At 72.5% G+C, this 56,878-nt stretch carries 51 protein-coding genes, 2 pseudogenes and 1 riboswitch (1 of these 54 only partly in view); of the genes and pseudogenes, 14 read left to right on the forward strand and 39 right to left on the reverse strand.

Features of this window, described 5'->3' with window-relative positions; all coding sequences use genetic code 11:
• Positions 1-106, reverse strand: a pseudogene (locus EES42_RS46655) (transposase); the annotation flags it as partial.
• Between the two features lie 370 nt (positions 107-476).
• On the opposite strand from EES42_RS46655, the gene dhaK reads away from it, so the two are divergent.
• The 3 genes from dhaK to EES42_RS34010 are packed head-to-tail and all read left to right on the forward strand — an operon-like array spanning position 477 to position 2,537.
• Entirely contained in the window at positions 477-1,469 is a 993-nt protein-coding gene (gene dhaK / locus EES42_RS34000; RefSeq protein WP_124722047.1) for a dihydroxyacetone kinase subunit DhaK, read from the forward strand.
• A gap of 46 nt (positions 1,470-1,515) precedes the next feature.
• Positions 1,516-2,130: a dihydroxyacetone kinase subunit DhaL gene (gene dhaL, locus EES42_RS34005; protein ID WP_124722048.1), complete on the forward strand. Its 615-nt coding sequence runs from the start codon at positions 1,516-1,518 to the stop codon at positions 2,128-2,130.
• A complete protein-coding gene (locus EES42_RS34010; protein ID WP_124722049.1) occupies positions 2,127-2,537 on the forward strand; it encodes a PTS-dependent dihydroxyacetone kinase phosphotransferase subunit DhaM in 411 nt (136 codons plus the stop codon). Before dhaL ends, EES42_RS34010 begins: the two co-directional genes overlap by 4 nt.
• A 59-nt stretch (positions 2,538-2,596) precedes the next feature.
• Here the strand turns inward: EES42_RS34010 and EES42_RS34015 are convergent, their stop codons facing one another.
• A complete protein-coding gene (locus EES42_RS34015) occupies positions 2,597-6,046 on the reverse strand; it encodes a phosphodiester glycosidase family protein (protein WP_241196782.1) in 3,450 nt (1,149 codons plus the stop codon).
• 292 nt (positions 6,047-6,338) lie between these two features.
• On the opposite strand from EES42_RS34015, the gene EES42_RS34020 reads away from it, so the two are divergent.
• Positions 6,339-6,839, forward strand: coding sequence for an NUDIX domain-containing protein (locus tag EES42_RS34020; protein WP_124722051.1), 501 nt, complete (start codon positions 6,339-6,341; stop codon positions 6,837-6,839).
• A gap of 54 nt (positions 6,840-6,893) precedes the next feature.
• Here the strand turns inward: EES42_RS34020 and EES42_RS34025 are convergent, their stop codons facing one another.
• Both EES42_RS34025 and EES42_RS34030 read right to left on the reverse strand, forming a co-directional pair.
• A complete protein-coding gene (locus tag EES42_RS34025; protein WP_206433730.1) occupies positions 6,894-7,838 on the reverse strand; it encodes a M56 family metallopeptidase in 945 nt (314 codons plus the stop codon).
• A gap of 112 nt (positions 7,839-7,950) precedes the next feature.
• Positions 7,951-8,283: a BlaI/MecI/CopY family transcriptional regulator gene (locus EES42_RS34030; RefSeq protein WP_241196783.1), complete on the reverse strand. Its 333-nt coding sequence runs from the start codon at positions 8,281-8,283 to the stop codon at positions 7,951-7,953.
• A 255-nt stretch (positions 8,284-8,538) separates the two neighbouring features.
• On the opposite strand from EES42_RS34030, the gene EES42_RS34035 reads away from it, so the two are divergent.
• A complete protein-coding gene (locus EES42_RS34035; protein ID WP_241196762.1) occupies positions 8,539-9,207 on the forward strand; it encodes a DedA family protein in 669 nt (222 codons plus the stop codon).
• Positions 9,207-9,809: a phosphatase PAP2 family protein gene (locus EES42_RS34040; protein WP_124722053.1), complete on the forward strand. Its 603-nt coding sequence runs from the start codon at positions 9,207-9,209 to the stop codon at positions 9,807-9,809. The genes EES42_RS34035 and EES42_RS34040 overlap by 1 nt, the downstream gene beginning before the upstream one ends.
• A 27-nt stretch (positions 9,810-9,836) precedes the next feature.
• Here EES42_RS34040 and EES42_RS34045 read toward each other — a convergent pair whose 3' ends face one another.
• The 8 genes from EES42_RS34045 to EES42_RS34080 all read right to left on the reverse strand — a co-directional run bounded on the left by EES42_RS34045 (position 9,837) and on the right by EES42_RS34080 (position 16,945).
• Positions 9,837-10,160, reverse strand: a complete 324-nt coding sequence (locus EES42_RS34045; RefSeq protein WP_124722054.1) for a DUF6191 domain-containing protein — start codon at positions 10,158-10,160, stop codon at positions 9,837-9,839.
• A gap of 117 nt (positions 10,161-10,277) precedes the next feature.
• Positions 10,278-11,318 (reverse strand): NAD(P)-dependent alcohol dehydrogenase, encoded by a 1,041-nt coding sequence (locus EES42_RS34050; protein WP_124722055.1) that lies wholly within the window; start codon positions 11,316-11,318, stop codon positions 10,278-10,280.
• A 58-nt stretch (positions 11,319-11,376) separates the two neighbouring features.
• On the reverse strand, positions 11,377-12,150 hold the full coding sequence (locus EES42_RS34055) for an SDR family NAD(P)-dependent oxidoreductase (RefSeq protein ID WP_124722056.1): 774 nt from the start codon (positions 12,148-12,150) through the stop codon (positions 11,377-11,379).
• Complete coding sequence (locus EES42_RS34060) at positions 12,147-12,818, reverse strand: TetR family transcriptional regulator (RefSeq protein WP_124722057.1); 672 nt, start codon at positions 12,816-12,818, stop codon at positions 12,147-12,149. The genes EES42_RS34055 and EES42_RS34060 overlap by 4 nt, the downstream gene beginning before the upstream one ends.
• 88 nt (positions 12,819-12,906) lie before the next feature.
• Positions 12,907-14,124, reverse strand: a complete 1,218-nt coding sequence (locus EES42_RS34065; RefSeq protein WP_124722058.1) for a PP2C family protein-serine/threonine phosphatase — start codon at positions 14,122-14,124, stop codon at positions 12,907-12,909.
• Positions 14,125-14,313: 189 nt separating this feature from the next.
• Positions 14,314-15,087, reverse strand: coding sequence for a GNAT family N-acetyltransferase (locus tag EES42_RS34070; protein WP_124722059.1), 774 nt, complete (start codon positions 15,085-15,087; stop codon positions 14,314-14,316).
• Positions 15,084-16,004: an NADP-dependent oxidoreductase gene (locus EES42_RS34075; protein ID WP_124722060.1), complete on the reverse strand. Its 921-nt coding sequence runs from the start codon at positions 16,002-16,004 to the stop codon at positions 15,084-15,086. The genes EES42_RS34070 and EES42_RS34075 overlap by 4 nt, the downstream gene beginning before the upstream one ends.
• 182 nt (positions 16,005-16,186) lie before the next feature.
• Positions 16,187-16,945 carry a hypothetical protein gene (locus tag EES42_RS34080; protein ID WP_124722061.1) on the reverse strand — a complete coding sequence of 253 codons (759 nt, stop codon included), beginning with the start codon at positions 16,943-16,945 and terminating at the stop codon, positions 16,187-16,189.
• 34 nt (positions 16,946-16,979) lie between these two features.
• Here EES42_RS34080 and EES42_RS34085 point away from each other — a divergent pair, with 34 nt between their 5' ends.
• From EES42_RS34085 to EES42_RS34105, 5 genes and pseudogenes are all read left to right on the forward strand, one after another.
• Positions 16,980-17,729, forward strand: a complete 750-nt coding sequence (locus EES42_RS34085; protein WP_124722062.1) for a hypothetical protein — start codon at positions 16,980-16,982, stop codon at positions 17,727-17,729.
• 364 nt (positions 17,730-18,093) lie between these two features.
• Positions 18,094-19,005 (forward strand): SigB/SigF/SigG family RNA polymerase sigma factor, encoded by a 912-nt coding sequence (locus tag EES42_RS34090; RefSeq protein ID WP_124722063.1) that lies wholly within the window; start codon positions 18,094-18,096, stop codon positions 19,003-19,005.
• 483 nt (positions 19,006-19,488) lie between these two features.
• Positions 19,489-20,473: pseudogene (locus EES42_RS34095) on the forward strand (TauD/TfdA family dioxygenase).
• A 56-nt stretch (positions 20,474-20,529) separates the two neighbouring features.
• The gene (locus tag EES42_RS34100) at positions 20,530-21,891 is read left to right on the forward strand and encodes a bifunctional o-acetylhomoserine/o-acetylserine sulfhydrylase (protein ID WP_124722064.1); all 1,362 of its coding nucleotides are present in this window, start codon (positions 20,530-20,532) and stop codon (positions 21,889-21,891) included.
• Positions 21,888-23,063, forward strand: a complete 1,176-nt coding sequence (locus tag EES42_RS34105) for a homoserine O-acetyltransferase MetX (RefSeq protein WP_124722233.1) — start codon at positions 21,888-21,890, stop codon at positions 23,061-23,063. The genes EES42_RS34100 and EES42_RS34105 overlap by 4 nt, the downstream gene beginning before the upstream one ends.
• Positions 23,064-23,136: 73 nt before the next feature.
• Here EES42_RS34105 and EES42_RS34110 read toward each other — a convergent pair whose 3' ends face one another.
• From EES42_RS34110 to EES42_RS46660, 5 genes are all read right to left on the reverse strand, one after another.
• Positions 23,137-24,057, reverse strand: coding sequence for an NAD(P)-dependent oxidoreductase (locus tag EES42_RS34110; RefSeq protein WP_124722065.1), 921 nt, complete (start codon positions 24,055-24,057; stop codon positions 23,137-23,139).
• A gap of 55 nt (positions 24,058-24,112) precedes the next feature.
• Entirely contained in the window at positions 24,113-24,697 is a 585-nt protein-coding gene (locus tag EES42_RS34115; protein WP_124722066.1) for an adenosylcobinamide amidohydrolase, read from the reverse strand.
• A gap of 209 nt (positions 24,698-24,906) precedes the next feature.
• Complete coding sequence (locus tag EES42_RS34120) at positions 24,907-26,142, reverse strand: cytochrome P450 family protein (RefSeq protein ID WP_124722234.1); 1,236 nt, start codon at positions 26,140-26,142, stop codon at positions 24,907-24,909.
• A 115-nt stretch (positions 26,143-26,257) separates the two neighbouring features.
• Entirely contained in the window at positions 26,258-26,425 is a 168-nt protein-coding gene (locus EES42_RS45160; protein ID WP_164495380.1) for a hypothetical protein, read from the reverse strand.
• A 4-nt stretch (positions 26,426-26,429) separates the two neighbouring features.
• The gene (locus EES42_RS46660; protein ID WP_241196763.1) at positions 26,430-26,588 is read right to left on the reverse strand and encodes a class I SAM-dependent methyltransferase; all 159 of its coding nucleotides are present in this window, start codon (positions 26,586-26,588) and stop codon (positions 26,430-26,432) included.
• 202 nt (positions 26,589-26,790) lie between these two features.
• On the opposite strand from EES42_RS46660, the gene EES42_RS34130 reads away from it, so the two are divergent.
• The gene (locus EES42_RS34130) at positions 26,791-27,867 is read left to right on the forward strand and encodes a PRC and DUF2382 domain-containing protein (RefSeq protein WP_124722067.1); all 1,077 of its coding nucleotides are present in this window, start codon (positions 26,791-26,793) and stop codon (positions 27,865-27,867) included.
• A 163-nt stretch (positions 27,868-28,030) separates the two neighbouring features.
• On the opposite strand, the gene EES42_RS34135 is transcribed toward EES42_RS34130, so the two are convergent.
• The 7 genes from EES42_RS34135 to EES42_RS34165 form a co-directional block, all read right to left on the reverse strand.
• Positions 28,031-28,828: an ABC transporter ATP-binding protein gene (locus EES42_RS34135; RefSeq protein ID WP_124722068.1), complete on the reverse strand. Its 798-nt coding sequence runs from the start codon at positions 28,826-28,828 to the stop codon at positions 28,031-28,033.
• Positions 28,825-29,859: a FecCD family ABC transporter permease gene (locus tag EES42_RS34140; RefSeq protein WP_241196785.1), complete on the reverse strand. Its 1,035-nt coding sequence runs from the start codon at positions 29,857-29,859 to the stop codon at positions 28,825-28,827. Before EES42_RS34140 ends, EES42_RS34135 begins: the two co-directional genes overlap by 4 nt.
• Positions 29,860-29,912: 53 nt before the next feature.
• Positions 29,913-30,953: an ABC transporter substrate-binding protein gene (locus EES42_RS34145; RefSeq protein WP_124722070.1), complete on the reverse strand. Its 1,041-nt coding sequence runs from the start codon at positions 30,951-30,953 to the stop codon at positions 29,913-29,915.
• A gap of 62 nt (positions 30,954-31,015) precedes the next feature.
• A riboswitch (cobalamin riboswitch) is annotated at positions 31,016-31,204 on the reverse strand.
• A gap of 94 nt (positions 31,205-31,298) precedes the next feature.
• Complete coding sequence (locus EES42_RS34150; protein ID WP_124722071.1) at positions 31,299-32,522, reverse strand: beta-ketoacyl-[acyl-carrier-protein] synthase family protein; 1,224 nt, start codon at positions 32,520-32,522, stop codon at positions 31,299-31,301.
• Entirely contained in the window at positions 32,519-32,797 is a 279-nt protein-coding gene (locus tag EES42_RS34155) for an acyl carrier protein (RefSeq protein ID WP_124722072.1), read from the reverse strand. The genes EES42_RS34150 and EES42_RS34155 overlap by 4 nt, the downstream gene beginning before the upstream one ends.
• Positions 32,798-33,056: 259 nt before the next feature.
• Complete coding sequence (locus EES42_RS34160) at positions 33,057-34,907, reverse strand: acyl-CoA dehydrogenase family protein (RefSeq protein WP_241196764.1); 1,851 nt, start codon at positions 34,905-34,907, stop codon at positions 33,057-33,059.
• A 14-nt stretch (positions 34,908-34,921) separates the two neighbouring features.
• The gene (locus tag EES42_RS34165) at positions 34,922-36,193 is read right to left on the reverse strand and encodes a beta-ketoacyl-[acyl-carrier-protein] synthase family protein (protein WP_124722235.1); all 1,272 of its coding nucleotides are present in this window, start codon (positions 36,191-36,193) and stop codon (positions 34,922-34,924) included.
• A gap of 203 nt (positions 36,194-36,396) precedes the next feature.
• Between EES42_RS34165 and EES42_RS34170 the strand changes: the two genes are divergently transcribed.
• Complete coding sequence (locus tag EES42_RS34170) at positions 36,397-37,689, forward strand: hypothetical protein (protein WP_124722073.1); 1,293 nt, start codon at positions 36,397-36,399, stop codon at positions 37,687-37,689.
• Between the two features lie 39 nt (positions 37,690-37,728).
• Here EES42_RS34170 and EES42_RS34175 read toward each other — a convergent pair whose 3' ends face one another.
• From EES42_RS34175 to EES42_RS34240, 13 genes are all read right to left on the reverse strand, one after another.
• Positions 37,729-38,661, reverse strand: a complete 933-nt coding sequence (locus EES42_RS34175; RefSeq protein WP_124722074.1) for a carbohydrate kinase family protein — start codon at positions 38,659-38,661, stop codon at positions 37,729-37,731.
• A 14-nt stretch (positions 38,662-38,675) separates the two neighbouring features.
• The gene (locus EES42_RS34180; protein WP_124722075.1) at positions 38,676-42,254 is read right to left on the reverse strand and encodes a GH32 C-terminal domain-containing protein; all 3,579 of its coding nucleotides are present in this window, start codon (positions 42,252-42,254) and stop codon (positions 38,676-38,678) included.
• A 38-nt stretch (positions 42,255-42,292) separates the two neighbouring features.
• Entirely contained in the window at positions 42,293-43,810 is a 1,518-nt protein-coding gene (locus EES42_RS34185; protein ID WP_124722076.1) for a glycoside hydrolase family 32 protein, read from the reverse strand.
• Between the two features lie 2 nt (positions 43,811-43,812).
• Positions 43,813-44,844, reverse strand: a complete 1,032-nt coding sequence (locus tag EES42_RS34190) for an ABC transporter ATP-binding protein (protein ID WP_241196765.1) — start codon at positions 44,842-44,844, stop codon at positions 43,813-43,815.
• Positions 44,841-45,842 carry an ABC transporter ATP-binding protein gene (locus tag EES42_RS34195; RefSeq protein WP_124722077.1) on the reverse strand — a complete coding sequence of 334 codons (1,002 nt, stop codon included), beginning with the start codon at positions 45,840-45,842 and terminating at the stop codon, positions 44,841-44,843. Before EES42_RS34195 ends, EES42_RS34190 begins: the two co-directional genes overlap by 4 nt.
• 3 nt (positions 45,843-45,845) lie before the next feature.
• Entirely contained in the window at positions 45,846-46,793 is a 948-nt protein-coding gene (locus tag EES42_RS34200) for an ABC transporter permease (RefSeq protein WP_124722078.1), read from the reverse strand.
• A gap of 23 nt (positions 46,794-46,816) precedes the next feature.
• Positions 46,817-47,794 (reverse strand): ABC transporter permease, encoded by a 978-nt coding sequence (locus EES42_RS34205; RefSeq protein ID WP_124722079.1) that lies wholly within the window; start codon positions 47,792-47,794, stop codon positions 46,817-46,819.
• Between the two features lie 87 nt (positions 47,795-47,881).
• A complete protein-coding gene (locus EES42_RS34210; RefSeq protein WP_124722080.1) occupies positions 47,882-49,564 on the reverse strand; it encodes an ABC transporter substrate-binding protein in 1,683 nt (560 codons plus the stop codon).
• 67 nt (positions 49,565-49,631) lie between these two features.
• Positions 49,632-50,621: a LacI family DNA-binding transcriptional regulator gene (locus EES42_RS34215; protein WP_164495440.1), complete on the reverse strand. Its 990-nt coding sequence runs from the start codon at positions 50,619-50,621 to the stop codon at positions 49,632-49,634.
• A 211-nt stretch (positions 50,622-50,832) separates the two neighbouring features.
• Positions 50,833-51,087: a type B 50S ribosomal protein L31 gene (locus EES42_RS34220; RefSeq protein ID WP_093540855.1), complete on the reverse strand. Its 255-nt coding sequence runs from the start codon at positions 51,085-51,087 to the stop codon at positions 50,833-50,835.
• 175 nt (positions 51,088-51,262) lie between these two features.
• Positions 51,263-52,144: an ABC transporter substrate-binding protein gene (locus EES42_RS34230; protein WP_124722082.1), complete on the reverse strand. Its 882-nt coding sequence runs from the start codon at positions 52,142-52,144 to the stop codon at positions 51,263-51,265.
• 160 nt (positions 52,145-52,304) lie between these two features.
• On the reverse strand, positions 52,305-53,339 hold the full coding sequence (locus tag EES42_RS34235; RefSeq protein WP_124722083.1) for an alpha/beta hydrolase: 1,035 nt from the start codon (positions 53,337-53,339) through the stop codon (positions 52,305-52,307).
• A gap of 99 nt (positions 53,340-53,438) precedes the next feature.
• Entirely contained in the window at positions 53,439-54,344 is a 906-nt protein-coding gene (locus tag EES42_RS34240) for a LysR family transcriptional regulator (protein WP_124722084.1), read from the reverse strand.
• A gap of 79 nt (positions 54,345-54,423) precedes the next feature.
• On the opposite strand from EES42_RS34240, the gene EES42_RS34245 reads away from it, so the two are divergent.
• The gene (locus tag EES42_RS34245) at positions 54,424-55,707 is read left to right on the forward strand and encodes an MFS transporter (RefSeq protein WP_241196766.1); all 1,284 of its coding nucleotides are present in this window, start codon (positions 54,424-54,426) and stop codon (positions 55,705-55,707) included.
• On the opposite strand, the gene EES42_RS34250 is transcribed toward EES42_RS34245, so the two are convergent.
• Together EES42_RS34250 and EES42_RS34255 are read right to left on the reverse strand one after the other, a co-directional pair.
• Entirely contained in the window at positions 55,697-56,014 is a 318-nt protein-coding gene (locus EES42_RS34250) for a cupin domain-containing protein (protein WP_124722085.1), read from the reverse strand. The genes EES42_RS34245 and EES42_RS34250 overlap by 11 nt on opposite strands.
• Positions 56,015-56,101: 87 nt before the next feature.
• Positions 56,102-56,878 carry the final stretch of a glycoside hydrolase family 13 protein gene (locus tag EES42_RS34255; protein WP_164495422.1) on the reverse strand. It continues 846 nt past the right edge of the window, so 777 of the gene's 1,623 nt are visible here — the last part of the coding sequence; its start codon lies beyond the right edge, outside the window; the stop codon is at positions 56,102-56,104.

Genomic DNA, 56,878 nt, shown 5'->3' on the forward strand with positions numbered 1-56,878 from the left:
TCGGCGAGGACAGCAGTTCTCGGTGCGACCTGCGGTCCCGGAGCTGGACCCCGGCGGAGGTGGTGCCCTTCTTGATGAACCCGGTGTCGTCGATGATGAGGACTCCGTCGAAGTGGCCTCCCCCGGTCCGAGCAGCACCGACCCGGCATCCTCGGGGGATGAACGGGCGGACCAGCGACCTCCCTGGCACACCGGTCATGCCAGAAGCGGGATCACCTGCATCCGACCGATGGCGCACTGGCGCGCGCCCGCACCCTTGCGTCGATAATTACGCCATGATGCACATTCGCAAAGGGCGCCACCCGCCGACCCCACTTGACGCTCCATCAGGAAACTCAGCAAAGAGTCGGCATCAATACCGCGCGGAACCGCTTCGAAACGCCATGAACCGCCAAGATCAATAATCCGCCCCACCCATCCTGACCTGTGAAAACCGTGCTCAACAGCTTGCCCGCCAAGCTCACCAGGAGGTACCCGTGAGGATGCTGATCAACGTCCCCGAAACCGTTGTCGCGGACGCACTGCGCGGTATGGCCGCCGCCCACCCCGAGCTGACCGTGGACGTCGAGAACCGGGTCGTCGTACGGCGTGACGCGCCCGTGGCCGGGAAGGTGGCGCTGGTCTCCGGCGGCGGCTCCGGGCACGAGCCGCTGCATGCGGGGTTCGTCGGGCCGGGGATGCTCTCCGCGGCCTGCCCCGGAGAGGTGTTCACCTCGCCCGTGCCGGACCAGATGGTGCGGGCCGCCGCCGCGGTCGACAGCGGGGCGGGGGTGCTGTTCGTCGTCAAGAACTACACGGGCGACGTGCTGAACTTCGAGATGGCCGCGGAGCTCGCCGAGGACGAGGGTGTCCGGGTCGCCCGGGTACTGGTCGATGACGACGTGGCCGTGACCGACAGTCTCTTCACGGCGGGACGCCGGGGCACGGGCGCCACCCTGTTCGTCGAGAAGATCGCCGGGGCCGCGGCCGACGAGGGCGCCCCGCTGGAACGGGTGGAGGCCGTCGCCCGGCAGGTGAACGAGGCCTCGCGGAGTTTCGGGGTGGCTCTCGGCGCCGTCACCACACCGGCCAAGGGCTCCCCCACGTTCGATCTGCCGCCGGGTGAGCTGGAGCTCGGCATCGGCATTCACGGCGAGCCGGGGCGCGAGCGCCGGCCCATGATGACCTCGCGGGAGATCGCGGACTTCGCCGTGCACGCGGTGCTGGACGACCTGCGGCCGACCGGACCGGTGATCGTGCTGGTCAACGGCATGGGCGCGACGCCGCTGCTGGAGCTGTACGGGTTCGCTGCCGAGGTCCGGCGGGTGCTGTCCGAGCGGGGCGTCGTCGCGGCTCGTACGCTCGTGGGGAACTATGTGACCTCGCTCGACATGGCGGGCTGTTCCGTGACGGTCTGCCAGGTGGACGAGGAACTGCTGCGGCTCTGGGACGCGCCGGTGGAGACTCCGGCGCTGCGCTGGGGCCGCTGATCCGCCGGTACGCCACCCCGTCATGCTGGAGCGACAAGGAGATCATGTGCTCGACACCAACTTCTTCCACCGTTGGATGACCGCGGCCGCGGCTGAGGTGAGCCGTGAGGCGGACCACCTCACCGACCTCGACTCCGCGATCGGGGACGCCGATCACGGCAGCAACATGCGGCGCGGCTTCGCGGCGGTGACCTCGGTCCTGGACAACGAGGTGCCGCAGACCCCGGGGGCCGTACTGATGCTGGCCGGAAGGCAGTTGATCTCGACCGTCGGCGGCGCGTCGGGCCCGTTGTACGGGACGCTGCTGCGGCGGACCGGAAAGGCCCTGGGCGATGCCCCCGCCGTGACGCCGGAGCAGTTGGCGCAGGCGCTCGGGGTGGGCGTCGCGGCCGTGGCGCAGCTCGGTGGGGCGCAGGCCGGGGACAAGACGATGCTGGACGCGCTGCTGCCGGCCGCCGAGGCGCTCGGCACTTCGTTCGCGGCGGCCCGGGAGGCGGCCGAGGCGGGGGCACTGGCGACGGTGCCGATGCAGGCCCGCAAGGGCAGGGCGAGTTATCTGGGTGAGCGCAGCATCGGCCATCAGGACCCCGGGGCGACGTCCTCGGCCCTGCTGATCGCCGCGCTGGCCGACACCGCGGCGGCGGACGGGGACGGCGCATGAGCGACACGAGTCAGGTCGGGATCGTGCTGGTCTCGCACAGCGGCCCGGTGGCCGAGTCCGTGGCCGAGCTGGCCCGGGGGCTCGCGGCGGGCGGCGCCACGGCGCCGGTGGCCGCCGCCGGTGGCACCCCGGCGGGTGGTCTCGGGACGAGTGCGGAGCTGATCGCCGAGGCCGCCAGGTCGGTGGACTCCGGCGCGGGCGTCGCGCTGCTGGTCGATCTGGGCAGTGCGGTGCTCACGGTCAAGTCGATGCTGGCCGAGGGTGACGAGCTGCCGGACGGCTCGCGGCTGGTGGACGCGCCGTTCGTGGAGGGTGCCGTGGCGGCCGTGGTCACCGCGTCGGCGGGCGGTGACATCGCGGCAGTGGAGGCCGCGGCGTCGGAGGCGTACGGGTACCGCAAGGTGTAGCGGAGGGGCCGCCCGCCCCCTGGTCGGGGTGCGGGCGGCCCCGGTCCGGCTCCCGGTCCTCAGGCCGCCGACGCGGCCCCGGTCGCGCCGATCGTGATCCGTACCCGCTGTGTCGTGCCGTTGACCGTCACGGCGAGGGTGATCGTGCCCGGCCTAAGTGCGGTCAGGGTGCCGGTGGACGGGTCGAGGACCGCCGTGTGGCGGTGGCGGACACCGTCTCGGTCACCGATGTGCACGTTCGGCGAGCCGGTCCAGTCCGCGGCCAGCGGGAAGGCGACGGGGACGCTGCGCGCCCCCTGGGTGACGGTCGCGGTGACCTTCGTACGGCTTCCGGTGCCGAGCACCGGGGGTGCGTCGATCTTCAGCGCGTCCACGTGTGCGCGGGTCTGCACGGAGATCCAGTCGGGTCCGCCCTGCCACGGCCGTTGCCGTGCCGCGGCCTGTGCTCCGCGGCCGATCCGGTCGGCGCCGATCAGCGACCAGCCGGTGAAGCCGCCTTCGTCGGCGGGTCCGGCCGGCGCCTTGCCGGAGTTGCCGTTGATCAGATACGGCACTCCGTCGACGTGCGAGGCGTGGAAGACCCCGACGTGACTGCCGATGAAGGCCGCGCCCTTGCCCGTCGTGCGACGGAAGTCGGCGAGCCACTGTTCGACCAGGGCAGCCTCCTTGCGGTCCCCGAGCCGGCTGCCCTTCTGCACGGTCGGATCGCGCGGCGGCACGTGCTCGATGAGCATCAGCGAATCGACGGTCCGGTCCTTCGCCGCCGCGTCCAGCTGATCGCGGAGCTGCTTGATCTGGGCGAAGCCGCCGCCGCGCAGGCTGAGGCTGGAGGTGTCGAGGGTGATGACACGGGTGCCCTTGTGGTCGAACGTCCGCTGGGCGGGCCCGAATTCGGTGATGAAGTTGTCGATCCGGCCGCCCATCACCTCGTGGTTGCCCGGTACGTAGTACCAGGGCAGCGAGTCGCCGAGCTCCTCCGTGAGGACGCGGCGGGCGAAGGCCAGGTCCGCGGGCGATCCCTCGTCGACGAGGTCGCCGTTGACGACCAGGAAGTCCGGGTCCGCCGCCTTGATCTCGCGCAGGGTGCGCCGGGCCTGGGCGACGATCGGGCTGTCCGGGTCGCGGGCGACGAACTGGGCGTCGGACATCACCGCGAACCGCCAGTCCCTGCGCCCGGTCACAGCCGCCGGGTCGATCAGCGGGTCGGCGGGAGCGGCCTGTTCGGGCAGCTCGACGGTGGGCGGGACCTGGGCGGTGAGGTCGTCGATCACGATCCCGCCCGTGTACTGCTTGTCCGCCGCGGTCTCCGCGAGGTAGAAGCGGGACACCGAGAGCGGCATGGCGGCTCCCGCGGGCACGGCGAAGGTGATCTGCCGCCAGCCGTTCCAGGTGACGTACGGTCCGCGCAGCAGCTGGTCGGAGCCGGCGGCGTCCTTGAGGTGCAGGGTGGGCCAGGCGCCCCGGCCGTCGCCCTTGATCCACAGCTTGAACGACTGGGGCTGGCCGGGCACGGTGACCGGCTGGGGCGGGGCGGCGTAGGCGGCGCGGGTGGCGGTGGACCGGGTGAAGTCGTAGTCGAGCTTCAGTCCGGTGCCGGTGTGGCCGTCGGAGGTGGCCGTCAGCGATCCGTCCGCGCGGGCCTGGCTGAACTTCCAGGATCCGGCGTCGTCGAAGGTGGAGACGGCCTGCTCGGTGAGGCCGACGCTGACGGCGAGGACGGTGGTGGTGCCCGCGACGGTCGCCTTGATCTGTCCGGCGCCGGAGCCGGTGCGCGAGGAGACGGTGAACGAGCCCTGCCCGTCGTCGCGGATGTCGAAGAGGGCGTGGTCGTAGTCGAGTTCGATGTCGCGCGGTTCGACGGGGGCGCTGGTGCCGTGGGCGTCGAGCCCGACGATGCCGAAGGTGCCGGTCGCCCCGCCGTCGGCGAGGCCCACTCGCTGGGTGGTGGGCTCGATCCGGGCCAGCTCGTCGAGGACGGTCAGTGACGTGCTTCCGCGCGCCGGCCCGTGTTCGGCGCGTACGTCGGTGGTGCCGCTGCGGCGTGCGGTGAAGAGCCCGTCGCTGTCGACCGTGCCGACCGATCCGTGTGCGGTGCGCCAGCGCGGGGTGCCCTGCGCGGGGCCGTACGTCTCGTCGTATCCGCTCGCGGTGAGGCGTCGGGTGAGACCGGGGAAGACCCGGTCGGGGTGTCCGCCCTTGACCGGGTCGACGCCGGGTGCGGCGTCGGCGGGCGTGCGGGGCTGCACCCAGTAGCCCTTCAGCCGTCCGCTGCCGTCAGGGGCGGTGAGGGCCAGGCCGTTGGGAACGGTGCGTTCGCTGCCGTCGGACGGGCTGTTCTCCACCCGGAGCGCGTCGCTGCCGGGTTGGCGGGCGACGAGGGTCGACGATCCGCCGCCGTCCAGGTTGAGTGCGCTGTACGAGCCGGCGCGCCGCATCATCTGGGCGAGTTCGGTGAGGGTGACGCCGCCGCTGTCGGCCTGCCGTCCGTCGACGGTGAGGACCTGCATGGTCCGGCCGTCCTTGGAGAAGCCGACGGCGGTACGGGGCGCGGCGGTGTTGTTGCCCTCGCCGTCGTGGTTCTGCGCGACCCCGTCAACGACGAGAAGTTCCCGTCCGCCGACGGCGGTGCGCGGCACGGCCCCGCTGTCGGTGCGGGCCCGGTAGGTCAGGGACACCGGGTCACCGGGCTTCAGCGCGCCGAGTGCGACGGCGCCGGCCTCACGGCCGACCAGGACGGTGGTGCCTTCGGGGACGGCCCCCGAGCCGGGCGCGGGCGAGACGGATACGACCTTGCCGTCCCGTACGAGCGCTTCGGCGACCGGAGTGGCGCTGTCCACGGCCAGGGCGCGGTCGGCGGTGCCCCAGGCGGAGGTGTACGCGCCGACTCCGCCGGCCGGCACATTGGCGGCGTTGTACGCGGCGAGCGGCCGCTGCCCGGCGGGCAGCGTGAGCGTGCCCTCGAAGTACAGGTTCAGGATGCGGCCCGCGTTGTCGGGGCCGATGCCGACGGCGCGGTTGATCCCGGGGGCGGGCGACTGGACGGTGGCCCCGTCCTTGATGCCGATCCCTTCGGGAGCGCCCGTCTGGTTGATGTCGAAGAAGTCGGCGTTGATCGCGGCGACGGTGCGGCGGCCGCGGCCCGCGTCGTGTCCGGCGGCGAGTTCGGAGACGGTGTGCCGTTCGGAGACCTTGCCGGAGGAGAGGTAGTCGGCACGTACTCCGCTGCCGGCGAGGTCGACCGAGAGGTTGTCGACCCGCAGCCACTTGTCGGACTCCAGCCGGTCGTACGAGCTGAGGCGGACCCCGGGGGCGACGGGGCGGGACGTGCGTGCCGTCTCGATGCCGTCGCCGTCCGCGACCGCTCCGGTCTGCTCCGCCGGGTTGCTCGCGGGTGGTGGCGCGACCGGTCTGAGGACCTCGGCAGAGGTGCGGGGTCGTGGGTCGGGGGTCGAATCGGCGAGTGCGGGGGAGATCGCGCCGAGGGTCAGAGCGGTCACCGTCGCGAGCAGTACGAGCGGGCGCGCGGCCGTTCCCGGTCCCCGCTCCGCCCTCCCGCGCGGGCCGGCCGTCCTGCCGACTGTGCCAAGGGCCACAAGTCCTCCTGGGTTCCCGATGGTTGCGTGGCCCGGTCCGGGCGCAGGCGTTGTCGGCGGACAGCATGGCCGCGTGCGCGGGGCCGCACCAGGGGGCATGGGGAACCTCGCGGCGAACAGGACGCGTCGGCTCGATGACGGCAATGATCAGCGCGAAAGGGGTGTCGTCGGCGGTGGTGTGCTCGGGCCGGGCCGCAGACTTGACGGCATGCCATCCCAGAAGCGCACCAGGCGCAGTGCGGGTCTTCTCCTGTTCCGACGGTCGGGCGAGGCCGGTTTCGAGGTGCTCATCGGGCACATGGGCGGCCCGTTCTGGGCGGGTCGCGAGAGTGCGGCCTGGTCGATCCCCAAGGGGGAGTACGGCCCGGAGGAGGAGCCGGAGGCCGCCGCCCGGCGTGAGTTCGGGGAGGAGTTCGGGAGTCCGGCGCCGGACGGTGAGTGGGTGGCGCTGGGCGAGGCACGTCAGTCGGGCGGCAAGACCGTGACGGTGTGGGCGCTGGAGGCGGATCTCGACGCCGCGACTGCCGTTCCGGGGACATTCGGCATGGAGTGGCCGAAGGGGTCGGGGGTGCGGCGGGAGTTCCCGGAGGTCGACCGGTTCGCCTGGTGCACGCCCCGGGAGGCGGCGGAACGGCTGGTCACCGGGCAGCGGGTCTTCCTCGACCGGCTGCGGGAACACCTGGCGGGCGGACGGGCGGGGGATGCCTGACCGGGAGGGGATCCGGGCAGGCCGCCGGACGGGCGGGCGGCGGGGATCGGCCGGTCAGTGCTGCGCGTTCTCGCCCTGTGCCGCCTCGATGCTGCTGTGCAGATCGCTCGTCGCGTCGAGCGCGGCGGCTCCGGAGGCGACCAGGCAGGCCAGCAGCGCCGCTGCCGCGGCACGGCCGACCCGGGGCCGTGCGGCGTTCCGGCCGAGCAGGGCGGCGACTCGGCGCGGGACGGGCCCGGCGGCGGCGGCGAGCGCCACGCGCGGGCGGGGCCGCGGGGTGCCTTCGGCGGCGTGTGCGGCGAGGGCGGCCCGGCCGATGGCCCGGGCGGCGATCCGCCGGTCGCCGACCGCATCGGCGGCCGCCTCGTCGGCGCAGCGTTCGAGGGCGTAGGCCATGGGGGCGCGCAGGGTACGCAGCGCCGGGTGGCAGAGCGCCGCCGCCTCGATCGCGGCGATGAACAGGTGGTGACGGCCCACGAGATGGGCGCGTTCGTGCGCCAGCAGGGCATCGCGTTCGGCGGGGTCGAGGGCGCGCAGCATCCCCGTGGTGACGACGATCCGGCCGGGAGTGCCGGGGCGGCCGGGCAGTGCGTAGGCGTCGGGGCGGCCGTCGCGCAGCACGGCCAGTTCGCCGTCGGCGCGTCCTTCGAGCCGTCCGGCCCGGCGCAGTTCCGCCCAGTGGCGGCGGGCGGCGCGGACGACGGCGGCGGCGCAGCCCACGAGGAGGGCCAGTGCGGCGGCGGCCAGCGGCACGGTGGCGGCCGGGACTGCGTCGGAGAGCGGTCTGACCAGCTCACCCAGGGCGGAGACCACGGAGAACCGGGTCGCGCCGGGCACCACCAGCAGGGCCAGGGCGAGGAGGCTGCACAGGGCGAGGCCGGCGCCGGTCGCGGCGAGCAGTCGTACGGCGCGCACCGGCGAGAGCGCGTCCGCCAGACGGCGGGCCGCTGGCACCGCCAGGAACGGCATCAGCAGCGGCACCCACACTGCGTAGATCACGGGGCCTCCCCGCACTCGGCGTGGTTCACGAGGTCTTCCCGCACTCGGCGTGGTTCACGAGGTCTTCCCGCACTCGGCGTGGTTCACGAGGTCTCCCCGCGGCCGGCGTGGTTCATGAGGTCTCCCCGTCGAGCAGGTCCCGGAGCAGTCGCTCGTCCTCGTCGGTTAGCTGGGAGACGAAGCGGGCCAGGGCGGTGCTGCGGTCCTCCTGCTTCCGCAGCTCGCTGTGCATGCGGCGGGCGGTCAGTCCGGGCTCGTCCTCGGTGGGCGTGTAGGCGAATCCGCGGCCGGCCCGGGTGCGGTCGACCGCGCCCTTCTCGTACAGGCGCGACAGGATCGTGGTGACGGTGGTGCGGGCGAGTTCCGCGCCGATCGCGCCCTGGACCTGGCCGGGGGTGAGCGGCGTTCCGGCGGCCCAGAGCGCCGCCAGGATCGTGGACTCCAGCTCACCGGCGGGCCGGCGGTCGGGCGCGGCGGGGTGTGGTGACGGGTGGTGCGGGACCGCTTCCGGCGTCGGACCGGATGCCGGTTCGTCGTGCGGGCGGGGGCCGGGTCCGCCGTTCGATATCCCCTTCACCTGGGACATGGGAACTCTCCTCCCCCTTCGGGCGTCTACAGTGATGTAGACCGTCTACATCACTGTAGTCAGTCCGGGCGCTCCGTCGGGCCGCCCGCTCACCATTATGGGAGACCTTCCACCGTGTCCGTATTCTCACTGGCATCCGCGCCACAGGCGGTGAACCTGCTGGACGCGGGGTCACTGCTCGGGGCGTTCGGCGCGCTCGGCATCGCCGTCGTGCTCTTCGCCGAGACGGGACTGCTCGTCGGCTTCTTCCTCCCCGGCGATTCGCTGCTGTTCACGGCGGGCCTGCTCTGTGTGTCCGGCGCCCACGGTCCGGTGCGGCTGTCATTGCCGCAGGTGCTGGTCGCCGCCGTCGCCGGCGCGCTGCTGGGCGCCCAGGCGGGCTACTGGATCGGCCAACGGGGCGGACGGGCCCTGCTCGCCCGCAGCCGTTCCCGACGGCTTCACGAGGGCGCCGCCCGCGCCGAGGAGCTTCTCGGCAGATACGGCCACGCGCGGGCGATCGTGCTGGCCCGCTTCGTACCCGTCGTGCGTACGGTGCTCAACCCGCTGGCCGGGGCACTCGATGTCCCGGCCCGGGTGTTCGCGCTCTGGCAGGCCGTCGGCGGGGTGGTCTGGACCGTCGGACTGGTCCTCGCGGGATACGCGCTGGGGTCCTCGGTGCCGAACGTCGACCGCTATCTGCTGCCGATCGTCGCCCTCGTGGTCGTGGTCTCCCTCGTCCCGCTCGCCGCCGAACTGCTCCGCTCCCGGGGCCGTCGCACCCCCGAAGGGGAGAACAGCTGATGCCGCTCGCCTCCGCCGCCACCTCGACCGACGGTGCTCTGTACATCTGGATCACCGAGCTGGCGCAGCGCTCCCCCACCGCCGTGGACTCCGCCGTCCGGATCTGGTCGGACTACGGGCTCCTCCTGTTCGCCGCACTGATGCTCGCGTCGTGGTGGCGCTCCCGCTCCGGCGATCCCGCCCGCACCGCCATGGCGCTCTGCGCCCCGCTCGTCGTGGTGGCCGCGTACCTCGCCAATGACCTGGTGAAGTCGGTCTTCCACGAGCAGCGGCCCTGCCAAACCCTCCATGTCGTCACGGTGGAGGCATGCCCGGCGCTCGGTGACTGGTCCTTCCCCAGCAATCACGCCGCCATCGCGGCGGCCGCGGCGACGGCGCTCTGGCTGACCGACCGCAGGCTCGGGGCGATCGCGGTGCCCGCCGCCTTGCTGATGGCCGCGTCCCGGGTGTGGATCGGTGTGCACTACCCGCACGATGTGCTGATCGGGCTGGTGACCGGCGCGCTCGTCGCCTGGCTGCTGACGACGGCGGCACGGCGCTGCGCCCCGGCGGTGGTCCGGCTGCGCGGCACTCCGCTGCGGCCTCTGGTGGCGACGCGGTGAGCCGGGACGCTCCGGGGCCGGTGCCCTCTACCGGGTGGCGCCGCCGGGGAGGCGGATGACGGCGCGGCCGCCGTCTAGGTCGACGGTGGAGCGGTGGGGCGGGGCGCCGTCCTCCTCGTCGTCGCGCATCAGCAGGGCGCTCCGGCGCTCCTTCAGCTCGCTCTGCTTGCCGGGCGAGAAGCTCGCGTGCAGCTGCTCGAATCCCGTCGCCGACACCTGCCCCTGCCGTGCGCCGTTGCGCCACGGCAGCAGGCCGGCCCGGCCCGCGCGCAGCATCAGCTGGTCGATAAAGGCGACCGCGGTGAGCCCGATCACGAGTCCGGGCAGAGTCATCAGCGCGACGAATTCCATCCGCCCAGTCTCCCCCGCGGGTGGTGCGCCGCGCATCGGTCGGGGGTATGACGATGCGGGCCGCCGCACCGTGCGACGGCCCGCATCGCCGTGGGTGAGAAGGGGGTTCCGGGCCGGTCAGCCGTTGGGGAGGATGACCGCGCGGCCGTTGATCTTGCCGTGGTGCAGCCGCTCGTACGCCAGCGGCGCCTCGTCCAGGGAGTACGTCTCCACATGGACCTCGACCGCTCCGGCGCGGGCGAGGTCGAGCACCTCGGCGAGCTCGGAGCGCGATCCCCAGTACGGGGAGGTCACCGTCGTGTTGTACGGCAGCGAGCCGAAGCCGACCGGCAGCGCACCGCCGCCGAGGCCGACGATCGTGACGTCGGAGTCGATGGCGGCCGCGGCCCCGGCGGTGGCGACGGTGGGCGGCGCCCCGACGAAGTCGAGGACGACCTGTGCGCCGATCCCTCCGGTGAGTTCGCGGACCTTCGCCGCCGCGTCCTTGTCGGACAGCACGGTCTCGTGGGCGCCGACGGCTCGGGCGAGGGCGAGCTTGTCCTCGGCCACGTCGAGGGCGATGACGCGGACGGCCGTCATGGCCCGCAGCAGCTGGATCGCGACGTGGCCCAGGCCGCCGGTGCCGATGACGACGGCGGTGGCGCCCGGCACCAGCTTGGGCAGCGAACGCTTGATCGCGTGGTACGGGGTCAGGCCCGCGTCGGTGAGCGGCACGGCCTGCACCGGGTCGAGGTCGCCGAGGGGCACCAGGTGGCGCGGGTCGTCGACGATCATGTACTCGGCCATGGCGCCGGGTGCGCCGAGTCCGGGCGGCGCGATGCCGAGCTCCTTGGCGCGCAGGCAGTAGTTCTCCTTGCCCTCGGCGCACTTGACGCAGGTGCCGCAGCCCCAGGGGCCGTAGACCGCGACGGACTCGCCGACGGTGAGCCCGCTCACCCCGTCACCGAGGGCGGCGACGGTGCCCACGCCCTCGTGGCCGAGGGTGAGCGGCAGCGGGAAGGGGATCTGCTCCGCCGGCCAGCTCATCACGGCGATGTCGGAGTGGCAGACGCCCGCGGCGGTGACCTTCAGCATCACCTGCCCGGGGCCGGGCTCGGGGTCGGGCACGGTGACGACCTCGGGTGCCGCGCCCACGGTGCGGTACTGAACGGCCTTCATGGAATTCTCCTCACGTTCTTTGCTCCATTGCTCGCCCCCCGTTGCCCCCGTCCGCCACTCAGGAGGCGGAGTAGCCGCCGTCCACCAGGTGGTAGCTGCCGTGGATGAAGGAGGCGCGGTCGGAGAGCAGGAAGGCGGCGAGTTCGGCCACTTCCTCCGCCTTGCCGAGGCGTCCGGCCGGGTGCAGCGAGATCAGGTGGTCGCGGGCCACGCTGTCGGTGTTGCGCAGCAGTGGGGTGTCGATGAAGCCGGGGCCGACAGCGTTGACGCGGACGTTCCGGGCCGCGTATTCGAGGGCCGCCGTCTTGGTGAGGCCGACGACGCCGTGCTTGGCGGCCACGTAGGCGGGGGATCCGGCGAAGCCGTTGGTGCCGAGGATCGACGACATGTTGACGACGGCGCCGCCGCCGGCCGCGACGATGGCGGGAAGCTCGTAGCGCATCGAGTAGAAGACGCCGCTGAGGTTGGTGGCGACGACCCGGTTCCAGTCGTCGATGCCGTACTCACCGGTGGGGTTGCTGGGGCCGCCGATGCCCGCGTTGTTGACGGCGAGGTGCAGGGCACCGAAGGTGTCGACGGCGAACTGCACGCCCGCTTCGACGGAGGCGGGGTCGGTCACGTCCATGGCGACCGCGGCGGCCTCGGCGCCGGCGCTCTGCAGTTCGGCGACCGCCTTGCGGGCACTGGCCTCGTCGTAGTCGGCGACGACGACGGACGCGCCGCCCGCGGCCAGCCGGTGGGCCAGGGCCAGTCCGATGCCGGAGGCGCCGCCGGTGATGAGGGCGGTCCGGCCGGCGAACTCCTGGTCGGCGGGGGTGGGGGTGGTGCTCATGATTCTGTGCTTCCTTCCGTGGTGCTGTGCGGCGCCTGCCCGGCGGGAGGCTGCGCGAGCAGTTCCCCGGCGAGGGCGTCGAAGGCCTCCCCGATCAGTCGGGGCAGGCCGTCCGGTTGCCCGGCGCGTACCCAGGCGGCCTGGGCCGCGAGGAGTGCCCCGGCGCCCGCGGCGACCGTGACGGCGGGGCGGATGTCGTGTCGCGGGTCTACCCCGAGCCGGTCCGCGACGATGGCGACCGAGTCCTCCTGGGCGTCCACCCGGATGTGGTGGAACGCCGCGTAGAGGGTCGGTTCCTGTTCGGCGAGGACCAGCAGGTCGAAGATCCGCTCGCGCCGGTGCCAGGCCCGCGCTCCGGGGTCTTCGATCCAGTCCAGGACGGCCCGGCGGTACGCGGTGAGCGGGGGCTCGTCGGCGGGGCGGGCCCGCAGGGCGTCGTTGATCCGGTCGCCGTCGCCCCGGAGCGAGTCCAGGGCCGCGGCTTCCTTGCTCGTGAAGTACCGGCTGAAGGTGCGCCGGTCGACGTCCGCGCGTTCCGCGATCTCCTCGACCGTCACATTCCGCAGACCCCGGTCGAGTACGAGCTCGAACGCGGCCTGCGCCAGTGTGTCCCGGGTTCTGCGGGCCTTGCGGCTCCGCCGCTCCGGGGTCTTCCGTTCCGGATTCATAAGTGCACCGTACACCTGAAAATGTCCCGACGCGACATGAGTCTCGTCGGGACATTCGATGGTCACCGGAGTCGTCCTCCCCGCCCGGCTACCGGCCGCTGAACGCCACGGCCGCCCGGCGGGCGCCATGGTCCGCCGGCCCGGTCCGGGGCGGCGTGCCGTCCGGGGCCCGGCGCAGAGCGAGCACGGCGGTGTCGTCACGCCGTACGCCGCCGGAGAACGTCTCCAGGTCCGCGTGGAGCGCCTCCAGCAGCTCGACCGGCCCCAGTGCCGCCCAGCGGCTCAGCCGGGTGTCCAACGGGTAGAAGGCGCCGGACGGGTCACGGGCCTCGGTCACCCCGTCGGTGCAGAGCAGGAGCGTGGCGTCGGCCGGAACGTCCAGCGGTTCCGCGGCCCGCGCCTCGGGGCTGAGTTCCGCCATGCCCAGCGGGACGGAGGTGCGGCGCAGCGGGAGTGCGCGGACCACTCCCCGGTGCAGCAGCCGGGGCGCCAGGTGGCCGCAGTTGACGGCCTGGACCCGGTCGCTCCCGTCGAAGCCGAGCACCAGTGCGGTGACGAAGCGTTCGATCTCGCCGGTCTGGGCGGAGAACGTGTTGTGCCGGGCGACCGCGTCCTCCAGGGCGTCGACCACCCCGGTCAGGTCGGGCTCCCGGATGGCCGCTTCCCGGAACGCGCCGAGCACGGCGAAGCCCACGCCGATCGCGGCGAGTCCCTTGCCCTGGACGTCCCCGATGATCACCCGGGTTCCGTAGGGCGACTCGACGACCTCGTAGATGTCGCCGCCGACCAGACGGTCCTCCTCGATCGGGGTGTAGATGCCGTGGGCGAGGACCTGGTCGGTCAGGATGGGCAGCGGGCGCAGGATCTGGCGCTGGAGCGCTCCGGCGGCGGAGCGCAGCCGGGCGATCTGGGTGGCGTGGCGGATCCGCAGCACGCACGCGCCGACCCCCAGGAAACAGGCCAGCACGGTGAAGGCGACGCTGGTCATGGTGTCCCAGAAGGTTCCGCCGTCCACCATCCGTGAGCAGGCGACGACGACCGTGACCCAGCTGGCCACGCCGATGGTCTGCCGGACCGTTCCGAAGACGGAGACGAGAGCGGGGATGACCACCAGCAGCGGGATGAGGTGCAGGTCCTCCCCGGTCCGGAAGTCCAGGAGGCCGACCAGCGCGGTCAGCAGTGCCAGCCCCCCGAACAGCGCCGGGTTCCCGACCCGCTGCCGGCCCACGGCGGCCTCCCCCGGGTCCGTGGTGCCCGGAAGCGTCGCTCCACGCGTCACCCGTCGGCGCTGAAGCCCGATGGTCACGGCCGGCTCCTCCCGTCCTCGGGCCGACCCGGTGCCGGCTCCGGAACCAGTCCACCCGGTTCGCGGGGGGCGGAACACGAGGCTTACGGCCCGATGGGCACGGCCGAAGGTCCCCTGTGCGGGGCGGGCGGGGACCTTCGGCCCGGGTGTTCCGGGCCGAAGGTCCCGCACCGGAGCGCGGTGCCGGGGTCAGCGCGCGGCGGCCGCGCTCGCCTCGCGGTCGCCGCGGATGCCGCCGGGACCCGGCAGGCGCGCCGGCAGCGGCTTCGGTGCGAGCGCCGAGAGGAAGGACGTCCGGCGGCGAAGCACGAATCCCAGGGACTCGTAGAGCCGGACGGCGTTGGTGTTGGAGGCGGCGGCGTGCAGGAACGGCGTCTCGCCGCGCTGCCTGATCTCGTGGGCGACGGCGTGCACCAGTCCGGTGCCGAGCCCCTGGCCGCGTACGGACTCGTCCGTGCAGACGGCGCTGATCTCGGACCATCCCGGCAGGTGCAGCCGTTCGCCGGCCATCGCGACCAGCGCCCCCTCTCGCCGTACCCCGAGGTAGGTGCCGAGCTCGACGGTACGGGGCAGGAACGGCCCCGGCCGGGTGCGCTCGACCAGTTCGAGCATCTCGGGCACATCGGCGGGTCCGAGCCGTACGGCCTCGGGGAAGGGCGCTGCCGCGACCCCGGCGTCGACGAGCTGGACGCCCTCGGCCCGGAAGACGGTCTCCCAGTCGGCGGGCGGCGGCTCGCGGAAGGCGGTGATGGTGACGGCGCCACCGGGTCCGACGAGCGCCGCCGCGTCGTCCCAGTCCTGGGCCTGTGGGTCGTCCGGGACCGCGACCCACGGGGCCACGTCCGCCCGGTACCGCAGGATTCGGCCGCGGCGCTCGGCGAAACGGGCGTGCGGGCCGGTCAGCGCGGCACGGACCGGGCGGTCCAGAGGGTGCGGCTCACCGGTGGGATCCGGCGCGCTCATGCGACGACCTCGATCACGATCTTGCCGAGGGTGTGGCCGCTCTCCACGGCACGCAGTGCGTCTCCCGCCCCGGTGAGCGGGAAGGCCCGGTTCACATGGGTGCGCAGGGCGCCGGTGGCGACGAGCTTCGCCACCTCGTCGAGGACCGCCGCGTTGCGGGCCCGCTCGACGGCCGCCCCGCCGAGCTCCACGGCCAGCGGCTTGTCCCCGGCGCTGATCAGCGCGGCCGGATCCGCGAGCAATGGGGCCACGGCCCTCAGCGTGTCGCCGCCGACCAGGTCGAAGACCGCGTCCGGGCCTTCGGGAGCCGCCGCCCGCACGCGGTCGGCGAATCCGGGGCCGGGCTCGATGTGCACCGCGCCGAGCGACTCGACGAAGTCCTTCTTGGCCGCGCCGGCGACGCCGACGACCCGGAGGCCCGCATGCCGGGCGAGCTGTACCGCCGCGGCTCCGACACCACCGCCGGCGCCGGTGATCAACAGGGTCGATCCGGGGGTGAGGCCGAGCTGGCGCACACCGTCGTACGCGGTGGCCGCCGCCACCGGCAGTACCGCCGCGTCGGTGAACGACAGCCCGTCCGGCTTGTGCGCGGTCACGGCGACGGGCAGCAGCGTGTACTCGGCGTACCCGCCGGTCACCGGGTTGCCGAAGACCTCGTCCCCGATCGCGAACCCTTCGACGTCCGGGCCGATGCCCTCGACGACTCCGGCGGCCTCGCTGCCGAAAACGGTGGGGAAGGGCTGAAGCTCGCTGCCGGGTCTGATGTACCCCGTGCGCAGCTTCCAGTCGACCGGGTTCACCCCGGCCGCCCGCACCGCGACGAGCAGCTCACCCGGGCCGGGCACGGGTACGTCCTGCTCGATGAGGGCCTCCACCTCCGGTCCGCCGTGGCGGGTGAACACGTACGCCTTGGGCATGAGCTCCCTCTCTCCTGCTGCACGGCACCGGCGGCCGGCCCGGTCGTCGGTCTCACAGCAGCAGGAAGGCCCCGGTCCGGGCACGTATTCCCCGGCGGGTGGGGCGTTCATCGGACCGCAATGATTCGAAGGGCGCCCGCACGACCGGCATCCGCACGACCCGGAGGCCGGTGATGCGGAGGTCAGTGTCTGAGGCTCTTCATCAGGTCGCGCATGTCGCTGATCATCGCGGACTGGTACGGGGAGAGATCGGAGACGTCCGGCCCGTCGCCGGACGGGGGTTCGCTCCCGTCACCGTCGTACGTCGTGTAGGCGTCGAGACCCAGCGCGAAGACCGCACCGCCCTCCAGTACCCGCAGTTCCGCACTTCCGCTGCCCTGCGTCAGCAGGTACGCGCTGTCGCCGAGGTTCGGCACCTTCTCGACCTTCACCTCGTCACCGGTGGTGATGGATTCGGTCACGCCACGCATCGCCTCGAATTCGGCCGCGGGATCGGTCCTCTTGTGCAGGGCCACGGTGATCCCGACGGAGTATCCGGTGTGCCAGCGGCTCTTGACCGGCTTCTTCGCGCCTTTCCAGGACATCGCCCGAAGGGAGAGGAAGCACCTCGCCCGGTCCAGGGCCGGATCGTTCAGCAGCTCGGGCTCGGCCCCGGACGTGGGCTCCCGCGGTGAGATCGCCGCGCCCAGCGCCTTCAGGCGCACGGTCGGGCACGGGTCCTCGTTCAGCCGGTAGCCGTGCATCTGCGGCTTCCGGTCGTCGACCGGGTACAGGTACAACGCGCCTGCCCACACGGCCGAGGCCAGCACGGCTCCGCCCAGCGCCCACCACCACGGACGGGGCGGCCGGGGTTCCCGGGCGGGTCCCCGGTCGAAGTCGCCCACCACCTCGCCCGTCCCGACCGCACCGAACTCGTCCACCATCTCCGGCTCGGAAATCATCTGTGCCCCCTCGGCCGTGCCATCCGTCCACCCCATGATGGTCCACAGAACAGCCACCGGATTCGAGGGTGCCGTACGGGAGCGGATCGCTGTCCGTACGGACGCGCTGTCCGGCCACATCGGCGGACCTGCGAAGATGTCGCGGCCCCTACGGCTGCGCGTCGCCCGGGGCGGGCCTTCGGGCGACAGCGGACGGTGGGCGCGAATGGTGGGCGCGGACGGGGCACTGGCCGCGCACGGGCGGGGCACGGGCGGGGAGATACACATGAGGACGTCGGTCGCCGTAATGCGTCGTGGGCTCCTGTTCGGCCTCCGGGCCGGAGCGGTCCCGGCGGGGATCTGCGCGGTGCTGTGGGCGGCGATCGCACTGTCCGGACTGTCCGGGGAGCCGCTGGACAGCAGCTTCGAGAAGCCCGCGGCGGGACTCGTCGCGGTGCTGGGTTCCCTCGCCGTCGGCGCGGCAGTGGGCTTGGTGACGGGCGCCGTACTGGCCGTCGCACCCCCGCGCATGCTCGGCTCCGCCCCCGCCCGTGGCCTGACCTGCTTCGTGGTGGGGGCCACGCTGTCCGCGGGTGAGGTGGTGGTGATGGACGTCTCGTCGGAGGGCGGTTACGGGCCCGTCGTCCTCGCCGTGCTGGCCATGCCGGTGGTGGGGGCCGTCACGGCGGCACGCAGCCGGTCCATCGCGGCCGCACGCCTCGGCGGTGGGGCCGTCGCCGGATACGCGGGTACGGGCGCGAGTACGAGCGCGGGTTCCCGCTCCGGTTCCCGTTCGGGCCGATGAAGCCGGCTCCTGGTCGAAGTTGCCGCCTTTCTCCCGAACCTGAGACACCGACGTCGGAACACCGTCGATTTCAACTCAACTACCGCTGGATATGCGCCGGTCGGTCCCCATTGCCCCCTCGGCTGTGGCAGGCTGGTGAGCGACCGCCCCACCGGGCTCCCCCGTACCGGTGGGGCGGTTCCGCGTTCCCGTACGTGCCCGGCCGGCACGGATACCGGATATGACGGAGGATGACGCGGGATCACGACGATTCCCGGCCAATCGCCGCCGTGTGACGTGATCAACTCCCGTTCCCACGCATGGGAATTCCCGCCTGGGGCATGCGCATAGACCTCATGGGATACGACCTGGGGAGCGTGACGGGATGACGGCGCACACTGCACGGACTGCCGGTACGGAGCGAGCGGAGGACGCTCGCTCGACACAGGCGGACGTGCCGGCCGGAGACCTCGGCGGACTGCCGTGGATCGAGGACGCGGGCAAGGTCGCCCCTTGTGACGCGCGCGAACTGTCCAGGCTGTTCTTCGGCCGTCTCCAGGTACTGGAGGAGGGAACCGCCGCCCATCAGTACGCGCGCAACACCCTCATCGAGATGAACCTCTCCCTCGTACGGTTCGCCGCCGGACGGTTCCGGCACCGGGGCGGGGGCGGCGACATGGAGGACATCGTCCAGGTCGGCACGATCGGACTGATCAAGGCCATCGACCGGTTCGAGCTCTCCCGCGAGGTCGAGTTCACCTCCTTCGCGGTCCCGTACATCACCGGGGAGATCAAACGATTCTTCCGCGACACCACCTGGGCCGTACATGTCCCGCGCCGGCTCCAGGAGTTGCGGGTGGACATCGCCAGGACCAAGGAGTCGCTGGTCACGGAGCTCGACCGCGACCCCACCGTCCCGGAGCTCGCCGAGCATATGGGCCTGAGCGAGGACGAGGTCACCGAGGGCATCGTGGCGGCCAACGGGTACGCGGCCGGTTCGCTGGACATGCCGGCCGATCCCTCGGAGGCGGGACGGCGCCACGCCCCGGGGCGCACCTTCGCCGATGTCCTGGGCGGCCCGGATCCCGCTCTGGAGACGGTCGAGAATCTGCACACGCTCGCGCCGTTGCTGGGGTGCCTCGACGCACGCGAGCGCCGCATCATCGACATGCGTTTCGGCCAGGAGATGACCCAGGCCAAAATCGGCGCCGAACTCGGCATCTCGCAGATGCACGTTTCGCGGCTGATCAGCAGAATTCTGCGGAAGCTCCGCAACGGGATGCTCGTCGAGGAGTGACCCCGGAGTTGCGGCCGTTCACTCGGCCGTACATTACGGCCGAGTGAATTCCGGCGCCGCCACCGGGCCGCTCGGCGACCCGTCGCCGGCGGCCTCCGTCGCACTGGGCAAGGAGGGTCCGTTCCCAGGTCGGAGGCGGTCCGGCGGCTGAATCGAGGGGCGGCCGGCGGTGGCGCGGCCGGTTCCGTGTGGCCCCGGCGGGCCCGGCCGGCGGTACGGCAGTGCGGTTGACGCCTGCGGGAGCCGCTGACACGCTCACCGCCATGCCCGCGACTCCGATCCTCGTCTCGCGGCGCCACGTCGATCTGGGACGCCTCGCGTCCGCCGCGTGTCGCCGCGGCTTCCGCTGCGCGCCGCTCCGTTGAGCAGCTGAGCTGCACCGGCGCCACCGCAGCGACGATTCCCGCACCCGCGTCCGGCCCCTCCGCCGGACTGCCGGGCCGCGCACACCCCCGAATCGTTCCGCTCGGAAAGGTCTCCGCCATGACCTCCGCACCCGTCGTCGAGCCGGCCTCCCCCTCCCGCGCTCCCGCGTCTGCGTCCACCGGCCCGGCCGTCACTGTCCGCAGACTGGGCGGCCGCATCGGCGCCGTGATCTCCGGTGTCCGCCTCGGCGGCGGACTCGGCTCCGCCGTGGTCTCCGCCGTCCGCGCCGCGGTCCTGGAACACAAAGTCGTCTTCTTCCGGGGCCAGGACCATCTGGACGAGGCGAGCCACGAGGCGTTCGGGCGGCTGCTCGGCACACCGGTCGCCCACCCGACCGTCCCGTCCGCGGACGGCCGTTACGCACTCGGCATCGAATCCGGCCACGGCGGCCGCGCCAACCAGTGGCACACCGATGTCACCTTCGTGCCCGCCTGTCCGGCCTTCTCCATCCTGCGTGCCGTGACCGTCCCCCCGTACGGCGGGAACACCCTGTGGTCCAACACCGCGGCCGCGTACGCCGGACTGCCCACACCGCTGCGGGCGCTCGCCGACGCGCTGCGCGCCGTCCACTCCAACGACTACGACTACGCGGCACTGCGTCCGAGCGCACGGCCCGAGGAGTTCGCCCAGCACCGCGAGGTGTTCACCTCCACCAAGTTCCGCACCGAGCACCCGGTGGTCCGCGTCCACCCCGAGACGGGTGAACGGGCGCTGCTCCTCGGCAGCTTCGTCCAGCGGATTCGAGGGGCTCACCGGCCGTGACTCCCGAGTACTGACCGAACTGTTCCAGTCCCACATAGAGCGTCCGGAGAACACCGTGCGCTGGCGGTGGCGGACCGGCGACGTCGCCATCTGGGACAACCGCGCCACCCAGCACTACGGCGTGGACGACTCCGACGACCACGACCGCAGCCTGCGCCGGGTCACGGTCGACGGCGACATCCCGGTCGGCACGGACGGCCGCCGCTCCGTGCTGCTCAGCCCGGACGAGGTCCCGGCACCGGGTTTCGGCATCGCGTCGGGTGCCTCCACCGCCGCCTGACCCACACCCACCCACACCCATCCGCGCCCCCGAGAGACCACCGTGCGAGGAACACCATGAGCCAGCCCGTCGACTCCGTCACCGCAGGCCACACCCCCGAGGACCAGGACCGGCAGGACACCGGTCCCGCCTGGTCCTTCGAGACCAAGCAGATCCACTCCGGAGCCGTCCCCGATCCGGCTACCGGGGCCCGCGCCGTGCCGATCTACCAGACGTCGTCCTTCGTCTTCCGGGACACCCAGCACGCCGCGGACCTGTTCTCGCTCGCCGAGCCGGGCAACATCTACACCCGGATCCACAACCCCACCCAGGACGTACTGGAGCAGCGGATCGCCGCCCTGGAGGGCGGAGTCGCCGCCGTGGCGCTCGCCTCCGGTCAGGCGGCCGAGACGCTCGCCCTGCTGACACTGGCCGGCGCCGGGGACCACATCGTCTCCTCCACTTCGCTGTACGGCGGCACGTACAACCTGCTGCGGCACACGCTGCCCCGGTTCGGCATCGAGGTGTCCTTCGTGGACGACCCGGACGACACCGCGGCGTGGGCCGCTGCCATCCGCCCCAACACCAAGGCACTGTTCGCCGAGACGCTGGGCAACCCGCGCGGCGACGTGCTCGACATCCGGGCGGTCGCCGACACCGCGCACGCGGCCGGGGTTCCGCTGATCGTCGACAACACCGTGCCCACCCCGTACCTGCTGCGCCCGATCGAGCACGGCGCGGACGTCGTCGTGCACTCGGCGACGAAGTTCCTCGGCGGGCACGGCACCACCATCGGCGGTGTGGTGGTGGACGGCGGGACGTTCGACTTCGGCGCGCACCCCGAGCGGTTCCCGGACTTCGCCTCCCCCGACCCGAGCTACCACGGCCTGCGCTACTGGCCTGACCTGGGGCCGGGTGCCTTCGCGGTGAAGCTCCGCGTGCAGCTGCTGCGCGACCTCGGCCCCGCTCTCTCCCCGCACTCCGCCTTCCTGCTGCTCCAGGGCGTGGAGACGCTGAGCCTCCGGCTCGAACGGCACACGGCCAATGCCCTGGCACTGGCGGAGTGGCTGGAGCGGCGCGACGAGGTGTCGGCGGTGCACTACGCCGGTCTCGCGTCGAGCCGGTGGTACGAGACGGGGCGCCGATATCTGCCACGCGGTGCCGGGGCCGTGCTCGCCTTCGAACTGCGGGACGGGGTCGAGGCGGGCAAACGGTTCGTGGACGCGGTCGAGCTGTTCAGCCACCTCGCCAACATCGGCGACGTACGGAGCCTGATCATCCACCCGGCGTCGACCACGCACAGCCAGCTGACCGAGGAGCAGCTCGCCGCCACCGGAGCGACCGCGGGGCTGGTGCGTCTCTCGGTGGGCCTGGAGAACGTGGACGACCTCAAGGCCGATCTGGAGACCGGGTTCCGGGCGGCGAAGGCGGCGTCCTGAACCGCACGGCCCCTTCCCCCGCGCTCCTCCTCCCGCCGGCCACCGGAGGCCGGCGGGAGGAGGATCCGCCCGGCCGCCGCTCCTGGGTGCCGCTGGAGCGGCCGCTGCCGTTGGAGGCGGGCGGTGTGCTGCCGGGTGTGCGCATGGCCTACGAGACCTGGGGCCGCCGGTCCCCGGACGGAGCCAACGCGGTGCTGGTGCTGCACGCCCTCACCGGTGACAGCCATGTGGCGGGGCCCGCGGGCCCCGGACATCCCACGGCCGGCTGGTGGGACGCGCTGGTCGGCCCCGGGAAGGCGCTGGACACCGAGCGCTGGTTCGTCGTCGCGCCCAATGTGCTCGGTGGCTGCCAGGGCAGTACGGGGCCGTCCTCGCACCGCCCGGAAGGGCCGCGCTGGGGCGGCGACTTCCCTTATCTGACGATCCGTGACCAGGTGGCCGCCGAGGCCGGGCTGGCCGATGCGCTGGGCATCGACAGCTGGGCGGCGGTGATCGGCGGGTCGATGGGCGGCATGCGGGCGCTGGAGTGGGCGGTGAGCCGGCCGGAGCGCACCCGGGCGCTGCTGGTGCTCGCGGCGCCCGCGGCATCGTCGGCGGAACAGATCGCCTGGGGGTCGCTGCAGACCTCCGCGATCCGCTCCGATCCGGGCTGGCGGGGCGGTCACTACCACGACGCGCCACCGGGCGGGGGCCCGCACCGGGGCCTCGGCCTGGCCCGCCGGATCGCCCATGTGACGTACCGCAGTGAGCCCGAACTCGGGGCCCGGTTCGGCGGTGCGGCGCAGCCGGACGAGCACCCCTGGCACGGCGGGCGGTACGCGGTGGAGTCGTATCTCGACCACCACGCGGCCAAGTTGGTGCACCGCTTCGACGCCGGCAGCTATGTCACGCTGACGGAGTCGATGAACGGGCACGACGTCGGACGAGGGCGCGGCGGCGTCCCCCGGGCGCTGAGCCGCGCCCGGATGCCGGCCCTGATCGCGGGCGTCGACTCCGACCGGCTCCATCTCCCCTCGCAGCAGGCGGAGTTGGCGGAGCTGCTGCCGGGTGCGGATCGGCCCAGGATGATTCGTTCGCCCCATGGTCACGACGGGTTCCTGATCGAGACGGACCAGGTCGGGCTGCTCGTACGGGAGTTGCTGCCCGTTCCGCACGGAGCCCGACCCGACTGACGCATCGTCACGGATAGGGTTGTCCGGCGGCTCCGGGGGAGGCGGCGCCGCCCGTTTCCCACGCGGGTGGGGATCAGTCGTCGTCCTGCTCCGGGGCCCGGCCCGCGTAGTAGGTGGCGATCATGTCCTCGCCGCCGTGTCCCGCCGCCTCGGCCCGTAGGAAACGGTCGGCCGACGCCGCGACCAGGTCCAGTCGCACCCCCGCCGACCGTGCCGCGTCCAGGATGAGGCGGGTGTCCTTGAGTGCGGTGGACAGGGTGAAGCTCGGCGTGAGGTCGCCGGAGAGGACGGCGGCGGACTTGCCCTGGAGATAGGCGGAGTCCAGCGGGCCGCCCTTCATGACGTCGAGGAACGACTGCGGATCGATGCCCAGCCCCTCCGCGAGGTTGAGGCATTCCGCGATGTTGTTGACCATGGTGACCACCCAGGTGTTGACCACCAGCTTCAGCCGCGAGGCCGCTCCCGGTGCCTCGCCGACCCACACCGTGCGCTGCCCGATCGCGTCCAGCACCGGATCGACCGTCGCGCGGACGGCGGAGGGGCCCGCGACGAAGACCGTCAACGTCCCTTGTTCCGCAGGCTGTTTGGTGCCGGAGACCGGTGCGTCGAGATAGACCAGGCCAAGGTCCGCGGCGCGCTGGGCGAGATCGGCGGTGGCGTCGATCCCGACCGTCGAGCTCTGGAGCAGGACCTGACCGGGGTGCACTCCCCCGGACGCGGCGGCGAGCGCGGCGGCCACGGAGGGGCCGTCGCTGAGCATGGTGACGACGACATCCGCGCCGCGTACGGCCTCCTCGGCCGTCCCGGTGACCACCGCGCCGTCGGCGGCGAGCGGGGCCGCTCTGGACTGCGTACGGTTCCAGGCGCGGACGTCGAGTCCGGCGCGCAGGAGGCTCCGGGCCATTCCCGATCCCATGATCCCGGTGCCGAGAACGGCGACGACCGGCCGGTACGCGGTGGTGTCCTCGGTGGTTTCCGCGGTGCTCGATGTCATGAGGGGGCTCCCTTCGTCGGGCCGCGCCCGGGTCGGATCGCGGCGCTGTGGTCTCTCAGGATTGCCGCAGCGCGCCCTCCAGGACGGCAGCGTGCACGGCCCTGGCGAGTCGCGCGCCCCACAGGGAGCGCGGTCCCGCGAAGGGTTCGGCGGGCGCCGGCCCGGGGGACGGGGCGGCGATGCAGACGGCGTCCGTGGGGGTGCCCGAGCAGTCCAGGCCCGCGTCCAGGAGTGCCTGGACCTTGGCCTCGGTGGCGGTGGCGACGGCGTTGACGAGTGCGGCGTCGGAGAGCGGCACGGGGAAGGTGACGACGATGTTGATCGTGCCGGGGCTCGGTGGCTCCTCGGTGCCTTCCGCCGGGGCGGCCGCCCAGCCGCGCACGCCGAGTCCGCAGGTGGCGGTCGCCGTCACGCCCGCCTCGGCGGCGACCGTGTACGCGGTGACGTCGGCGGCCGTCATCAGCCCGGCACCGGGTCCGGTGAGGTGCTCGGCGGCGGCGATCTCGGCGAGGTGCCGGTCGGGGTCCAGGCGCGGGTAGCCGCCGGGCACCTGGGCGTTGAGTATCCAGTCGCGCGGGCCGATCCCGCCGCCGAGCACGGCGCTGCCGCACACCCGCCACCCCGGCCCGAGCCGCCACACCAGATGGTGCAGCTGCGTACCGCCCTCGTGCCGGGTCAGCAGTTCGCCGCGCTGTTCGGGCAGCCGGATGCGTACGGAACTGATGGGGCACCCCCGGTGGCGCGGCAGGACGACGGTCGGCTGTTGGCCCGTCGATCATATGTGCCGGCATTTGTACCGGGGGCGGCGGTCGTGCGCACCGTGGGGGGCGGGGCGTACGCCTGCGGGAGCTACGGGCGGAGCCGCACCGGGAGCAGTCCCGTGCTGTTGCCGACGAAGCCCGGGTGGTGGGGCAGCGCGGTCTCCGGTACGGCGAGTTCCAGTTCCGGGAAGCGGCCGAACAGCTGCTCAAGGGCGACGGTGGCCTCCATTCGGGCGAGCGGCGCGCCGAGGCAGTAGTGCGGGCCGTGACCGAGCGAGAGGTGCCGGGCGGCGGTACGGCGGGCGGGCCTGGTCACGTCGAACCGGTCGGCGTCGGGTCCGTGCGCGGCCTTGTCCCGCCCGGCGGCGGAGTAGCCGGCGAGCACGGGGGTGCCCCGCGGTATGACCGTGCCGTCGAGAGTGAGGTCCCGGGTGGGATACCGGAACGGGAAGTAGCTGACCGGGCTGTCCCAGCGCAGCGTCTCCTCCACCACGTCCGCCCAGCTCACCCGGCCGGAGGTGACGAGCCTGAGCTGCTCGGGGTGGGCGCACAGCGCCCGTACGGCGTTGGTGATGAGGTTCAGCGTGGTCTCGTGCCCGGCGATGATCAGCAGGAGCAGGGTGCCGATGAGTTCGTGCGGTCCGAGCCGGCCGCCGCCCTCGTCACGGGCGGCGATCAGCGCGCTGGTCAGGTCGTCGCCGGGCCGCTCCGCACGGGCGGCGGCGACCGCTCCGAGCAGGGCCACCAGCTCGCGGTTGGCGGCCATCGCCTCCTCGGGGCCGGTATCGGTCGCGACCACCCGGCCGGACAGGTGGTGCAGCCGGTCCTGGTGCTCGGCCTCCACGCCGAGCAGCTCGCAGATGACACCCATCGGCAGCGGCAGGGCGAACCGGGAGCGCAGATCCACCGTTCCGTCGGTCTCGGCGGCGGCTCGGCCGACGCCGTCGAGCAGCTCCGCGGTCACCGTCTCGATCCGGGGCCGCAGTTCGGCCACCCGCCGGGCGGTGAACACGTTGCCGACCAGGGAACGCAGCCGTCGGTGGTCGTCGCCGTCGGCGGTGGTCATGCCCTGCACGGTGGCGAAGGTCCTGAGCGACCAGCCGTCCGGGATGCGGCCCTCGGCCAGTTCGGTGAAGTGCTGTGCGCCCTTGGCCACGTCGGGGTGGGCGAGGAATTCCTTGAGCGCGTCGTGCCCGAGCACCACCGCCCCCGCCACGTCGCCGGGGAGCACTACGGAGGCCACGCTCCCCCGGGCCAGCAGCACGGCGTTGTCCGCGTGCGGGCAGCCGCCGGCGGGGTCCAGGCGGTGCGGGGTACCGGTCATCGGGGTCTCCAGACGCTGGTGGGCCGGTGGCCGACGGACCGGGTGGGTGGCCGCCCGTTCGAACGGTGCCGATCCTACGGTCGGTGGCACCGGAGGGAGGGCATGTTCCCGGTGTTCACAACGCCTCGCGTACGGTGAGGAGTTCATGTGGGTACCGCTTGGTGATGCGCCCCGCGGGCCGGTCGTCGACCAGGCCCCGGACGGGGCCGAACAGGCCGTTGAGCGGGGCGAGGGCGGGAGCGCCGTGACCCGGGCCGGTGGCCGGTCCCAGCGCTCGTAGCACCGTTTCACCTGTCGAAGAACTCCTCGCTGCCGCCCGCCACACGGTGGGTGGTGACGGCCGCCGGCGAGAGGCCCGGCTCGACGGCCGTCACCTGACAACCGGCCGACGCGAGCGGAACGGTCAACTGTCCGGTGCCTGGCCCGGTCCTGCGCGCACTCTCCACGCTTCACCTGAATGGCCTAATGAGGGATCGGGGCGCCCACCACCGTGGCAGGCGGTCACCGCCGAACCGCCGAGCATGCGGCAGCCGGTCTCCGCGGCCCGGGAGGTTGCAGCGTCCATCCGGGTGAGGCCCGATGGAATGCGGACGCGCCTCCCCTGATGGCCCCCGCCACAGGACGCGCCCGGACGAGGAGGAATCGGTCATGGGAGCCGCTGACGGTTTCACGGATTCCGGAGAGCTCGACGGCCTGACGGTGTACGACACCGACGGCGAGAAGGTCGGCAGTGTGGGCCGGGTGTATGTCGACGACAACACCGGCCGGCCGGACTGGATAACGGTGAAGACCGGCCTGTTCGGCATGAAGGAGAGTTTCGTTCCGCTTGCCGGCGCCCGCCGCGTGGGATCCGATCTGCACATCTCGCATCCGAAGGAACGGGTCAAGGACGCCCCCCGGGTGGACGCCGACGCGCATCTGTCCGTCGCGGAGGAGGAAGAGCTCTACAAGCACTACGGCCTCGCCAGGAACACCACCGCGAAGCTGGGCGACCGGCCGGGCACGGCGAGGACGACGACGTCCGGGACGGGCACCACGGCGATGGGTGCCGCGGGAGCCGCCGGAGCCGGGGCCATGGGTGCGGCCGGCACCGGACGAACCGCCGGGTCCGGCAGGACGGACATGACGGGCACCACCGCCTCCGGTACGGGCACGGCCCGGACCACCTCCTCCGGCATGGCCGGGACCGGGACCGGCACGGGCCAGGGCAGGCACCGCGACACCGAGGCGGCCGCCGGCACCTCGCGTCCCCTCGTCGGCGCCGGGGCGGGCGCCGAACGGTCCGCCGCCGACCTGGGCGGCAAGGAGGAGATGATCCGTTCCGAGGAGCAGCTCCGCGTCGGCACCGAGCAGTACGAGAGCGGGACGGCCCGGCTGCACAAGTACGTCGTCACCGAGAACGTCACCAGGACCGTCCCGGTGACGCACGAAGAGGTGCGGCTGATCCGCGAACCGCTCCAGCCCGGCGAGAAGTCTGCGGAGCGTGCCACCATCCGCGAGCAGGACGTCGAGGTCACCCTGCACGCGGAACGCCCGACCACGCGCAAGGAGACCGTGGCCGTCGAGCGGGTGCGGATGGAGACCAAGAAGGTGACCGAGCAGAAGGAGGTCTCCGCCGAACTCCGCAAGGAGCAGATCGACTACGCGGACGACACCGGCATCGGTGGGAAGGACATGGGTGGCAAGGACATGGGAGGCGACTTCGGCCGGGGACGCCGCCGCTGACCCGCCGGGCCCACCCCACCCCACTCCACGCACCGCGGCGAACCGCCGCACCCGGAAAGAACGGGCGGACCCACGCCATGCAGTGCCGGGTCCGCCCGCTCTGCGTCGCGGCCCCCTCCACGGGGAGCCCGCCGCTCCCCGGCCGCCCGCTACGTCCCGGCCGCTACGTCCCCGTCGGCCGCCCCGGCAGGAACCGCACCGAGGGCCGCCCGTCCGGTCCGTCCGGCGTGACACGGGCGGCGACCCGGTAGACCTCGGCGATCAGCTCCTCGGTGATCACTTCCGAGGGGGTGCCGGCGGCCACCACCCGCCCCTCCTTCAGCACGGCGATCCGGTCGCAGAACATCGCCGCCAGATTGAGGTCGTGCAGCGCGATCACACCGGTCAGCGGCAGTGAGGCGATCAGCGCGAGGAGCTCCAGCTGGTGCTGGATGTCGAGGTGGTTCGTCGGCTCGTCCAGCAGCAGTTCACGCGGCTGCTGGGCCAGTGCACGCGCGATCTGGACGCGCTGGCGCTCGCCCCCGGAGAGGGTGTGCCAGGACTGGTCGCCGCGGTCGGCGAGACCGGTCCGGGCGAGCGCTTCGCGTACCGCTTCGTCGTCCGCCCCGTTCGGCGCCGACCAGGCCCTGCGGTGCGGGATGCGGCCGAGCCGCACCACGTCCAGCACGCTCAGCTCGACCTGGGTGACGGCATGCTGGTCGACCACGGCGACGCGGCGGGCGACGGTGCGGCGGCCCATCTCGGTGAGCCGCAGTCCGTCGAGGGTGACCACACCGGTCTCCGGCGCCAGGACTCCCGCCAGCACCCGCAGCAGGGTCGACTTGCCGGATCCGTTCGGTCCGATCAGCCCCACGGTGGCGCCGGGCCGCGGGGCGAGGTCGACCCCGTCGAGGATGAGGCGGCCGCCCGCCGCCCGGCTGACCCGTTCGGCACGCAGTCCCGCGCCGGCCTCGTCCGTCATGCGGTCCTCCGGGTGCGGTACAGGACCAGGACGAACGCGGGCACCCCGATCAGTGCGGTGACCACACCCACGGGCACCTCCTGCGGGTCGAGCACGGTCCTGGCGAGCGTGTCGACCCAGACCAGGAACACCGCCCCGGCCAGCGCCGTCACCGGCAGCAGCCGCCGGTGCCCGGAACCGGCGAGGGCACGGGCGGCGTGCGGCAGCACCAGACCGACGAAACCGATGGCACCGGCCGAGCTGACCAGTGCGGCGGTCAGCAGCGCGGTCGTGCACAGCAGCACGATCCGGGTGCGCGCGACATCGACGCCGAGCGTGGCGGCGGCGTCCTGGCCGAACGCGAAGGCGTCGAGCGTACGGGCGTGGCCCAGGCAGATCAGCAGGGTCGCGGCGAGCACGGCGGCGCAGACCCACACATCGGTCCAGCCGACCCCGCTGAGCGAGCCGAGCAGCCAGAACAGCACCCCGCGGGTCTGCTCGGCGTCGGCGGCGGTCATCACGACGAAGGAGGTGAGCGCGGAGAACAGCTGCATGGCCGCGACACCGGAGAGCACCACCCGGTCCGTCGTGCCGCCCAGGGTGTGGCTGAGCAGCAGTACCAGGGCGAACGAGCACAGCGCCCCGATGAACGCGCCGGTCGAGATCGACAACGCTCCCCCGCCGACGCCGAGGACGACGACCACGACCGCGCCGGTGGAGGCGCCGGAGGAGACGCCGAGGACGAACGGGTCGGCGAGCGGATTGCGGAGCAGGGACTGCATGACGGTGCCGCAGACCGCGAGCCCGGCGCCGCACACCGCGGCGAGCAGGGTGCGCGGCATCCGCAGGTTCCAGATGATGCCGTCCCGGATCGGGGAGAGCCGCGACTGGCCTCCGCCGAGGTGGGCGGCCACCGCGGACCAGACGTCGGCCACCGAGATGCGGGCGGGTCCGATGGTGACGGCGACCGCCACGGAGCCGACGAGCAGTGCGAGGCCGCAAACCCACAGGGCCCCGCCGCGCAGCCGTCGTACGCCCTTCGTGACGCTCACCGGTGCGACGGCGGCCGGTGGTGCGGTCACCGCCGTGGCACGTTCGGCCGGCGTCACCCCGCGAGCCCGAACCCGTGCAGCCCGGCGGCGACGCGTTCGACGCCCTCGACCGTCCGGACGGACGGGTTCATGGCCTGGCCGCTCAGCAGGACGTACCGCTTGTGCCTGACGGCGTCCATGTTCTTCGTGGCGGGGTTGGACTCCAGGAACTCGATCTTCTTCGCGGCGCTCTCGGCGGTCTGGGCCTTACGGGTCAGGTCTCCGATGACCAGGACGTCGGGGTTGCGGTCCGCGACGGTCTCCCAGCTGATCTGGGGCCATTCCTCGTGGGTGTCGTCGAAGACGTTCTTCGCGCCGAGTTCTTCGGTGATGATTCCGGGGGCTCCGCAGCAGCCCGCCAGGTACGGAGCCTTGGAGTCGGAGAACCAGTACAGGAGGGTGGTGCCGGAGGCGTCGATGTCCTCGGTCGCCTTCTTCACCCGCTCCCGCAGCGCGGCCACGAGCGCGTCGCCGCGCTCCGGTACGCCGAACACCCGGGCCAGGTCGTGCACTTCGCCGTAGACGCTGTCCATGGTGAGCGGCGCGGTGCGGGCTCCGTCGCCGCCGCCGCTGTTGTCCTTGCCGGTGCAGTCGGCGGGCGAGACATAGGTGGGGACGCCGAGCGATTCGAACTGTTCGCGGGGGGCGACGCCGCCCTTGGCGAGTGTCGATTCGAACGAGGCGCTGACGAAGTCCGGTTCGCGGTCGAGGACCTTCTCCGAGGACGGCCGGTTGTCCGCGATCCTGGGCACCTCGGCGTTGGCCTTCTCCAGGCCCTTCATCACCGGGTCGGTCCAGGTCGCGGTGGCGGCCATCCGGTCGGCGAGGCCGAGGGAGAGCAGGATCTCCGTCGATCCCTGGTCCACCGAAACGGCGCGGCGCGGCGCGGCATCGACGGTGACGGTGCGGCCGCAGTTCTTCAGCGTCACCGGATATCCGTCCGCGCGGCCCGGTTTCGCGGTGGAGTCACCGGCTCCGCCTCCGCAGGCGGTCAGCAGGACGAGTCCCGCCGAGAGCAGGGCGACGGTGCGGACGGGGCTGGCTATGGGCGGCACGGAGTCCCTCTGCGTCTCTGGGCCCATGCGCGGAGCCCGTTGTACGGAGTCCCGCGGCCCGGTGCCGGGTCGCGGATGCCAGCAGGTCTTCGGACTCGGGTTCGTCCGGACGGGGCGCCTTCCCGGGCACCCGAGGGTGGTCCCAGTGGCCGTGGCCCCGCCCGTCCCCCTCACCGCTGCGCGTCAGTTCCGGATTCGCACCGGATTCCCTGACCCCTAGGTGGAGTTTGACTGGCCCCGGCAAGCTATCACGTGCCTCTGTGCAGCTCACGGGCGGTGTGTGGCCGGTGGTACGCCGGGCTGTTTTCCCGTCGCACCACCTGCCTGCCGCCTGCGGAAGGGCTCTCAGGGACGCTGAAGAGCGAGTACGGCGTTGTGGCCGCCGAATCCGAAGGAATGGCTGACGGCGCGCCTGATGGGCCGCCGCAGAGGTTGCTTGGTGACGCAGTCGATGTCGAACTCGGGCGCCGGGGCGTCCAGGTTGGCGATCGGTGGTACGACTCCGCGCTGGAGCGTGAGGACGGTGAGTCCGGCCTCGATCGCTCCGGCCGCTCCCATGCAGTGCCCCAGTACGCCCTTGGGTGCGGTGACGGGAGGCCGGTGCGGGTAGACCCGGGCGATCAGGGCGGCCTCGGTGGCGTCGTTGACCGGGGTCGCCGTGCCGTGCGCGTTGACGTGCTCGACGTCCTCGGCCGTCCAGCCCGCGTCGCGCAGTGCGGCCTCCACCGCCGCCTGGGCGACCGCGCCCGACGGATGCGGGCTGATGGGGTGGTGGGCGTCGGTGGTGGCTCCGGTGCCGGCCAGCAGCGCCCGTGGGACCGCGTCCCGGGCCCGGGCGTCGTCCGTCCGTTCCAGCACCATGACGGCCGCACCCTCGCCCATGACCAGGCCGGCCCGGTCGGCCGCGAAGGGCCGGCACAGTCCGGCCGGGTCGCCGTCCCGCCGGGCCCCGGCCCCGGACCTGGCGAACGCGGCCATGGCGGCCGGGTAGACGATCGACTCGGTGGCTCCGGCGATCGCGATGTCGCACTGCCCGGTGACCAGCAGGTCGCGGGCGACGGACAGCGCGGTGGCGCCGGACGAGCAGGCGGTGCACGGCGCCATGCTGGGTCCGGTGGCCCGCATCTGGATCGCGATCTCGGCGGCGGGCATGTTCGGGATGGTGAGCAGGATGCCCGACGGTGAGGTGGCCCCGGCGCCGAGCCGGTCGAGCACGACGGCCTGCTCGGTCAGCGAGGCGGAGCCGCCGCTGCTGGTGCCGACGACCACCGCGACCCTGCTGCCGTCCCACCGGGCCGGGTCGAGTCCGGCGTCGGTGACCGCCTCGCGGGCGGCGAGGACGGCGAGTTTCACGTACTTCCCCATGCGGAAGGACGCCCGGCTGCCGATCGCGGCGTCCAGGTCGATGCCGTCGACCATGCAGGCGAAGTCGATCGCGCATCCTTCGAGCCCGGCGACGGTGCGGGCCGGTGACACACCCGCGCACACCCCACGCCAGGTGGATTCGGTGTCGTTGCCGACCGGGGTGATCATGCCCAGTCCGGTGACGGCGACGGCAGGCCTGTTCATCGGGCGTTGCTCATCGCTGCCGCGCCGCCCACCCGCGCCCCGCTGCGGGCCGCCGTGTCCATGAACCGGCTGATGTCGGCCAGCGTGGCGTCCTTGGGGAGCTGGTCGAACTCCCGGTCGCCGCCGGTCGTCTCCCTGATGAGGACGGCGAACTCGGCGACGGCGAGGGAGTCCATCTCCAGGCTGTCCATCGTGGAGCCCGGGTGGATCTCGGCGGCGGGCACTTTGAAGGTGTGTGTCAGAACCTCGGTGATCTTGGGGTGAATCGCACTCATCAGCTTTCTCTCCATCATTCGGTCCGGCTGTCGGGCCGGCGGTGACACCGTCCCGACGCCGAATCAACTGGGAGGAGTGCCTCCAGTTACGCCTTGTGCCGAACCGATTCGGCAGCGCCCTCCTCGCGCTCCCCGCACCACCGGGCCAGGACGGACGCCGTACCCCAGAAGGCCAGCAGGACAACACGCACCCCGAGGGCTCCGGCGGCCTCTCTGACCCGACGGCTCCGGACAACTGTTCCTTTCCTCGTCATGGCCATCACCGCTCGCCCCGAACCGTGTCCCGGCCCCCGCCGGTCTGCCAGAAAGCCCCCGGATCGTCGTACGCGGCCACGTAGTCGGCGCCTGCGATCGGCCAGTCGGCGAGCAGTTCCGGTGGCAGCGCGAAGGAGTCGACGAGGTCGGGCAGATGGGCGGCGACGGTGGTGATGAGCTGCTCCACCCTGTCCGGCAGGCTGTTGACCTGGTCGGCGCTCAGCAGGCCCGCCGCCAGCAGATCACCGCTGTTGCGGGCGATCCGGTCGAGCGCGAAGAGCCGTTCCAGCTCGCCGAGCCGGTCGCGGGCCGGCCCCTCGGGGAGTACGGCCACCGCCTCCGCGTACGCCTCGGCCGCCTGCCGCTGGGCGTGGGCCTCGACACCGCGCAGGGCGGGTCCGGCCGCAGCGTTCCACCGCCCCAGCGGGTCACCGTGCGGTGCGAGGCCCATCCGCTCCCGGGCCCGGACGAACCAGATCCGCTCCAGCTCCGCCAGCAGCCCGCCGAGGAAGCCCGGGTCGTCCAGATCGCCGGGCCCGTTGGACGAAGCCCCGGCGGCGGGCGCGGCGGCGAAGAGCATTTCCGCGGCCGCCTTGGCGTGGATGGCCAGGTTGTCGCCCTCGGCGGTGATGGCACCTTCCACCCCGGTGACGAGTTCGCTCATGCCGTTGTGTTCCAGGAGCGCCTGGGCTCCGCAGCGTTCGCGGCATTCAACGATCACGGACCGGGCCTGCCAGGTGATCCACCCCTTGGCGACGGCGACCAGCCGCTCGGCCTCCTCCCGTCGCTCGCCGCGCTCCCAGCGGTCCAGGGCCCTGCGGTGCAGCAGGCTCATCGCGAAGACGGTGGCCATGGCCGCGGCGAGCGGTCCGTGGTGGCTGCGGTGGGCGATCACCGGCACCCGGAGCGAGCCCCTGGGGCCCGAGATGTACCGGTGGCCGCCGTAGCGGACGGCGACGGCGAGCGTCGCGCGCGCACAGCCGACCGCGCAGGCCGCCATCGAGATCTTCCCGGAGGTGACACGCCCGATCGACGCGAGGAAGCGCCGCCTGCGGTTGTCGACGGCGCTGCTGAACTCCCCGTCCGCACCGACCCGTCCGTGGTCCCCGTCGAGCAGCGCGGCACGTCCGACGAAGACCCGGTCGAAGGAGGTCAGGCAGTGGTCCACCGGGCTGCCCGTGCGGGTGGGAAGCCTGCGGATGTGCACTCCGGGCAGCGGCTGTCCCTCGTCGGTGAGCGGCACGAGGAAGAGGAAGACCCCCTGGTCGGCGCCGTCGACGAGCAGGCGCGCGGCCACCAGCCCGGTCTTGGGGCCACCGGCCGGACCGGTGTTGGGCATGAACTTCTGCGCCCCGGCGTGCGGGGTGCACAGCACGAATCCGTCGCGCTCGCGGTCGTACTCGGCGGTGGTCTCGACGGCCGCGGCGTCATTGCCGTGTGCCACCTCCGTACAGAGAAAGGTGCCGATGCGCCGCAGCCGCAGGAAGTCCGACAGATCGCGGTGGCCGTCGCCCCCGTGGTCGAGGAGGCTGCCGAGGAAGAGGTTGTAGTGGATCCCAGCCACCGTGGTGAGCGCCGGGTCCACCGGGCCGAGCCATTCGTGCAGGGCGGCGAGGGCGCGGGGATCGGCGGCCAGCCGGGCCCCGCTGTCCAGACAGTCGTTGAGGACGCGCAGCCGCTCGTACGTGAGAGCCAGGCGCTCCTCGGTGGTGCGGTGGTCCGGGCGGCGGAAGGGCTGGGTGCTGATCAGCCGCTGCCAGAAGCCGTGCTCCCGGCGGTGGTTGCCGCCGAGGAGCACGCCGGTGAGGAGCTCCGTGGATCGTTCTGCGGAGGGGCTGTCGATCGTTGCGGTCATGGAAAATATAACGATCAAGCAACGGCGAGGACACCCGGACCCGTCCTTGGCGGGCCGCCCGCACCGGCACGCTGGAAGGCGAGTACGACATTGTGTCCGCCGAAGCCGAAGGAGTGGCTCAGCGCCCGCTCGACCGGCTGGATCCGGGGCTCCTTGACCACACAGTCGAGGTCGAACCCGTCCGGCAGCGAGTCCAGGTTGGCGATCGGCGGGACGAGACCCCGCTCCAGGGTCAGTACGGTGGCGACCGCCTCGATCGCCCCGGACGCGGCGAGGGTGTGCCCGAGGACACCCTTCGGCGCGGTCACGGTAGGGCGGTGCGGGAAGATCTCGGAGATCAGCGCGGTCTCCATCGCGTCGTTGAGCTGCGTCGACGTGCCGTGCGCGTTGATGTGGTCGACCTCGTGGGGCGCCCAGCCCGCCTCGCGCAGCGCCGCCCCGACGGCCTTGCGCGCACCACCGCCCTCCGGGTCCGGGGCCGTGGGGTGGTGGGCATCGGTGGCGGAGCCCGCACCGGTCAGCAGGGCGCGCGCCCGTCCGCCCCGGGCGTACGCGTCGGCCGTACGTTCCAGTACGAGCACGGCGGCGCCCTCGCCGATCACGAACCCGTCCCGGTCCGCGGCGAACGGCCGCGAGGCGCCCGCCGGATCGCCGGTGCGCAGCGAGAGCGCGCCCATCCCCGCGAAGGCGCTCACCACCAGCGGGGTCAGTACGGCCTCCGCACCGCCCGCCACCACCACGTCGCACCGGTCGCTCAGCAGCAGGTCGCGGGCGACGGCGATGGCCGTCGCCCCGGACGCGCAGGCGGTCGCCGGGGCCAGGCTGGGGCCGTGGGCCCGCAAGGCGATGGCCACCTCCCCGGCGGCCGCGTTGGGCATCATCATCGGGACCAGCAGCGGTGACACCGCGTCCGCCCCGCCGTCGTCGAGCCTGCGCACGTTGTCGACGAGCACGGACACCCCGCCCACTCCGACGCCGAGCACCACGGCGACCCGGTCGCCGTCCCACCGCTCCGGCGACAGCCCGGCGTCCGCCACGGCCTGGCGGGCGGCGACCAGCGCCATCTTCACGAACCGCGCCATCCGCCACACCGAACGCCCGCCGACCACCGCGTCCAGATCGATCCCGTCCACCGGGCAGCCGAAGTCGACCGGCAGCCCGGCCAGTTCCTCGCAGCCGCGGGCCGTGGAAACACCGGCGCACAGCCCCTCCCAGAGAGTGTGCTCGTCCGCCCCCGCGGGAGTCACCACCCCCAGCCCGGTCACCGCGACGCCCCTGTCGGCCATCGTCATGTCCGCCCCCTCCTCCGTAATCGATCAGGCCTACTGGTTGTCGAACGGCAGTAGCCCCGGCGAGGATGCGCACAATGAGCCGAAAGGGTCACCGGTACCTCCGGCGGGCCGAACGGTGCCGCACGCCACGGTGACCTTGTCACCCGTCCGCAGCAGCCCGCCGCGCCGTGCGCGACGGGCGGCCGTCCCCTGGGGGAATGGCAGCGGACCACGATCAGTCGAAGCCCCCGGACGAGCATGCCGAACTGGACGCGCTGCGCGCCAGGGTGGCCGTACTGGAGACCCGTGCCACGGTCCGGCACCGGCCCCGGGCCCGCTCGTTCCTCGCCGTGCTGCTCATCATTGTCGCGGCCGTACTCACGCCACTGAGCATCGTGTCGACCTGGGCGAAGAACCAGATCGGCGACACCGACAACTATGTGGCGATGATGGCACCGCTCGCCTCCGACACCGATGTGCGGACCGCGGTGGCCGATCGCGTCACCGGTGCCGTCATGGGGCACCTGGATGTGAAGGCCCTGCTGGCCGACGTCTCCCCCGCGGACCGGCCGGTGCTCGACAAGGCGCTGTCGAAGCTGAGCGGCCCGCTCACCACGGGCATTTCGAACTTCGTGCGCGGGACCACGGAGAAGTTCGTCTCCAGCGACGCCTTCGCGACGATCTGGACCGACCTCAACCGGTCCGCCCAGTCCGCCACGCTGAAGGCGCTGTCCGGAAGCGGCGGCGGGGCGGTGGAGCTCACCGGCGACACCGTCACCATCGACCTCGCACCCGTCATCGACCGGGTGAAACAACGCCTCGTCGACCGGGGACTGGGCGTCGCGGCCAAGATCCCCGAGATCCACACCGACTTCACGGTGCTGACCTCCGACTCGGTCGGCAAGGCCAAGAAGTGGTTCCGGGCGCTCCAGGTCATCGGGTTCTGGCTGCCGTTGGCGGCTCTGGCGCTGGCCGCGGGCGGGGTGCTCCTCGCGGTGCGCCGCCGTCGCGCACTGGTCACGACGGCGCTCGCGGTCGCGGCCGGTGCCGCGGTGCTCGGCCTGGCCATGTGGGTGGGCCGGGCGTTCTATCTCGACAGCCTGCCGTCGGAGGTGTCGCAGCCCGCGGCCGGTGCGGTCTTCGACGCCCTCGCCGACCCGATGCGGATCCTGGTGCGGATGGTCGTCACGCTCGGCATCGTGGTGGCCCTCGCCGCCTGGCTGACCGGCGACGGCCGCGCCGCCGGCCGCGTCATGGCGATGTGGAGCGGCGGCATCGGCGCCGTCCGGGACGCGGCCGGGTTCACCGGCGGCCCGGTCGGCCGGTGGGTGCACCGCGCCAGGCGCCCGCTGAACTGGGCGGTCGTCGTGGTGGCCGCCGCCGTCCTGGTGGCCTGGGACCGGCCGACCGGGCTGGTCACGGTGTGGATCGCGCTGTGTGCGCTGATCGTCCTCGCCGTCGTCGAGTTCCTCGACGACGACAGCAGCCCGCATCTGGCGGTGCCCGGGTGACGGAGCTTCCGGGTCCCGCCGTCCCCGGCCGGGGCGTGTTCAGCTCCGGCCGAGTGCCGCCTTCAGCTCCGCCCCGTCCGGCGGGTTGGCGCCGGCCCGGGCCACGGTCACCGCGGCGGAGGCCGCCGCGTGCCGCAGGACGTCGGCCACTCGGGTCCGGTCCAGCGAGCGCAGCCACTCCCGGCCGTCCGCGCCGAGCAGCCCGTGTCCGGCCAGGGCGTGCAGGGTGCCCGACATGAAGGCGTCGCCCGCCCCCACCGTGTCGACGACCTCGGTGGGCAGCGCGTCGACCGTCACCCGCCCCCCGGGCAGTACGGCCAGTGCGCCGTCGCCGCCCCGGGTGACGAGGACGAGTGCCGGGCCGGCGGTGAGCCAGCGCTCGGCGACCCGCTCCGGATCCTGGCCCGGGTAGAGCCACTCCAGGTCCTCGTCGCTGGCCTTGACCACGTCGCTGAGCGCGACGCACCGCTCGACCCGGCGGACGGCCGAGTCGTGGTCCCCCATCAGCTCGGGCCGCACATTGGGGTCGTAGCTGACGGTCGCGGACGTCCGCAGCGACTCCACCGCGCCGAGGACGGTGGCCGCCCCCGGTTCCACCACCGCCGCGATGGAACCGGTGTGCACGTGCCGCGGCGCCCGGTCCAGGGCGACCGGGCCCAGCGTCCAGGCGATCTCGAAGGTGTACGCGGCCCGGCCGTCGCCGTCCAGGGTGACGGCGGCGGACGGGGTGGCGGCCGTGGCGTCGTCCGTGCGGACCTCGACGCCGGCACCGGCGAGATGGTCCCTGATCAGCCGGCCGTTGTCGTCGGGGCCGAGCTGGGTGAGCAGGGTGGTGCCGTGCCCGAGCCGGGCCAGACCGTACGCGACGTTGGCCGGGCTGCCGCCCGGGTGGACCTGATCGGCCGCACCCGGCAGCCGGACGATGTCGGCGACGCATTCGCCGATGACCAGCAGGTCGAGTCTGTCGAGCATGGGGGTGGGGTCTCCTAGAGTGCGGTGACGAAGGTGTCCTGGTAGGCGGCGCGGCCTCCGAACACATTGAGCCCGATCCTGCCGCGTGTGTGGTGGGTGTCGGTCACATCGATGACCGGCAGGCCGTCGACGAACGCCTCGATCCGCCCGCCCCGGGCCCTGATCCGCAGTGGAACGCTGACTCCTGCCCGGATCAGCAGGGGTGCCTCGGCGAGCACGGTGGTGCGCCCGGCGTCCTTGCGGAAGAGCCTGACCGTCCGCAGGTTCGGGTCGAGGTTGAGGGCGTACCCGTCGGCCGTGTCGGGCGAGGCGCGCAGCAGTACCGATCCTGCGCCGCCGGTCGCGTCGGGGCCGCCGAGACGGACGAGGGAGGTGAGTTCCAGATCGGTGTACTCGGTGCTGGAGACGGTGGTCGAGTCCCGGTCGAAGACTCCGGTACGGCCGGCGCCGGTGGTCGTCCAGTGCCCGGCCGGCACGACGGTGAGTTCGCCGAGCCCGCCGCTGCGGAAGGCGCCGCCCTGCGGGTTCACGGCCGGTCCGGGGTCGCTGTCGGTCACCCGGAAGACGCCACGGAGCCGGTGGACGGTCAGGGTGACGATGCGGGCCGCTCCCCCGTCGGCGTAGAACGCCATGCCCTGGTCGTCCGGCCCGGGGAAGAGCAGGCTGCTGATCGTGACCCGGCCGTCCCCGCCGAACACCTCGACCGAGGAGGTGTCCATGAACAGCCGGATCCGCAGCCGCCGTTCGCCGTCGACGGTGGTGGTGAGGGGCAGTACCGCCTCCGTCCGTCCGGCGAAGTGCTCGGTGAAGTCGCCGGCGCCCGAGGCACTGCGGTCGACGAAGAGCTTCCCGGTGCCGGTGTCGTAGCCGACGAGGGTGTGCCGGTCTCCCCCGGTGCGGAGCCGGAAGCCGAAGGCGGTCGCGGCATCCGTGCCCGGCAGGGCGATCTCGGCCTCGATCTCGTAGGACCGGCCGCGCAGTGCGGAGAGCGGGTCGGCGGAGCCGGGGCGCACCGTGACGTCCTCGATGGTGGTGCTGCTGGTGCGCAGCATCTCGATCTCGGCGGCGGGCCGCTGGACCAGTCCCCCTGCGGTCAGGGTCAGTTCGCGTGCGATGCCGAGCTGGCCGTTCCACTCGCCGGTCGGGGCGCTGAACGCGTAGTCCCAGTTGCTGAGCCAGCCGAGCTGGACGCGGCGGCCGTCCGGCAGTCCGTAGAAGGTCATGGCGGCGTAGTAGTCGCGGCCGGCCTCGGTGCGCAGCGGGGTGCCGGCCCGGTTGGTGGTGGTGAAGGCGGTGCCGTCCCAGTCGCCGAGGAAGTACTCGGCAGCCGAGCCGTCGGTGCCGCGGACCGCGCCGGTGGACAGGACGAGCACCCAGCGCACTTGCTCCGGGTCGCCGTCGACGGGCAGCGGGAACAGGTCGGGGCACTCCCAGACGCCGCCGGTCACCCAGTCGCCGTATCCGAAGGAGGAGCGGTACGTCCAGTTCAGCAGGTCGGTGGAAGTGAGGAAGCGGACGTGGTCGCCGCCGGAGACCACCATCACCCACTGGTCGCGGTCGGTGTCGCGGACGATCTTCGGGTCACGGAAGTCCCAATTTCCGTCCGGGCCACCGGGGTTCCGCACCACGGGGTCGGTGCCGTGCCACTGCCAGGAGCGGCCCCGGTCCTTGCTGAAGGCGGCGCGCACGCACTGGTTCCCCCCGGGTCTGTCCGGGTGGTAGCTGGTGTAGAAGGCGATCAGCCCCGGCCGGCCGCCGAAGAGCCCGCTGGTGTCGTCGGGGTCCACCACGCACGAGCCGGACCAGGTGTGGCCGAAGTCGGAGACCGGGAGGGCGACGGGCAGCGCGCGCCAGTGCAGGAGGTCGGTGGAGACGGCGTGCGCCCACTGCCCCGAGTCCTGGTGGAAGAGGTGGTACTCGCCCTCGTGGTGGACCAGTCCGTTGGGGTCGCTGGTGCGCGAGGCGAGTTGGGTGTAGTGGTACGCCGGCCGGTAGGTGTCCGTGTAGTACGCCTGCGGAGCGCGGGCCCTGACCTCCTGGAAGTGGGCCGTGCCGCCGGTCGCGGCGAGCCCGGTGGCCTTCCCGCCGGTACGGGACACGGTGGCGGTGAGGACCTCGACGCCGTCCACCGTCACGGTGACGGTGGTGCCGAGGGCCCGCACCTCCGTCCGGTAGGTGCCGCCCGCCGCGAAGGGCCGGACGGGTGGTGCGGCGCGGCCGATCATGGTGCCGTCGGTGCGGTCCAGCAGGTGGACGCCCGTCGCGTCGAGCCGGGCCTCGTAGCCGCCCGCACCGGCCGCGTCCGCGCGGACCACGAGCCCCGCGCCGGTCGCCCCGGCGAGCCCGATGTCGGCGCTGATCAGCACGTCGCCGCCGGGGAACGGCGCGATGCGCAGTGCCTCGGCGCCCTCTCCCCGCAGCCCGCGCAGATCGGGGGTCCAGGCACCGGACACCGTCGACCAGCCCTGAAGGTCCGTCACCGGGCCGCTGGTGGCGATCCCTTCGAAACGGACGGCCCCGTTGTACGCCAGGACGCCGAGCAGTCCCGAACCGTGCGTGGCGTCCTGTGCGGTGATGACCGGGGCGTAGCCGTCGGGGGTGATGAAGTCGCTCTGCCAGCGCACCCTGAGCCGCGGCCCGTCCGCCTCGACGCGGATCCGGTACACCTTGTCGGTGTCGATGGCGGTGCTGTGTGTGCCGAGGGTGATGTCGCCGTCGATCCGGTAGAGCCGCAGCCGGTTCAGGTTCGGGTCGATCTGGACCCCGTATCCGGCCGTTGCCTGTGCGTCGGTACGCAGCAGCAGGGCGGCGACCGCGTACGGATCGGTGATCCTCACGTCGGCCTGGTAGACCGTGTCGTGCACCCGGGTGGCGGACACGGCACGGCAGTTGGTGCCGGCGGGGGCCTGTGCGTGCCAGCCGAGCGAGGTGGCCGTCCAGGTGCCGCCGTCCGTGGTCCATCCGGTGGGGTCGGTGGTGACGGAGCACACTCCGGGCGGCCCGAAGACGACGGTGCCGTTGTAGGCGTGCAGCCCGGCGGCACCGTGCTCGTACGTGGTGTCCCGGGCGGCGAGCACCTGCTTGCCGTCCAGGACGACGGTCAGCTCCGGTCCGTCCACCGTGACTTCGAGGAGGTAGGTGGTGCCGGGGGCGAGCGTGGCGGTGGCCGGCGGCGCCAGGTCGCGTCCGGTCGCCAGGTCGTGGAGGCGGACGCGGCGCAGATTGGGGTCGATGCTCGCCGCGTATCCGGCCGATCCGTCGTCGGTGGCGCGTACCACCAGCGAACCGACCGCGTAGGGCGATCCGGCGTCGATGGTGATCCGGGCCTCGTATCCGGCGACGGCCGCGATGCGCTGCTCGGACAGGGCCACGGCATTGCGTTCGGCTCCGGTCACGACCCGCTGTCCGCCGTCGGCGGTGCGGGACCAGGCGCCGGTGAGGCCCAGCGGGTCGGGTATCGGCGCGAGGTCACCGGCCGGCGGAGCCGCTCGACGACCGGCCGGGGGCACGGCCGACGCCCGGCCGGCCCCCGCGAGGGGGGCCAGCAGCGTCAGACCGGCCGAGGACAGGAGTGCACGCCGGGATATGGACATGATCGTCTCCTCATGGTGGGGGGGGAAGGGCGGGCCGTTCAGGGCCAGAGCGGGCGGGGGCCGTCGAAGACCGGGGCCATCCGCCAGGCGTCGAGCCGTTCCACCGCGACCGGTCCGGTGGCCTCGATCCCGACGGCCAGGGCGTCGGCCCTCGTCGGGTAGATCCGGGCGGCCAGTGCCCGCCCGTTCGCGAAGATCTCCAGCGCGGAGTGGTCGACGAGGACCCGCAGTTCCACGACGCCCTCGCCGTTCAACGGGAGTTCGCCGTACCGGGGTTCGCTGTCGGCGGCCGGGTCGAGGCTGCTCGTGCCGCGATGCAGCCGCAGTGTGCCGGCGCCGCCGTCCGCGGGGCGCGACACCTCGATCACGGTCCGCTCCGAGCCGTCCTCGCTCTCGCGCACCACCAGGCGGGCCGAGGCTCCGGGGACCAGCCGCAGGGTCGTCTCGATGTCGAGCTGGTCGCCGTGCACGCCGTCGAGCCGCAGACAGCGCCCGTCGGTCACGGTGAACGCACCGGTCCGCACCGCCTCGCGGCGCAGCCGGGCGAGTTCCGGGACGGGTGCCTGGGCGAGCCGGCCGTCGGCGCCGAGGGTGACGACGCGCGGCAGGGACATCACGCCGCACCAGCCGGCCTCGGCGACGGCGTCCTCCTCCCGGCCCTCCTGGAGCCAGCCGAAGAGGATGCGCCGGCCGAGTGCGTCGCGGGTGGACTGCGGGGCGTAGAAGTAGCGCTGACCGTAGTCGAGCCGGTGGAGTCCGTCGGGGGTGAAGGTGTCGCCCTCGTAGCGCCCGGTCCAGTACAGCGGGTAGTGGGTGGCGCCCTCGTCCCAGGCGGAGAAGGCGAGGACGTCGGTGCCGTCGATCCGGAACAGGTCGACGCACTCCCACATGGTCCCGGTCCAGTCGAGGTCGGCCGCGGTGCCGGTGCCCGCGTCGCCGGTGAGCAGCGGGCCCACGTACCGCCAGTCGCGCAGGTCCTCGGACTCGTAGAGGAACGCGGTGCCGCCGACGCCCCGGATGCCGGAGCCGACGAGCTGGCGCCACTTCCCGTTCTCGCGCCAGACACAGTGGTCGCGGAAGGCGGTGATGTCGTCCCGCGGCGGGGCGGCGATCACCGGGTTGGCGGGGTCCTTGCGCCAGCTGCGCAGATCGGGCGATCCGGTGGCGACACAGGGGAGTTCGCGCTCGCCGTGCCGGCCGGAGTAGACGAGGGTGGGGGTGCCGCCGTCGTCGACGAGAACGCCGGACCAGCAGCCGTCCCGGTCGGGGCCGTCGGTGCCGGGGACGAGCGCGACCGGTTCGTCTCTCCAGTGGACCAGGTCGCGGCTGGTGGCGTGGCCCCAGTGGATGCGGTGGTGGGCGGCGGCGAGCGGGTTGTACTGGTAGAAGAGGTGGTAGACACCGTCCCAGTGGGAAAGCCCGTTGGGGTCGTTGAGCCAGCCGCCGGGGGCGGTGAAGTGGAAGCGGGGGCGGTGCGGGTCGAGGTCGGCCCGTTCGGCCAGGCCCTTCGGCGCGTCCTCTGGGCGGGCGCGGGGCAGGGTGAGGTCGTGGGTCATGATCAGGCGTTCTCGGCTTCCGGGGTGGCCGCGGTCAGTACGCGGCGCGCGGTGGGGGTGGCGGGGGCGTAGAGGTGGCAGCGCACCCAGTGGGGCTGTCCTTCGTCCTCGCCGATGACATGGCGGACGGGCTCGGTGCGGCTGCACGTGCCCTCGTCCTCGTACGGGCACGACTCGGGCGTCAGTACGGCGGCGCGCAGCGCGGCCCGCTCGACGGGGTCGTAGCCGCTCTCGCGCTCCGGGTCGGGGACGGCGGAGAGCAGGAGCCGGGTGTAGGGGTGGGCGGGGCGGTCCATCAGGGCGAGCGAGTCGCCGCCCTCGACGAGTTCGCCGGCGAACAGCACCTGGGTGGTGTCGGCGACGTAGCGGGCCGATGCCAGGTCGTGGGTGATGTACAGCATGGAGATGCCGTGCTCGTCGCGCAGGCGCCGCATCAGGTTGAGGATGCCGATGCGTACGGAGACGTCGAGCATCGAGGTCGGTTCGTCGGCGAGGACGAGGCGGGGGTCGACGGCGAGCGCGCGGGCGATGGCGACGCGCTGGCGCTGTCCGCCGGAGAGTTCGTGCGGGTAGGACTGGAGCATGTCCTCGCTCAGCCCGACCGTGGCGATGAGTTCGCGCAGTTCGTCCTCGCCCGCGGGCCGTCCGTGCACCAGCAGGGCGCGGCGCAGGAAGTGCTCGACGCGGTGGACGGGGTTGAGGGAGCCGAAGGGGTCCTGGAACACCATCTGTACGGTGCCCCGGTAGGCGCGGGAGGCGCCGCGCCGCTGGGTCCGCAGCACGTCCCGGCCGTCGAGCAGGAGCTGCCCGGAGGTGGGCTGTTCGAGCCGGGCGAGGCAGCGGGCGAGGGTGGATTTGCCGCTGCCGGACTCGCCGACGAGGGCGACGATCCTGCCGTGCGGGATGTCGAGGTCGACGGCGTTCAGGGCCCGGTGGCGGTCGCGGGAGAACAGCCCGCCCGTCCGGAAGTCCTTGGTGAGTCCGCGCACGCTCATCAGCGGGGTGCGGGTCGTGGTGGTGGCCCGGTCCGTCACCGCGCGCCTCCGCTCGTACGGGCGACGAATCGGCCGGCGGCCACCTCGCGCAGATCGGGGATGTTCATGGAGCAGTCCGACCGGTCGTCGGGGCAGTGGGCATGGAATCCGCAGCTCGTTCCCGTGCGCGGGAGGTCGGCGAGGCCGGTGAGGTGGACGCGGGGTCCGGTGAGCGGCGGGAAGGCGTTCATGAGCGCCTGGGTGTACGGGTGGAGCGGGTCGGCGAACAGCTCCTTGGCGGGGGCGAGTTCGACGAGTCGTCCGCCGTACATCACGCCCATCCGGTGCGAGAGTTCGACCATCAGGGACATGTCGTGGGTGATGAAGAGGACGGAGAAGCCCAGTTCGCGCTGGAGGTCGCCGATCTGCGCCATGATCTCCTGCTGGACCACCACGTCGAGTGCGGTGGTCGGCTCGTCCATGATGAGCAGCGCCGGTTTCAGGGCGACCGCCATGGCGATGACGACGCGCTGGCGCATGCCGCCGGAGAGCTGGTGCGGGTACGACTTCAGCCTGGCGGGGTCGATGCCGACCAGTTCGAGGAGCTCACCGGAGCGCGCCCTGGCCTGCCGCTTCCTCATCCGCTCATGGGTGGTGAAGATGTCGCCGATCTGCTCTCCGATGGTCAGGACCGGGTTGAGCGAGTTCATCGCGGACTGGAACACCATGGCGATCTCGCGCCAGCGGAAGGCCCGCAGTTCGCGCGGGTCCATGGCGAGTACGTCACACCCCTTGAACGTGACCGTTCCGGCGGTGATCCGGGCGGGCGGTTTGAGCAGGCGCATCAGGGCGTTGGCGACGGTCGACTTGCCGCAGCCGGACTCCCCGGCGAGGCCGAAGACCTCACCGGCGCCGATGGTGAAGGAGACGTCGTCGGCGCCGACGACTGCGCGGCCGTCGCCGCCGTACTCGACGCGCAGGTTCCGTACGTCGAGCACGGGAACCCGGGCGGGGGCGGGTGTCCGGGCGGGCACGGGGCTCTGAGAGGGCGTGGTCATCGTTCAGCCCTTCCGGTTGCGGTTCTTGGTGCGGCGGGCGCGCAGTCGCGGGTTGGTAATCTCGTCGACGGCGTAGTTGACCATCGCGAGGGCGAAGGCGACGAGGGCGATGCAGAGGCCGGAGGGCACGAACACCCACCAGGCGCCGGTCATCAGCGCGCCGTCGTTGCCGGCCCAGTAGAGGTTGGTGCCCCAGCTGACGACGGAGGCGTCGCCGAGGCCGAGGAATTCCAGGCCCGCCTGGGCGCCGATCCCGAAGATGACGCAGCCCAGCAGGGTCGTCATGACGACCGATGCCATGTTGGGCAGGATCTCCCGGAACATGATCCGGATCGCGCGTTCACCGGTGACGACGGACGCGGCGACGAAGTCCTTGCCGCGGATCGACTTGGCCTGGGCGCGCAGCACCCGGGCGGAGCCGGCCCAGCCGGTGACCACCAGGACGAGGACGACGGTCGCCGTTCCGGGCGGCATGAACGCGGCGAGGATGACGAGCAGCGGCACTCCGGGCACCAGCAGGAAGATGTTGGTGACGAGGGAGAGAACGTCGTCGACGATCCGTCCGAAGTAGGCGCAGGCCATGCCGACGAGCACGGCGAGGGCGGTCGCGGCGAGCCCGACGCAGAATCCGACCAGCAGTGAACTGCGCGCGCCCCACAGCGTCAGGGCGAGGACGTCCTGCCCCTTCGCCGTGGTGCCGAGCAGGTGGGAGCCGGACGGGGCCGAGGCGCCCAGGCTGTTGATCTTCGAGGGGTCGCCAGGGGCGATCAGCGGTGCCAGCAGGGCGAGCAGCACGAACACCACCAGGACGACGGCTCCGAACAGGGCCTTGCGGTTGGCGAGCAGGGACCGCAGCAGTCCGGCGCGGGCGCGACGGGGCTTCGGGGTTCCGGCGGCCGGCGGCGGCGCGGCCGGTGCGACGGGCTCCGCGCGGGAGTCGAGGGCACTCATGGGTCTTCTCCTTGTCCGGCCGCTCAGCGGACGCGCACACGCGGGTCGAGTCGGACGTAGACGAGGTCGACGAGGAAGTTGGCGACCAGTACGGCGGCGGTGATGGTGAGGAAGATCCCCTGCATCAGCGGGTAGTCGAGGCCCTGGACGGCGGCGAGCAGCTGGAAGCCGACGCCGGGGTAGGCGAAGACGACCTCGGTGAGCAGCGCGCCGCCGACCACGAATCCGAGCGCCATGCCGAAGTTGGTGACGGACGGGAGCATCGCGTTGCGTGCCGCGTACCGGAACATGATCCGGCTCGGGCTGAGGCCCTTGGCCTCGGCCATCGTGATGTAGTCCTCGGCGACCGTGGCGATCATGGTGTTGCGCATGCCGAGCATCCAGCCGCCGATCGACACCAGGACGATGGTCAGCGCGGGCAGGAAGAGGTGCGAGGCCGCGTTGGAGACGAAGCCCCAGGACAGTTCGGGGCTGAGGCCCACGTCGAAGGCGTGCCGCATGGGGAACCAGCCGAGCGTCATCCCGAAGAGGTAGAGCGCGCCCATGGCCAGCCAGAAGTACGGGAACGAGCCGGCGAAGACGAGCAGTGGCGGGAACACCGAGTCGAGCAGGCCGCCGCGCCGCCAGGCGGCGATGATGCCCAGCAGGTTGCCGATGACGACGGCCACGACGAGGGCGGTGCCGCCGAGCAGCAGCGTCCAGCCGATCTGGGAGGCGATGACCTCGGAGACGGGGGTCGGGAAGCGGGAGATGGAGATCCCCATGTTCCCGGTGCAGATGTCCTTGATGTAGTCGGTGTACTGCTGCCACATCGGGCGGTTGTCGAGGCCGAACAGCCGGCGGAGCTGGTCGATCTGCTCCGGCTGCATCTGGCTCTGCGAGCGGGCGAACATCCGGGAGACGGGGTCGCCCGGCATGAAGCGGGGCAGCATGAAGTTCAGGGTGATGGAGGCCCAGAAGGCGAGCAGGTAGAAGCCCAGGTTGCGCAGGATGTAACGCACTGGTCCCTCTCCGAATCTATGAGGGCCGGCGGCCCGTCCGTGGGGTCGGCGCGGGCGGGCCACCGGAGTGGCGGGGTGTCAGTGCGGTCAGTTCTTGACGGGCTTCAGGCCGGTCAGGACGAGGACGGTGGTGTCGCCGCGGTTGGTGAGCGTGGCGTAGGGGTTGTCCTCGGTCGGCCAGCCGGTGAACCGGGTGTCGGTGTAGGCGCCCCACTCCGGGCCGGGGAAGAGCGGCACGACGGGCGCTTCGTCGGCGAACAGCTTCTGCAGTCCGTCGATCGCGTCGCGCTGTCCGGCCTCGTCGGTGGCCGCGGCGAAGCGGTCGAGCAGGGCGTCGGCCCTCTTGTCGCCGAAGCGGTGGTAGTTGCTGACCGTCTTGGTGCCGGCGGGCTTGACCGAATCGGTGCCCATGGTGGTCCGGTAGAACTGGAACGGTGTGGCGCCGTTGTCGCTCCAGACGATTCCGGTGTCGTAGTCGCCGGTCTCGTAGTCGCTGACGACGGCGGCCCAGTCCGGGGACTTGACGTTCGCGGTGACGCCGATCCCGGCGAGGTTCTGCTTGATGATGTTGGCGACGGACAGCCAGTCGGAGGAGGCCGACCCGACCGAGATGTCGAAGGTGAACGGCTTGCCGTTCTTGAGCTTCCGCTTGCCGTCGGAGCCCTTCTTGTACCCGGCGTCGTCGAGCGCCTTCGCCGCCGCGGCGGCGTCGTGCTTCGTCCAGGTGCACGAGTCGGCGAGGGTCTTGTCGCGCCACTTGTCGTAGCCACCGGACAGGCCCGTGCAGTCGGCGGGCCGGGTGTAGCCGTTCATGCCGACCTCGGTGACGCTCTCGCGGTCGACGGCCAGGCTGAGCGCCTTGCGCACCTTCACGTCGTCGAACGGCGCCCTGGTGGTGTTCATGGTCCAGTCGACCATCGAACCGGTCTTCGGGTACCAGTACTTGTTGTGCTCCGGGTCCTTGGCGACGAAGCTCTTGTCCACCTCGGGGATGAACGACTGCGTCCAGTCCGCCTCGCCGTTGACGAAGGCCAGGTTGGCGCTGTCGTTGCCGGAGAAGCCCAGCACCCGGATCCCGTCGATGCGCTGCTTCTTCGGCTGCCAGTACTCGGGGTTCTTCCGCAGCTCGTACGACTGGCTCTGGAAGTTGGCGACTTGGGTGTACGGGCCGGAGCCGACCGGATCGGGGTTGGTGTCCTTGGCCGGGTCCTTCACCTTCGCCCAGACGTGCTCGGGCACGATGATCTGCTTGCCCAGCTCGAACAGGCCGGGCGAGTAGGGCTTGGTGAGGGAGAAGACGACCTTGTCGGTGCCTTCGGCCTTCACGGCGCGCAGGTACTCGTAGCCGCCGAGCAGCTTCTTCTGGAGCCCGAAGGTGTACGCGACGTCCGCGGCGGTCAGTGGCTTCCCGTCGGACCATTTGACGCCGTGGCGCAGGGTGAACGTGACGGTCCTGCCGTCCTTCGAGGTCTCCCAGGAGGTGGCCAGCCAGGGGGTGGCCTTCCCGTTCGCCGGGTTGTAGACGAGCATCGCCTCGTAGATCGCCTGAGTGGTCATCGGGGCGACCACCTGGCCGGGGGCGAACGGGTTGAAGTTCCGGGTGAAGGTGGCGAAGTCCTCGCGGGGGACGGTCAGGAGCTGATGACCGGAGGTGTCCCCCGCGGTGTTCGTACCGGTGCCGCTGCAGCCCGTGAGCAGCAGGGCCGCGGCGGCGACCGGGGCGGCGAGCGCTGCCGGTCGGAGGCGCCGGGCACGTATCGACGGTGCCATAATGTGGTTTCTTCTCTCTCTTCAATGGCCGAAGACGGGTGAGGATTCCCGTCGGGCTGATTCGCAGTCAGACCGACGAGCGTTCGATCAGCGGGCAGTCGACCTTCATCTGTGTGGTGTCGAGCGGCTGTCCCGCTGTGAGAGCGCCGAGCATGTCGACGCCCTTGGCTCCCATGAACTCGAAGGGCAGGGCCACCGTGGTGAGGCCGGGCCGCAGGTAGGCGGCGATGAGTTCCTGGTTGTCGAATCCGATGACGGCGATGTCGTCCGGGATCCGCAGTCCGCGTTCCTTGATGGCGTCGTAAGCACCCATCGCCATGCGGTCGTTGCCGCAGAACAGTGCCGTGGGGCGGTCGCCCTCGCGGTCGAGGAGTTCGCAGGCCGCGGCGTAGCCGCCGTCGGCGGTGGCATGTCCCGGTACGACGAGGCTGTCGTCGATGTCCAGTCCGGCCTCGCGCAGCGCCTGTTCGTACCCCTGGCGCCGTCCGACGGCGGCCGGGATGCCGGTGTCGAGGTTGATGAATCCGATGCGCCGGTGTCCCGCGTCGAGCAGCCGTCGGGTCGCGGTGTGGCCGCCCGCCACTTCGTCGGGCACCACGGACGGCAGGGCGCCGTCCGCGTCGAAGCAGTTCACCAGGACGACCGGCACCTCGCGGGCGGCGGGCGGCAGGGTCACCGCACGGTGCCAGGTGGTGGCGTACAGCAGCCCTTCGGCACGCTGTTCCAGGAGCTTGTCGAAGGCGGCGGCCTCCATGGCCCGGTCCCGGTCCCCCGCCGTGATGAGCAGGAACTTCCCGTCGGCCCAGGCCCGGTCCTGCGCCCCCTTGATCACGTCCACGGCGAACGGCGCGGTGACGATCTCGGTGATCAGGCCGTACCACTCGCTGCGCTTGGCGGCGAGCGCCCGCGCCCCGGCGTTGGGCCGGTAGCCGAGCTCCTCGATGGAGGCCCGGATTCGCAGCCGGGTCTCTTCGGGGATGCCGGCGTCGGCGCGCTCGTTCAGGACGAAGGAGACGGTGGTGCGCGAGACTCCGGCATGGCGGGCGACATCACTCATCGTCACGCGTCGCGCCTTGTTCGTGGCCACTTCGGTTACCCCCTGCGTCCCGCGGGCAGCGGGCCGTGCTCTGGTTACGCGCTTTAGTAACGCGCGTTAGTACGATGTTGCAGGCAAGTTACGAGGGGTTGGCCAACGGTGTCAAGAGGGGTGACGGAGCAAGTCCCCCGCCCCCTCGGACAGGGGCGGGGGACTTGGGTCCGTACGCGGGTCAGGAGGCGTCCTCGCCCCCGTACCGGCGCTCGAACTTGGCGACCTGCCCCTCCGAGTCGACGACGCGCGCCTTCCCGGTGAAGAAGGGGTGGCTCTCGGCGGAGATCTCCACGTCGATGACGGGGTAGCTGTTGCCGTCGTCCCAGTCGATCGTCTGCTCGCTCGACGCGGTGGACCGGGTCAGAAAGGCGTAGCCCGCCGAACGGTCTCGGAAGACGACGGGACGGTAGGAAGGGTGCTTGTCCTGCTGCATGCCTGCTCCTGGGGAGGTACGCGGTCGGCACGAGGTTGTCCCGACCAGCCTCGCGAACCGGCACGGCCCGCGCGATCGGACACGTCCGTACGGGCGTCGGCGCGCGGGCGTACCGGGTCGGGATCCCCACCGCGCTGCGGCACCCCTGCCGCAGGGCGCGCGTCCCCGCCGGTGCTCAGCGGACGGCCGCCTCCACCGCGTCGGCCACCAGGTCCAGGAAGGTGGCATGGGCCCGTGCGCTGCACACCGGCTCCGGGTTCCACGGCACCACCCGGGCGGCCCCCTCGATCGCCGCCCAGTCGGCGTTGGTCCGCAACTCGTCCAGTGGTGTGGCGTTGGCCCGGATGTCGGCGAGCACCACCGCCGGGCGCAGCGCCGCCGCTTCCGCCCAGCCGACCGTGGACCAGTTCGCGCCGGGGCCCTCGGCCGGCTCCACGAGGTCGACGCCGAGCTCGGCCAGCACCCGCAGCTCCGGCCACATCCGGGGGCGGGCGAGGTGGGTCTGTTCCTGGCCGGCCGGGGAGAGCGCAACGACCCGGGGCCGGTCCGAACCGGCGACGAGCGTGCTCAGCCGGCGCCGGGCGGCGTCCAGGTCCTGGGTCGCCGCCTCCGGCTCCTCGGCCCCGAGCGAGCGGGCGAGCAGGGCGAACCGGTCGCCGATCTCGGCGAGGGTGCGCGCCTGGCCCACGTCGATGACGACGACCGGGACGTGCTCCTCCAGATGCTTGGCGGTCTGAGCGGCGAGCCCGTAGACATGACCTCCGCCGTAGCTGACCGCCACGACGAGGTCCGGCTCACCGCTCAGCAGGGTGTCCACGTCCAGGGTGCTGCCCGCGCCGAGGTAGCCGACCTCGGCCAAGGGCAGCGAACCGGTCTTCGCCGCGTCCGGCACGGCCCGGTCGTCGTGATCGGAGCCGAATATCGCGCCGGGGCGTATTCCGTGGTCCCACAGGGTCGCTCCGGCCTGGACATAGGCGAGCACCCGCGCCGGGCGCCGCTCGGCCGTCGACAACTGTCCACGATCGTCGGAGAACTGCCACACGGTCTGCTCCCTCACGTCACACGCCCCTCACCACCGGTCGCCGCACCCCGCTTCCCGGGGTCGTACACCAGTACCTGCCCAGCAAACTCCGGTGACACCCCATCCGTCGGCCGGTCGCCGGGGATGGCGCGAAGACGCCCGCGCACGAACGGCCGGCGCGATCGGCGGACGGCTCTCAGCTCGGGTCCGCCATCTGCCGGGAGAGCCAGGCCAGGGCCGGCGGCATCCGGTATTCGACGGCGTGGTGCCCTCCGTCGAACAGCTCGAAGCGTATGACCGCGTCGTCCACCCCGGCCTCGGCCAGGGCGTCGCGGAAGGCCTGCGCCCCCAGGTCGAGGAACCATTCGTCGCGGGTGCCCGCGTCGATCCAGATCGCCCGCTGGGACCGCAGCGCCCCGGCATGCGCCGGCGCCATCCGTACCGGGTCCCAATCCAGCCAGCGCTGCCAGATCTCCGGCAGGAGCGCGCCCGTTCGCGGGTCGAAGGGCAACTGCGGGGTGCCGTCCGCGGCGGGCGAGAAACAGGACGAGACACCGAGCAGTTCGAGCAGCCGCAGGTCCTCGTCCCTGGTGAAGGCCACGCGTGAGCGGAAGTCGTCCCACCAGCGGAAGATGTCGCCGTCGTAGGCCCTCAAGTGCCGTGCCGCCATGAGGAAATGGGGGATGTACTGGGCCTCCGACAGCGAGTCGCCGGAGTGGGTCGCGAACGCGCCGAACAGGTCGGGCCGGAGCATCGGTGTGATCATCGCGCCGAGTCCGCCGCTCGACTTCCCCGCCAGCGCGCGGTGGTCGCGGTCGGCGGCCGTGCGGTAGTGGGCGTCGACCCACGGCACGATCTCCTCGCAGAGGTACGAGTGGTAGCGGCCGGTGCCCGGCGAGTCGATGTACTGACTGCCGCCGTACGTGGTCCAGGCGTCCACGAACACCAGCACCATCGGCGGGGCCTCGCCGCGGGCGAAGATCCCGTCCACGAGCTCGGGCACCGGCTGACGGTAGGGGGTGCGGTTGCGCCAGACCGGGAGCGTTCCGGCGTAGCCGAGCAGGAGGTACGTGACGGGATACCGGCGCCCGGGATCGGTGTCGTAGCCGGGCGGGGTGTAGACCCACAGCGGCCGCTGCGCCGGGTCGCCCAGCGGGTTGTCGCGCAACAGCGCGCTGTCGATGACGTGCTCGTCGATGCGGCCTGCGAGCGCGGTGGGCCATGGGGCCATCGGAACCTCCTCGGGAGCGGAAGCCCAACATTACTACGATTTCAAAATATACGAATTGGAAATACTCGTCGGGCCGGGAGTCGAGGTCACGCCCTCCGGTCACCGGGACGGAGCGCCTGCGCCGGTCACCGCGCCGGGATCGACCCCGAGCCCCGTGAGGAACGCCGCGGCGGCCGGGGTGGGGCGGAAGCGGCTCCAGACCAGGCGCTCGGTGCGCGCGGGGGCATCGCGGACGGAGAGCACGTGTACGCCGGTCAGCTCCGCCGCGAAGGCGGCTGGCAGCATGGCGATGCCGAGCCCGCTGCGTACCAGCCGGACGATGAAGTCGGTGCCGCTGACCTCGAAGGCCACCTCGCGGGTGAGCCCCATCGCCGCGAACGCCTCCTCCGACTGCGCCCGGGCGGCGGTGCCGTCCGGGTGGTCGACGAACATCTCCTGTGCCAGCCGGTCGAGGCCCACCTCCGTCTGCCCGGCCAGGGCGTGGGTGGGTGCCACGACGGCGACCAGTTCACCCGTGGCGAGCTCGTGATCGCTCACGCCCTTGGGCCGGTAGCTGGGCAGCACCCCCAGGAACGCCACGTCGAGCGTCCCGTCCCGTACTTCCTGGGCCAGGTCCTTGCTCGCTCCGTCCCGCAGCACGATGTGCACCTTCGGGTGGCGGAGGTGGAAGGCCCGCAGCGCGGCCGGGATGTCGACCGCGGAGATGGTCGGGATGGAGCCGACCGCGAGACGGCCGCGGACCTCCCCCGCCGCCGCGGCGACCTCGGCGCGGGCCCGCTCCGCCGCGTCCAGCGCCTGCCGGGCCTCCGGCAGGAACACCTCGCCCGCCGCGGTGAGCCGTACCCGGCGGCTGGTGCGGTCGAAGAGCCGGGCCCCCAGCTCCTTCTCCAGCCGGGCGATCTGGTGGCTCAACGCGGACTGGACGACCAGGCACCGCTTCGCGGCGCGGGTGAAGCTGCCCAGTTCCGCCACCGCGACGACGTAACGCATCTGCTGAAGTTCCATCCATCCATCGTGAACCACGATCGATGGAATGAAAAACATGTGTTGGACTCATGGATGCCGGTCCATGAGGCTGGGACACATGGCTCACACCACTCACGAAACCCGTAGCAGGGCCGTGCCCCGCACCCTGTCCCCGCAGCCCGCGCTCGGCCGCGGTCTGGTTCTGCTGATGGCTCTCGCCGCCGCTCTCTCCTGCGCCGGGAACTACTTCGCACAGCCGCTCCTCGACCTCATCGAGGGGAATCTGCACATAGGTGTCACCGCGGCGGGTCTGATCGTGACCGCCGCCCAGGCCGGGTACGCGCTGGGGCTGATCCTGCTCGTCCCGCTCGGGGACGTCGTGGACCGGCGGCGGCTCGCCGTGGGCCTGTTCGCCCTGACCGCCTTCTTCCTCCTGGCGACGGCCGCCGCCCCCACCGGACCGCTGCTGATCGCCGGCACGCTGCTGACCGCGCTGACCTCCGTCGGGGCCCAGGTCGTGGTGCCGTTCGCGGCGGCCCTCGCGGCTCCGGCCGAACGCGGCAGGATCGTCGGCGTCGTCATGTCCGGCGTGCTGCTGGGCGGGCTGTTCGGACGGCTGGCCGCCGGTGCGCTCTCCGAGTTCGGCGGCTGGCGGACCGTGTACTGGGTCAACGCGCTGCTCATGGCCGTCATGGCGGTACTCCTGCACAAGCGCCTCCCCCGCCTGCCCCGGCCGGGCGACGGCGCCGCCATGTCGTACACCGGTCTGCTGCGCTCCACGCTGGCCCTGCTGCGACAGGAGCCCCTGCTGCGCCGGCGGGCGGCCATCGGCGCATTCTCCATGGCCTCGTACAGCGTGCAGCTGACCGCGCTGACGTTCCTGCTGGCCCGGCCGCCCTTCGGGTGGAACGCGGCCGCCATCGGGCTCTTCGGTCTGGTGGGCGTCATCGGCGTGGTGGGCATGAACATCGGGGCCCGGCTCAGTGACCGCGGCCGGGTGCAGGCCGTGTCGGGAACGGCGGCCGCGCTCCTCACGCTCGCCTGGCTGCCGCTGCTGGCCGGTGAACGGTCGCTGCTATGGCTGACGGTCGGCGTGATCCTGCTGAACATCGCGCAGCAGGCGGGGCTCAACAGCAGCCAGAACGTGATCTACGCGCTGCGCCCGGAGGCCCGCAACCGCATCAATTCCGCCTTCATGACCCTCTTCTTCATGGGCGGGGCGGCCGGCGCGGCGCTCGCCTCGGTGGTCTGGTCCCGGGCCGGCTGGAGCGGCATCTGCCTCCTGGGCGGCGTCCTCGCCGCCGGCGGTCTCGTGCTGTGGGTCCTGGAGCGCGCCCGGACGGCCTCCGCCGCGAGCCCCGGCAACGGGGCCGGGTCCGGGTCCGGCGCCGTCAGTCGTTGACGGCGGTCAGCAGCACCACGGCGTCCTCCAGCGCCAGCAGCCCGTGCCGCTCCTGCGGGATCGGGTGGAGCCCTCCGGCCCCCAGCTCCACATCGCCCGAGGCCGCCGTGAGCCGGACCCTGCCGCGCAGCACCTGGAGGGAGGCCGCGGCGGGGGCGTTGTGCTCGTCGAGGGCGGAGCCCGAGGTGAGGGCGATGACGGTCTGCCTCAGGGGTTCCTCGTGCAGCAGGCGGTGGGCGCTGCGGCCGTGCGCGGAGGCCCGGGCCGCGGCCAGATGCTCGTCGGCGAGGGCATTCAGATCGTCCATGTGCCCACTGTGCCGCAGTGCCCGTCACCCCGCGATCCTGGCGGCGGCCCGGCCGGGCGGATCATCCGCCCGACCGGCCGGGCGGCCCTACGGCCGCAACCAGGCCGCGGTGTCCCTCGGGAGCCGTCCCTGCCCGTCCAGCGGTCCGCTGAGGAGAAGGACGTCCGTGTGTTCGGGCAGCTCCACGGGCCCCTCCCCCAGATTGACCACACAGACCGGTCCGCCGGTCCGGGCAAACGCGAGCACACCGGGTGCGGAGGGCAGCCAGGTCAGCTGCCGGCCCCCGGCCCCCGCCGTGCGGAAGCCGGGCTCGGTCCGGCGCAGCCGCAGCGCCTCGCGGTAGAGGCTGAGCATCGACCCGGGGTCGGTGCGCTGCCGGTCGGCGGCGTACGAACTCCAGTCGGGCGGCTGCGGAAGCCATGGCTCCGTGGTGCAGCCGAATCCGGCGTACGGTGCCCGCGCGGACCACGGCAGCGGTACCCGGCATCCGTCCCGTCCCGGGTCGGTGCCGCCCGAGCGCAGGTGCATCGGGTCCTGGATCCGGTCGCGCGGGATGTCGGCCTCCGGGAGTCCCAGTTCCTCGCCCTGGTAGAGGTAGACCACGCCGGGCAGGGCGAGCGACAGCAGTGCCGCGGCCCGGGCCCGCCGGCCGCCCAGTGCCAGGTCCGTCGGCGTGCCGAAGGTCTTGGTGTGGAAGGCGAATCCGGTGTCCTCACGGCCGTACCTGGTGGCGGTCCGGGTCACGTCGTGGTTGCACAGGACCCAGGTGGCGGGGGCACCGACCGCGGCGTGTTCGGCGAGCGTGTCGTCGATCGTGGAGCGCAGCCGCCCGGCGTCCCAGGGGCAGGCCAGGAAGTTGAGGTT

The sequence above is a fragment of the Streptomyces sp. ADI95-17 genome (assembly GCF_003846175.1).
GTDB classification, from domain to species: Bacteria; Actinomycetota; Actinomycetes; order Streptomycetales; family Streptomycetaceae; genus Streptomyces; species Streptomyces sanglieri.

Bases quoted from the DNA above. Each gene is read 5' to 3' on its own strand.
- EES42_RS34110 (WP_124722065.1), bottom strand. From the start codon at position 24,057: ATGACATCGAGCACCGCGGAAACCACCGAGGACACCACCGCGTACCGG.
- EES42_RS34245 (WP_241196766.1), top strand. From the start codon at position 54,424: ATGGCTCACACCACTCACGAAACCCGTAGCAGGGCCGTGCCCCGCACC.
- EES42_RS34210 (WP_124722080.1), bottom strand. From the start codon at position 49,564: ATGGCACCGTCGATACGTGCCCGGCGCCTCCGACCGGCAGCGCTCGCC.
- EES42_RS34155 (WP_124722072.1), bottom strand. From the start codon at position 32,797: ATGAGTGCGATTCACCCCAAGATCACCGAGGTTCTGACACACACCTTC.
- EES42_RS34085 (WP_124722062.1), top strand. From the start codon at position 16,980: ATGATGGTCCACAGAACAGCCACCGGATTCGAGGGTGCCGTACGGGAG.
- EES42_RS34045 (WP_124722054.1), bottom strand. From the start codon at position 10,160: ATGGAATTCGTCGCGCTGATGACTCTGCCCGGACTCGTGATCGGGCTC.
- EES42_RS34100 (WP_124722064.1), top strand. From the start codon at position 20,530: ATGAGCCAGCCCGTCGACTCCGTCACCGCAGGCCACACCCCCGAGGAC.
- EES42_RS34075 (WP_124722060.1), bottom strand. From the start codon at position 16,004: ATGCCCAAGGCGTACGTGTTCACCCGCCACGGCGGACCGGAGGTGGAG.
- EES42_RS34220 (WP_093540855.1), bottom strand. From the start codon at position 51,087: ATGCAGCAGGACAAGCACCCTTCCTACCGTCCCGTCGTCTTCCGAGAC.
- EES42_RS34050 (WP_124722055.1), bottom strand. From the start codon at position 11,318: ATGAAGGCCGTTCAGTACCGCACCGTGGGCGCGGCACCCGAGGTCGTC.
- EES42_RS34175 (WP_124722074.1), bottom strand. From the start codon at position 38,661: ATGCTCGACAGACTCGACCTGCTGGTCATCGGCGAATGCGTCGCCGAC.
- EES42_RS34055 (WP_124722056.1), bottom strand. From the start codon at position 12,150: ATGAGCACCACCCCCACCCCCGCCGACCAGGAGTTCGCCGGCCGGACC.
- EES42_RS34250 (WP_124722085.1), bottom strand. From the start codon at position 56,014: ATGGACGATCTGAATGCCCTCGCCGACGAGCATCTGGCCGCGGCCCGG.
- EES42_RS34185 (WP_124722076.1), bottom strand. From the start codon at position 43,810: ATGACCCACGACCTCACCCTGCCCCGCGCCCGCCCAGAGGACGCGCCG.
- EES42_RS34235 (WP_124722083.1), bottom strand. From the start codon at position 53,339: ATGGCCCCATGGCCCACCGCGCTCGCAGGCCGCATCGACGAGCACGTC.
- EES42_RS34180 (WP_124722075.1), bottom strand. From the start codon at position 42,254: ATGTCCATATCCCGGCGTGCACTCCTGTCCTCGGCCGGTCTGACGCTG.
- EES42_RS34160 (WP_241196764.1), bottom strand. From the start codon at position 34,907: ATGACCGCAACGATCGACAGCCCCTCCGCAGAACGATCCACGGAGCTC.
- EES42_RS34135 (WP_124722068.1), bottom strand. From the start codon at position 28,828: ATGACGGACGAGGCCGGCGCGGGACTGCGTGCCGAACGGGTCAGCCGG.
- EES42_RS34070 (WP_124722059.1), bottom strand. From the start codon at position 15,087: ATGAGCGCGCCGGATCCCACCGGTGAGCCGCACCCTCTGGACCGCCCG.
- EES42_RS34170 (WP_124722073.1), top strand. From the start codon at position 36,397: ATGGCAGCGGACCACGATCAGTCGAAGCCCCCGGACGAGCATGCCGAA.
- EES42_RS34090 (WP_124722063.1), top strand. From the start codon at position 18,094: ATGACGGCGCACACTGCACGGACTGCCGGTACGGAGCGAGCGGAGGAC.
- EES42_RS34020 (WP_124722051.1), top strand. From the start codon at position 6,339: ATGCCATCCCAGAAGCGCACCAGGCGCAGTGCGGGTCTTCTCCTGTTC.
- EES42_RS34165 (WP_124722235.1), bottom strand. From the start codon at position 36,193: ATGGCCGACAGGGGCGTCGCGGTGACCGGGCTGGGGGTGGTGACTCCC.
- EES42_RS34200 (WP_124722078.1), bottom strand. From the start codon at position 46,793: ATGAGTGCCCTCGACTCCCGCGCGGAGCCCGTCGCACCGGCCGCGCCG.
- EES42_RS34215 (WP_164495440.1), bottom strand. From the start codon at position 50,621: ATGAGTGATGTCGCCCGCCATGCCGGAGTCTCGCGCACCACCGTCTCC.
- EES42_RS34080 (WP_124722061.1), bottom strand. From the start codon at position 16,945: ATGATTTCCGAGCCGGAGATGGTGGACGAGTTCGGTGCGGTCGGGACG.
- EES42_RS34130 (WP_124722067.1), top strand. From the start codon at position 26,791: ATGGGAGCCGCTGACGGTTTCACGGATTCCGGAGAGCTCGACGGCCTG.
- EES42_RS34195 (WP_124722077.1), bottom strand. From the start codon at position 45,842: ATGACCACGCCCTCTCAGAGCCCCGTGCCCGCCCGGACACCCGCCCCC.
- EES42_RS34010 (WP_124722049.1), top strand. From the start codon at position 2,127: ATGAGCGACACGAGTCAGGTCGGGATCGTGCTGGTCTCGCACAGCGGC.
- EES42_RS34240 (WP_124722084.1), bottom strand. From the start codon at position 54,344: ATGGAACTTCAGCAGATGCGTTACGTCGTCGCGGTGGCGGAACTGGGC.
- EES42_RS34150 (WP_124722071.1), bottom strand. From the start codon at position 32,522: ATGAACAGGCCTGCCGTCGCCGTCACCGGACTGGGCATGATCACCCCG.
- EES42_RS34120 (WP_124722234.1), bottom strand. From the start codon at position 26,142: ATGACCGGTACCCCGCACCGCCTGGACCCCGCCGGCGGCTGCCCGCAC.
- EES42_RS34040 (WP_124722053.1), top strand. From the start codon at position 9,207: ATGCCGCTCGCCTCCGCCGCCACCTCGACCGACGGTGCTCTGTACATC.
- EES42_RS34060 (WP_124722057.1), bottom strand. From the start codon at position 12,818: ATGAATCCGGAACGGAAGACCCCGGAGCGGCGGAGCCGCAAGGCCCGC.